Source organism: Shewanella livingstonensis, assembly GCF_003855395.1.
GTDB lineage: Bacteria > Pseudomonadota > Gammaproteobacteria > Enterobacterales > Shewanellaceae > Shewanella > Shewanella livingstonensis.
Genome location: NZ_CP034015.1, coordinates 4,147,953 through 4,205,623, shown reverse-complemented (window position 1 = coordinate 4,205,623; position 57,671 = coordinate 4,147,953). Strand labels below are relative to the sequence as shown.

Below are 57,671 nucleotides of genomic sequence, written 5' to 3'. Positions count from 1 at the left end.
TTAAGGTTATTCAGCAACGGATTGTTGGTGAAAAACATTTAAAATTATTGTTAGAGACCGAGTGTGGCAGCATGATGTTAGATGGCATTGCCTTTAATGTTGATCTAGCAATATGGCCTGATGCAACAATCAAACATGCTCGAGTGGTTTATAAGCTTGATGTGAATGAGTTTAGAGGTAACCAAACTGTGCAATTAATGGTGGACTATATTGAACCCATTTAGGCTAGTTTAATCTTTAGCAGCATAAATCTTATTAGTGAACGATGAGATTGAAGTTGTAAATTAGTAAAGCAAAAAGGCCTCGCAATGCGAGACCTTTTTGCTAAATCTTATAAAGTTATTTGGTACAGGTGAGAGGACTTGAACCTCCACGCCCTTGCGAGCATCAGCACCTGAAGCTGACGTGTCTACCAATTCCACCACACCTGCAAAACATGTATTGCGAAATAACTTCATTGTATTAGTCGCAGTAGCCACCAATATAAATATGGTGCCCGAACCCGGAATCGAACCAGGGACACGAGGATTTTCAATCCTCTGCTCTACCGACTGAGCTATTCGGGCGACGGACGCAATTTAAAGGGTTTTGACCCGCCGAGTCAACCAGTTTTTAATATTTATAGCAAATTTTGATTTGTTTGAGTGTATTTTGGTCGTATCGCATGTTATTCAGTCAAAGACGCCGTAGTGCAAGAAATACTTCATTGCATGATGGTTACTGGATAAAATGGTGTTATGGTGCCTTTTTACAGGTGTAATAATCACAGTAACTAAAAAAACGTAAAGTAAGTACCGATAAAATGTGCAGATATTGATGAGTTAGATATAAAAAAACGCTCCAAAGAGCGTTTAATGTCAAATATGAGCTAACAGCCGTTAAACTAGAATAATAACTAGAATAATAACTAGAATAATAATTAGTTAGCTAATATCTCATTATTTGGAAAGTTAGCTTTCATCACGGTTTTAACGTTTTGTTGTAACTTTTCCTGACCTAACTCGTCATACGCTTCAGCCATTATTTCTAATGCTCGTTCAGTTGAAGGTGTACCTGGAAACTTCTCCATAACAGATTGAGCACGAACAGCAGCTGCACTCCATGCGTTCATTTTGATATAATATTCTGCAACTTGAATAGAATATTTAGCTAAACGGTTTTTTAAGAACTGCATACGTTGTTGTGCATCAGCAGAATACTTGCTATTTGGATACGATTTAATCAATCGATCAAAATCTTTAAATGCATCTTGAGCATTTTTGGGGTCACGATCGGTACGATCAATATTCATTAAATCGTGAAATAAGTAATTATCTGCCTGCATATTGGTTAAACCACGCATATAATAGACGTAATCTATATTAGGATGCGTTGGATTGAGGCGTAAAAAGCGATCAATGTTGGCAAGTCCTGATGCAGCATCATCCATTTTGTAATACGCAAAAATCAGGTCTAATTGAACTTGAGTTTTGTGCGGACCGAATGGAAAACGAGAGTCCAATGCTTCAAGTGAACGAACGGCTTTAGAGTAATTACCTAATTCCATTGATGTTCTTGCTTGAGAGTACAGGGCGTCGGGTGATGCTTTACTGGCAACATCATCGTCTTCTGGACTGCTACTACAGGCTGTTATAGCCAGTGAAAGTAATACTAGGGCGGCACCTTTGGCAATTTTATACATACTTGAATTCAATTCTTTTTAAGTTGTTGTTAAGAATTTTTCCATTTCACGGTAAAATAGAAAACATCCGATTGTAACAGATAGCACATTCACTTTGGACCCCTAAACTGGGGTACGGTTCCTATGACACAAGAGATTAATCTAAAAAGCGAGATAACAGCAACACAAACTGGTCTGAGATTAGACCAAGCATTAGCTGGTTTGTTCCCTGACTACTCGCGCACACGCATCAAGGAATGGATCCTATCTGGTGCAATTACTATTGACGGTATCACAGTCGACAAGCCACGGGAAAAGGTTTTCGAAACTCAACAGATAGAAGTGACCGCCACTATCGAGGAAGAAGTTCGCGCAAAAGCGCAAAATATCGCCCTGAATATTATCTATGAAGATGATCATATTTTAGTGGTAAATAAGCAAGCTGGTTTAGTTGTGCATCCCGGTGCAGGTAATGCTGACGGTACATTGATGAACGCGCTACTGCATCATTGCCCTGATATTGAGCATGTTCCAAGAGCCGGTATTGTGCACCGTTTAGATAAAGACACCACAGGTTTAATGGTTGTTGCTAAAACAGTTGAAGCACAAACGCATTTGGTTGCAGCATTGCAAGCTCGTGATATTGTTCGCGAATATGAAGCGATTGTATTAGGCACTATGACGGCGGGTGGCACAGTTGATGAACCTATTGAGCGCCACGCAACGCGTCGTACTCAAATGGCGGTGATCCATAGTGGTCGTCCATCAGTGACTCATTATCGTGTGTCAGAAAAGTTTCGTGCTCATACTCGTTTGCGTTTACGTCTGGAATCTGGTCGTACTCACCAAATTCGTGTTCACATGGCGTATATTGGCCATGAGTTAGTTGGCGATCCGGTTTATGGTGGTCGTCCTCGTCCGCCTAAATCTGCCAGCCCAGAGTTTTTTGAGTTACTCAAAGGCTTTAAGCGCCAAGCTTTACACGCCGTGCGTTTAGAGCTCGCGCATCCGTTTACCTGTGAAATTATGACTTGGCATGCGCCTATTCCTGATGACATGGTTGAGCTGACAAAAGCACTTCGAGTTGATACAGAGCTTCATCCTATAGTGTATTTATAATGCTCAAGCATGATTGGCCAATACCTGATAATGTCGCCATGGCGATAACAAATCGTTTTGGTGGTGTTAGTGTTAGCCCTTTTGATAGTTTAAATTTAGGGTTACATGTAGGTGATAAGCCTCAACACGTATTGGCTAATCGTGCGATATTAAGTCAACAATTGTCATTACCAGCTGAACCAACCTGGCTCGAGCAAGTTCATGGCACTAAAGTGATTGATGCAGGTAGATTAATAACAACGACTACAGCAATTATAGCTGATGGTAGTTATAGCAATCAGTTTGGTCATGTTTGTGCAGTAATGACAGCGGATTGTTTACCTATATTGTTGTGCAATAAGCAAGGCACTGAAGTTGCCGCTGTTCATGCGGGGTGGCGAGGATTGTGTGAGGGGGTAATCGAGCAAGCATTAGCGATGTTTCGGTCTCCACCGTCAACATTAATCGCTTACCTGGGGCCTGCCATTGGTCCTGTTGCATTTGAAGTTGGCAATGAAGTACGTAATGCTTTTATCAATCAAGAACCACAAGCTTCAAGGTGTTTTATAGCTCATAACAGCAAATACTTAGGTGATTTAGTTGGGTTAGCCAAGTTGCGTTTATCCGCAGCAGGCGTAATTCAAAGCTATAGTGCAGATGTGTGTACCTTTTCCAATCCAGATTACTTTTCTTATCGTCGTGATATGCAAACGGGTCGAATGGCTTCATTAATTTGGCTTAAATCTTAGGTTATTCATCTAAAACAGGTTTAAGTTTAAAAAAAACAACAGTTTTTTTGATCTAGGTTAAGTTTTAACCTTGAGTTTACATTAAATGCCCCCATCTTTAAGTTAACAAATTATTCATTTCTGAATTAATTTCCTATTCCACAAGTGTCAGATCCTAGGAGGTTGTATGAGACTCGATCGTATGACTAATAAGTTTCAAATTGCTATTTCTGATGCCCAATCTTTAGCATTGGGGCGCGACCATCAATTTATAGAACCTATCCATTTAATGATGGCGCTATTAAATCAAGATTCCGGCTCAATTCATTCTTTACTCACCCAAGCGGGGATTAGAGTAAGTGCGCTTCGCTCGGCGATTAGCCAAGAGTTAGAGCGCTTACCACAAGTTGAAGGTACTGGTGGCGATGTTCAACTGTCACAAGGATTAATTCGGTTACTGAATCTATGCGATAAACTAGCGCAAAAGCGCAAAGATAAATATATTTCATCAGAATTATTTGTCTTGGCAGCATTGGAAAATAACGATCCTCTTGCCAAAGCCTTGAAAGACTCCGGTGCTAGCAAAGAATTAATGGAAAAAACCATTGAAGATATGCGCGGTGGGCAAAAAGTCGATGATCCTAATGCAGAAGATCAACGTCAAGCATTGAAAAAATTTACCGTTGATTTAACTGAGCGTGCTGAACAAGGTAAATTAGACCCTGTTATTGGCCGTGATGAAGAAATTCGCCGTACGATCCAAGTGTTGCAACGTCGCACTAAAAATAACCCAGTATTAATTGGTGAACCTGGTGTGGGTAAGACCGCCATTGTTGAAGGTTTAGCACAGCGCATTGTTAATGGTGAAGTCCCTGAAGGGATCAAAAATAAACGAGTATTGTCATTAGACATGGGCTCGTTAATTGCCGGAGCTAAATATCGTGGTGAATTTGAAGAACGTTTAAAAGCAGTACTAAATGAATTATCTCAAGAAGAAGGTCAAGTTATCCTCTTTATTGATGAGTTACATACCATGGTCGGCGCTGGTAAAGGCGAGGGCGCAATGGATGCCGGTAATATGCTTAAGCCTGCGTTGGCACGAGGTGACTTACATTGTGTTGGGGCAACAACTCTTGATGAATATCGCCAATATATTGAGAAAGATGCCGCGCTTGAGCGTCGCTTCCAAAAAGTGATTGTCGATGAGCCTAGTGTTGAAGATACTATTGCCATTTTGCGTGGTTTAAAAGAACGCTACGAATTACATCATCATGTTGAGATTACCGATCCTGCAATTGTTGCAGCAGCAACCATGTCACATCGTTATATTTCTGATCGAAAACTGCCCGACAAAGCCATCGACCTAATTGATGAAGCTGCATCTAGTATTAGAATGCAAATAGACTCTAAGCCAGAAGCACTAGATCGATTAGAGCGTCGTGCGATTCAACTTAAGCTAGAAGAACAAGCGTTAAGTAAAGAGTCTGATGAAGCCAGTCGTAAACGTCTTGAGTTTTTACAACATGAATTAAAAGACGTTGAAAGTAAAGCGGCTGAGATGAATGAAATTTGGCATACTGAAAAAGCGGCATTAGCAGGTACTCAGCATATTAAAGCCGATTTGGAACAGGCTAGAATGGACTTAGAAGTCTCTCGTCGTGCGGGCGATTTAACGCGGATGTCGGAATTGCAGTATGGACGTATTCCTGAACTTGAAAAACAGTTAGATTTAGCCTCACAAGCTGAAATGCAAGATATGACATTGCTACGCAATAAAGTCACCGATGTTGAAATTGCCGAAGTGCTATCAAAAGCTACCGGTATTCCGGTATCAAAAATGCTTGAAGGTGAACGAGAAAAGCTATTGCATATGGAAGATGCACTTCATCAGCGTGTTATCGGCCAAAACGAAGCCGTTGATGCGGTTTCTAATGCCATTCGTCGAAGTCGTGCTGGCCTTGCTGATCCTCAACGTCCAATTGGTTCATTTTTATTTCTTGGACCAACTGGTGTCGGTAAAACTGAGTTATGCAAAGCATTAGCTAAGTTTTTGTTTGATACCGAGTCTGCCTTGGTACGTATTGATATGTCTGAGTTTATGGAAAAGCACACTGTCTCTCGTCTAGTTGGTGCTCCTCCCGGTTATGTTGGCTATGAAGAAGGTGGCTATTTAACTGAAACTGTCCGTCGCAAACCTTATTCGGTGATTTTATTAGACGAGGTGGAGAAGGCGCATCCGGATGTTTTTAACGTTCTACTGCAAGTATTGGATGATGGTCGCTTAACTGATGGTCAAGGCAGGACGGTTGATTTTAAAAACACGGTTATTATTATGACCTCAAATCTAGGATCAGATATTATCCAAGAGGGTTTTGGTCATACTAGCTATGAGGAGATGAAAGCTGGAGTCATGAATGTGGTGACGCAGAGTTTCCGACCAGAGTTTTTAAATCGAATTGATGAATCGGTGGTATTTCATCCTTTAGATGCTGCAAATATCAAGCATATTGCTAGTATTCAATTTGAGTTATTACGTAAACGTTTAATTGAAAAAGAATTCGATATTGAATTATCTGATGCGGCATTATCATTAATCGCTGAAGCTGGATTCGACCCTGTATACGGAGCAAGACCATTAAAAAGAGCTCTGCAGCAAGAAGTGGAAAATCCACTAGCGCAAAAATTACTTCGTGGTCAATTATTACCAGGTAAAATGATTAAAGTTGTTGTGGAAGATGGCAAACTAGCCTTCATTCAATAATGTTATTTAACACTATTATTTGAAGCCGTTATAACAAAGGGAGCATTTGCTCCCTTTGTCTATTATTTACTTTGGCAAAATAAGCTGACTCTTTCTGTATTTTCAGCTATTGCAGCTTGCCTTTGTTCTTCTGTCATGGCTATTGACTCGCCAGTTTCTTTATTTTGCTGATTTAATTTACTGTGAGTCTTCAAAACACTCAGGCTGTGTTTAGCACTTTCACAGATATCTTTGGCTTGTTGTTTATCTTTTTCGTTAATGATTTTTGCCGATTTTTCTAATTCAGTTTCAACTTTAGTAAAGGCTTTTTTTTGAGGGGTATAAGTTCCGATCTTAGCTGGTTCCATATCCTCACTATAAATCTTGCGAGCATCTACATTTAAGGGTTGTTGCTGACTGTAATGTACAACTCCAGAGTCATCTACCCACGTGTAAATAGTCCCGGCTAATAATGATGTACTAAATGCTAAAGTGGCTAAACCAATAACTAAACGCATAATTCCCATTTGAGTATCCTAGAGCTAATTGACGTTATGCTTGAATGTTCCAAAATATGTCATCTTTGACTATAAATCCAACAGCTAAACAGTAATGTCTAAAGTGTATGCAAAATTCACCTAATCACCCAGTAAAAAATAAAGGTATTTACTTATTACCTAACTTATTTACTACCGCTGGATTATTTTCAGGTTTCTATGCTGTCATTTCATCAATGAATAGTCATTTCGAATCTGCCGCTATCGCTATCTTTATTGCCATGATCTGTGATGGACTCGATGGCAGAGTGCATGATTGACAAATACTCAAAGTTATTTTGGGACTTAATATGATAGCTTGGCCGATATGGTTTCTTTTGGTATGGCCCCAGCCATCCTTGTTTATAACTGGGCTTTGCAAGATTTAGGTAAAATGGGTTGGTTAGCGGCTTTTATTTACTGAACTTGTGTTGCATTAAGATTAGCTGGTTTTAACACTCAAGTTGGTGTGGTCGACAAACGCTTTGATCAAGGGCTCGCGAGTCCTGTTGGAGCGTTAATTGCTGGTAGTATTTGGAGCCGATCTCAATATGAACTCGATCCCACAGATTTTAATTACCTTGCGGCACTGATAACCACACTTCACTATTTATGGTGAGTAATTTTCGCTATCACTTGTTTAAGGAAGTTGATTAGCGAGGGAAAGTGAATTTTATGGTGATGTTATTGCTGGTGGGTGTATTCATTATTATCTCTATTGAACCAGCAATCATCCTTTGTCTTGGTTTTTGTATATATGCCCTATCTGGAGCTGTGATCACCATTAAAACGATTAAGAAGTTAACCGTAGCGCAGATTGTTGGTGATGAACCGCATAAACAAGATCTTCAACCAAGCTCAACTATCGATTCTCCTAATGATAATGCTCATACTAAGTAGTAGTGCCCATAACACTAATAACAATGAAAACTAAAATACGCCCTTCAATACTATCAAAAGCGTCCGTCGTTATGGGTCATTAGCTTATAAAGAGCAAAGCTAATCAGAGTTTTCTAGTAAAATTTTATAAAATGACGTGTTTTCTATCCAAATATTGATGTTTTACTATAGTTTCTGTCCATTTTGGCAAACATTAATACCTTACGGAGTATTAATGCTTAAATAGCTAATAGCTTTTTTGAACAAAAATAAACCTTATTGATTGCTTTTAGTACTCATCTGTTTGAATAGTGTTCGGTTGAGTGCTGTTTTGATAAAATCTTTTAAAAAGGCCTTGCACAAAATCTTGTGTTGCCTATAATGCGCATCCACTGACACGGCAGACAGCGAAAGCGGTCACCGAGTTGGGTTGAGTTAAGTGGTTAATAACACTGAATTCAAGGCAAAAAGAAAGTTTGAAAAAACACTTGACGCCGACACGGGAAAGCGTAGAATACGCACCCCAAGCCAACGACCTAGCGTCTTATGGCGATGTATGAAAAATCGACATCACGTTCTTTAACAATCTAAACAAGAAATCTGTGTGGACATTCACAGGTATTGAGTTATTCGAAATTGTCTTCTGTTCTTCGGAATGTTGACAATCAAAAAATTTAAACTCAATGCAACGATGAATGTTCATAGTAATATGTACAAACATTATTTAGATTCTTCCGAGTCTAATTAATGAAATCAGAATTCATTGAGCCGAAACCTTCGGGTTTCAAAAAACTTTAATTGAAGAGTTTGATCATGGCTCAGATTGAACGCTGGCGGCAGGCCTAACACATGCAAGTCGAGCGGTAACACAAGGGAGCTTGCTCCTGAGGTGACGAGCGGCGGACGGGTGAGTAATGCCTAGGGATCTGCCCAGTCGAGGGGGATAACAGTTGGAAACGACTGCTAATACCGCATACGCCCTACGGGGGAAAGGAGGGGACCTTCGGGCCTTCCGCGATTGGATGAACCTAGGTGGGATTAGCTAGTTGGTGAGGTAATGGCTCACCAAGGCGACGATCCCTAGCTGTTCTGAGAGGATGATCAGCCACACTGGGACTGAGACACGGCCCAGACTCCTACGGGAGGCAGCAGTGGGGAATATTGCACAATGGGGGAAACCCTGATGCAGCCATGCCGCGTGTGTGAAGAAGGCCTTCGGGTTGTAAAGCACTTTCAGTAGGGAGGAAAGGTGATGTGTTAATAGCACATTGCTGTGACGTTACCTACAGAAGAAGGACCGGCTAACTCCGTGCCAGCAGCCGCGGTAATACGGAGGGTCCGAGCGTTAATCGGAATTACTGGGCGTAAAGCGTGCGCAGGCGGTTTGTTAAGCCAGATGTGAAATCCCCGGGCTCAACCTGGGAATTGCATTTGGAACTGGCGAACTAGAGTCTTGTAGAGGGGGGTAGAATTCCAGGTGTAGCGGTGAAATGCGTAGATATCTGGAGGAATACCGGTGGCGAAGGCGGCCCCCTGGACAAAGACTGACGCTCATGCACGAAAGCGTGGGGAGCAAACAGGATTAGATACCCTGGTAGTCCACGCCGTAAACGATGTCTACTCGGAGTTTGGTGACTTAGTCACTGGGCTCCCAAGCTAACGCATTAAGTAGACCGCCTGGGGAGTACGGCCGCAAGGTTAAAACTCAAATGAATTGACGGGGGCCCGCACAAGCGGTGGAGCATGTGGTTTAATTCGATGCAACGCGAAGAACCTTACCTACTCTTGACATCCACAGAAGAGACCAGAGATGGACTTGTGCCTTCGGGAACTGTGAGACAGGTGCTGCATGGCTGTCGTCAGCTCGTGTTGTGAAATGTTGGGTTAAGTCCCGCAACGAGCGCAACCCCTATCCTTATTTGCCAGCACGTAATGGTGGGAACTCTAGGGAGACTGCCGGTGATAAACCGGAGGAAGGTGGGGACGACGTCAAGTCATCATGGCCCTTACGAGTAGGGCTACACACGTGCTACAATGGCGTATACAGAGGGTTGCAAAGCCGCGAGGTGGAGCTAATCTCACAAAGTACGTCGTAGTCCGGATCGGAGTCTGCAACTCGACTCCGTGAAGTCGGAATCGCTAGTAATCGTGGATCAGAATGCCACGGTGAATACGTTCCCGGGCCTTGTACACACCGCCCGTCACACCATGGGAGTGGGCTGCAAAAGAAGTGGGTAGTTTAACCTTCGGGAGAACGCTCACCACTTTGTGGTTCATGACTGGGGTGAAGTCGTAACAAGGTAGCCCTAGGGGAACCTGGGGCTGGATCACCTCCTTACCTATACGACTAACTCAATACCTAAAGTGCAGCAATGCATGTGAGTGTTCACACAGATTACTTGTTAACTTCTTCGGAAGTAGAGTGAAATGCGCCGCGAGCCGGTTAGCATTGTTCTTTAACAATTTGGAAAGCTGATAGTACTAACTAAAGGCGCATGGATGATGATTCGTTGTCGTTTGTGTGATTACGTTAGTGCGAAAAACGTTAATGCGAAAGCATTAACACTTGAGTTCTCAACACACTGTTTAAGTGTCTTGAATATTCTAAAAGACTAAGGCGAGTCCACTTCCTGGTCGGGAGTGAGACAAGTAAAAACCAGCAGGTCATGATATGACCCAGAGTTCTTCTCTTGTTAATTCAAGGGTGTGAAACTCATTTGGGTTGTATGGTTAAGTGACCAAGCGTATACGGTGGATGCCTTGGCAGTCAGAGGCGATGAAGGACGTAATAACTTGCGAAAAGCGTTGGCGAGCTAGTAATAAGCATTTGAGCTAACGATATCCGAATGGGGAAACCCGGCCACATAAGTGGTCATCATAACGTGAATACATAGCGTTATGAGGCAAACCCGGGGAACTGAAACATCTAAGTACCCGGAGGAAAAGAAATCAACCGAGATTCCCCTAGTAGCGGCGAGCGAACGGGGATTAGCCCTTAAGTCTATGGGGTGTTAGTGGAATGTGTTGGAAAGCACAGCGGCACAGGGTGATAGCCCCGTACATGAAAACTAACCATAGATGAAAACGAGTAAGGCGGGACACGTGACATCCTGTTTGAATATGGGGGGACCATCCTCCAAGGCTAAATACTCCTGACTGACCGATAGTGAACCAGTACCGTGAGGGAAAGGCGAAAAGAACCCCTGTGAGGGGAGTGAAATAGAACCTGAAACCGTATACGTACAAGCAGTGGGAGCGGTTCTTGAGACCGTGACTGCGTACCTTTTGTATAATGGGTCAGCGACTTACATTTTGTAGCGAGGTTAAGCGAATAGCGGAGCCGTAGGGAAACCGAGTGTTAACTGCGCGTTTAGTTGCAAGGTGTAGACCCGAAACCGAGTGATCTAGCCATGGGCAGGTTGAAGGTTGAGTAACATCAACTGGAGGACCGAACCGACTTATGTTGAAAAATGAGCGGATGACTTGTGGCTGGGGGTGAAAGGCCAATCAAACTCGGAGATATCTGGTTCTCCTCGAAAGCTATTTAGGTAGCGCCTCGAGCGAATACCATTGGGGGTAGAGCACTGTTAAGGCTAGGGGGTCATCCCGACTTACCAACCCTTTGCAAACTCCGAATACCAATGAGTACTACTCGGGAGACAGACAGCGGGTGCTAACGTCCGTTGTCAAAAGGGAAACAACCCAGACCGTCAGCTAAGGTCCCAAAGTACTAGCTAAGTGGGAAACGATGTGGGAAGGCTTAGACAGCTAGGATGTTGGCTTAGAAGCAGCCATCATTTAAAGAAAGCGTAATAGCTCACTAGTCGAGTCGGCCTGCGCGGAAGATTTAACGGGGCTAAGCTAGTCACCGAAGCTACGGGTGCATTTCATTAGAAGTGCGCGGTAGAGGAGCGTTCTGTAAGCCGTTGAAGGTGAAGGGGTAACCCACGCTGGAGGTATCAGAAGTGCGAATGCTGACATGAGTAACGATAAAGGGAGTGAAAAACTCCCTCGCCGAAAGACCAAGGGTTCCTGTCCAACGTTAATCGGGGCAGGGTGAGTCGACTCCTAAGGCGAGGCCGAAAGGCGTAGTCGATGGGAAACAGATTAATATTTCTGTACTTCTGCTAACTGCGATGGAGAGACGGAGAAGGCTAGGCTAGCGCGGCGTTGGTAGTCCGCGTTTAAGGTGGTAGGTTGATTTCTTAGGCAAATCCGGGAAATCGTACTTTAATGTACAGGCTGAGAGCTGATGACGAGTCACTAAGGTGATGAAGTAGTTGATGCCATGCTTCCAGGAAAATCTTCTAAGCTTCAGGTTAGTAGGAATCGTACCCCAAACCGACACAGGTGGTCGGGTAGAGAATACCAAGGCGCTTGAGAGAACTCGGCTGAAGGAACTAGGCAAAATGGTACCGTAACTTCGGGAGAAGGTACGCTGCTGTTGGTGATGGGACTTGCTCCCTAAGCTGACGGCAGTCGCAGATACCAGGTGGCTGCAACTGTTTATCAAAAACACAGCACTGTGCAAAATCGCAAGATGACGTATACGGTGTGACGCCTGCCCGGTGCCGGAAGGTTAATTGATTGGGTTATCTTCGGAGAAGCTCATGATCGAAGCCCCGGTAAACGGCGGCCGTAACTATAACGGTCCTAAGGTAGCGAAATTCCTTGTCGGGTAAGTTCCGACCTGCACGAATGGCGTAATGATGGCCACGCTGTCTCCAGCCGAGACTCAGTGAAGTTGAAATTGCGGTGAAGATGCCGTATACCCGCGGCTAGACGGAAAGACCCCGTGAACCTTTACTATAGCTTGGCACTGAACATTGAACCTACATGTGTAGGATAGGTGGGAGACTTTGAAGCTTGGACGCTAGTCTGAGTGGAGTCAATCTTGAAATACCACCCTTGTAGTTTTGATGTTCTAACTCTGGCCCCTTATCGGGGTTGAGGACAGTGCCTGGTGGGTAGTTTGACTGGGGCGGTCTCCTCCCAAAGAGTAACGGAGGAGCACGAAGGTTGGCTAAGTACGGTCGGACATCGTACGGTTAGTGCAATGGCATAAGCCAGCTTAACTGCGAGACATACACGTCGAGCAGGTACGAAAGTAGGTCATAGTGATCCGGTGGTTCTGAATGGAAGGGCCATCGCTCAACGGATAAAAGGTACTCCGGGGATAACAGGCTGATACCGCCCAAGAGTTCATATCGACGGCGGTGTTTGGCACCTCGATGTCGGCTCATCACATCCTGGGGCTGAAGTCGGTCCCAAGGGTATGGCTGTTCGCCATTTAAAGTGGTACGCGAGCTGGGTTCAGAACGTCGTGAGACAGTTCGGTCCCTATCTGCCGTGGGCGTTGGATGATTGAGGGGAGCTGCTCCTAGTACGAGAGGACCGGAGTGGACGAACCGCTGGTGTTCGGGTTGTCATGCCAATGGCATTGCCCGGTAGCTACGTTCGGAATCGATAACCGCTGAAAGCATCTAAGCGGGAAGCGAGCCCCAAGATGAGTCATCCCTAGAGCTTTAAGCTCTCTAAAGGGCCGTAGGAGACTACTACGTTGATAGGCAAGGTGTGTAAGCGTTGTGAGGCGTTGAGCTAACTTGTACTAATGACCCGTGAGGCTTAACCATACAACCCAGATGGGTTTTACTGACCTTAGTGTTAGAATGAAGCGCTTAAACGATGTGAAGAGACTCAAAGTAAGATAGAAGCAATCAGCTTTCCGAATTATTATTTAATGCCTAATGAAGAATTAGTGTGTTAGATATGCAAATTTGTCTGGAAACCATAGAGCTGTGGCACCACCTGATCCCATTCCGAACTCAGAAGTGAAACACAGTATCGCCGATGGTAGTGTGGGGTCTCCCCATGCGAGAGTAGGTCATTTCCAGGCGCCTAATTGACTTGCAAGAGTCGTGAAACAGCCCGCTATTATATAGCGGGCTTTTTTACGTCTGTAATTTAAGCATATCGAAACATAGATGATGCTAACAAGCGCAAACTAGATTGAAATATGACTGCAGTGTGACCTTTATGCCCATGCGTCCCCCTACGAGGATAAAAGAGTCCTCGATGATATAGCTAGCTTTTTTGTCTGTAAGTGAGTTTGTAATTTAGACAAACTATCCTGAAACATCTTACTTATTTGAGTTCTAAAGGTCATGATCAGTAGTGTGTTAAGGCGTTGCGACAAGCTATACCTAATGACCCGTGTTGCAGTCATTATAATTAGTATTTTTTATTGAAAGGTCATCATAGTCTTGACCATCATAACGCTGAGCATGAGAGCTAACCTAGACTTCACCACGGCTATAATTTAATCGCTACATTTCTATGTCCTTGCTGATCATTTAATGCAAGTATTAGCCATAGAGGCATTATTATTAGGTAAGTATATAGGCTGACTTTAGATCTTGTTATAAGAGTCGTTTGAACTGTCAGTATCACTTGTTGGGTATGAGGATTAAAGAAACAAACTAGTCCAATCTTGCTTGAAAATCGATATATTTAAATCACAAATCACAAATCACAAATCACAAATCAAGCAATATCTTGAGCATGATGGCGCTATGGTTATTGACCTCATGCTTGGAAAATAATTGTCGAATACTATGCTCAGATTATTTCTATTTTCGTCCATAAAGACACTAAAGCCAGCGAAATAAAGCAACATTTCGAATGGCATTTTACTGAACTTAACCAAGTTACAGTTGAAATTAATCAACTTCCGCAACGGTGTTGTAAAAACATAATCTGTTTAGAAACCAGTTATAATGGCTAACTTGCCTGAAAAAACTGCAATTGAGCACTTTATTATAAAAAGTACTTTACCTTTGGTGGTGGTTTTAGCATAATGCCCCTCGTCAACAGGGGTGTAGTTCCAATTGGTAGAACAGCGGTCTCCAAAACCGATGGTTGCGAGTTCGAGTCTTGCCACCCCTGCCAAATTAAGAAGGCCTAGCAGAAATGCTAGGCCTTTGTTTTTTCTGGATTTTATCATTTTTTAGTCTCCTTTATAGCACCAATTCCTTACCCCAGAAAATTTCAATTTTGCCATTGGTGACCAAATGGTGACCAAACCGTGACCATGACGCTTTTATCTTGTCCATGTATGGGACTTTCTCGCCTGCAAAATATTGTTACTGATGATATGAGCGCTCTGTTAATTGTCGATAGCCAAGCTGCGAGAATAGTCGGTATCAACGTACGGTTAACACGTTAAACATCAACATGAGCCTACCGATAATTGGTCACTTATCGCCAGTTACACAAAATTAGTTACAGTCTCTTAATGGACTTTGATATGAGATTCGTTGAATTATATGGAGTGGTTAATAGAACCGATTTATTGTATTGCAATAATGAAGGGTTGTTAGCTAGCAACTTGTCAAAAGTCTCACAAATATTATCGAATGCTCATGATGGGTCCGTTCTATTAATTGCATCACCTCCAGCGCCCCTTGATTTGCCATTCATTTTTAAAGCTGGCTCTACAAGCCGTTTGATAGGTCTCTTGGCTATCAACGGCCATTAGCTTAATTGTTGAATCGACTACACATATAAAACGTACATGGCGTTCGCTCTCTAAACTGATCAGTTTTCACTGATCTTGTGTCGAGAAAAATGACTTGGCTTAATACATATTAATTTTGAGCAATAAAGATTGATTTGTATCTAGCTCTTTTACTGTTTGATTCACTACATTAGAGAAAGATAATGCTAAATCTCTTGGATTAGAATAAACCTATGGTTTGCAGGAAGACCAACTCGTTCCCATAATTTGCGTGCAGGGTTCTGACTGGGGGATAATTTGTATTTTTTTGGTGTACATGTCTAGTAGCCTGAAGTACCCAGTATCATTATCAACTGTATGCTACATGAGTGGTTTGGTAACCCACTTAATATCAAATATGAGGTATTCACAATGAAGCTAATCAAACTTAGAACCGTCATGGAGTGCACCGCACTGGCACGCTCAACAATTTACAAGTTGATGGATGAAGGCGTATTCCCTAAGTCAGTTAACCTCGGTGTCAGGTCAGTCGCCTGGGTTGAGAGTGAAATACAAGATTGGATATTGGAAAGGATTGAAGAACGGGACTTGTTGAAATAAATTTAATGTGGTGACTTTCTTAATTTTTTATTCCTTATCAATCCTCACGAATAAACATCATCACAGTTGTAACTACATTGATATTTCTGCTATTTTACGAATCACCTTAGCACTTGCAAGTGCTAAGATTGTTACTTTTCACTTAACTGATTATCAGTTAAGTCTATTAGAATGACGGTAGCTGTAGTGATAGCTATGGCGATATATGAGCTGGGTTTAGGGATGAACAAACAAAGATTACTAGTTAGTTGGATTGGTGGAAATGATCTAAATATGCCAGAAGGGCAGATGACGGGTCCTATTTGGGCAACGATTCAAGCAACTAAATTTGATGTTATTGAGCTTATCTATAACTATAGCGATGATGAAATAAAACCGTATGTATCCCTTCTGTCAGAAAGAGTGAATTGTAAAGTTCATGCTCGTAAGGCAAACCTTTCCTCTCCAATTGATTACGAAGACATTTATATTGCAGCAGAGCAATTATTGAAAGATGTTGTACAGTCCGATTCTGAATTAAGTATTTTACTAAGCCCTGGCACACCAGCAATGCAGGCTATTTGGGTTTTGCTGGGTAAAACACGTTTCCCTTGCACTTTTTATCAAGCGTCTAAAGAGCAGGGGGTGCAAGTCATTAATATACCTTTTACGCTATCTGCCAAATATGTTCCTGCTGCTACCAAATTAAACCAATCCGAATTAAATAACTTAGCCAGATTAGAAGCACCTATAGATACTGCTTTTGATGACATCCTTACTATTGAGTCTGATTTTCAAGTCTTAAAGTCTCAGGCACAAATTTTGGCCCAACAGGATGTACCTGTACTAATTTATGGTGAGAGTGGTACAGGTAAGGAAATGTTTGCTAGAGCGATTCATAATGCCAGTACCCGTAAAGATAAGCCTTTTATTGCTGTTAACTGCGGAGCCTTCCCAACAGAGCTTATTGATTCAATACTTTTTGGCCATAAACGTGGAGCCTTTACTGGAGCCATTTCAGACAAGTCAGGTGTATTTGAGCAGGCTCATAACGGAACTTTATTTCTAGATGAGTTTGGCGAATTGGATGCTGTTGTCCAAGTAAGGTTGCTCAGGGTGTTGCAAGATGGAAAATTTACCCGCCTAGGAGGTTCTGATGAGCAAAGTAGCAATTTTAGATTAATTACGGCAACCAATAAAAACTTGATAAATGAAGTTGCCCAAGGTCGCTTTCGTGAAGACTTATTTTATCGAGTCGCAATAGGCGTCTTGCAATTACCGCCATTAAGAATGCGGCAAGGTGATTTAGACTTTTTAGTTGATTCACTAATGCAGATCTTGGCAAAAGAGCACTCGGTATTAAAAGGTAAAAATATTTCCTATCTTGCAAAGAAAGTTATCAAAGAACACAAATGGCCAGGCAACATTCGGGAATTGAAGGCGACGTTACTACGAGCTGCACTGTGGTCTGGTTCAGACTGCATCGATGAAGCAGAAATTCGACAAGCTTTATTTATTATGGAAGGTAAAAAAGAGTCTCTGTTAGATAGAGATATCCACCAAGGGTTTGATATAAGTCATATTTTAGCTGAAGTTGAGAGTTATTATATTGTCAAAGCGCTTGAGCAGCATGATGGGAATAAAAGTAAAGTAGCAAAATTACTTGGCTACAACAATCACCAAACATTGAGCAATAGAGTTAAAAAACTAGGGATATAAGTAGTGCGCTATACATTGGCATGAATCTAGCTATTACAGCTTCATTCCGGAAGTTGTATCGGACAGCCACTTAAAATAAGGATGTAAACTTTGAACAATCAAACACCAGTTAGCCTACTTTCACGCAAAGAAAAAATCGCAAGTTTAATTAATGAAATGAACAAGGGGCTGCTTGAGCGTAATGAGCAAGTAAAGCTAATGTTATTAGCAGCATTAGCTGGTGAACATGTGCTGTTAATCGGGCCACCTGGCACAGCAAAAAGTGAGCTGGCTAAGCGTTTGAAAAGTGTGTTTGTTGAGGCTAGCTACTTTGAGCGTTTGTTGACGCGATTTTCTGTACCAGAGGAACTATTTGGTCCCTTGTCTATTAAAGCGCTGGAAGATGACAGGTACAAGCGATTAACCAGTGGTTACCTACCAGAGGCTTCGGTTGCTTTTATTGATGAAATATTTAAAGCCAATAGTGCCATTTTAAATAGTTTACTAACATTGCTGAACGAACGAGAGTTTGACAATGGTAATCGTAGATACAAAGTGCCTCTAATTTCCGTTGTAGCGGCTAGTAATGAGTTACCTGAAGGAGAAGAACTTTCAGCGCTCTATGACAGATTTATGCTGCGAAGTTTTGTTGCACCAGTATCGAACGAGAGTTTTCAAAGCTTGCTGATGCTATCGGGTTCAGCTTTTGACCCTGAGTTAGAGGTGCGCCTAAGGTTAGAAGATCTCATCGAAGTCCAGCAGCTGTCTGAAAAGGTGTTAGTAACACCTTCAGTCATTGAGCTATGTAAGGCGTTTAGAGAGCATTTACAGCGTGAAGATATCTATGTGTCAGACCGTCGTTGGCGAAAAGTTATTAAACTAATGAAAGTATCAGCATTTACTGCTGGGATGAATGAAATCAGTAATTATGATGCATGGATTTTACCTCATTGCCTTTGGAATAAACCTGAAGAATTTAAGGGGCTGCTTGATCTCTACAAGCAGGCGATTGCACTGGATGGTGATTTTAGTTCTGAGAGACTCAATACCGCTCTTCTGGCATGGGAACAGCGGCTACGCGAAGAAAGCGTAAAAAAGGTACAGAAAACCAATGAAAAAGGACGACTACTTTTCCACACAGCGAATGGTAGACAAACGAGCAAACCTGTAAGTGAAGTACAAAAAACAAATAAAGATGGGCAATTGCTTTACAAAGATCGCTGGGATAAGGAGACCATTAATTCTAATGAAACACCAATAATGGTGGACAAAGAAAACGAACCATTTTTGGTTACATATAACTATTCAATTGGCCATATTCAGAGTCGTGTGAATAGTGTTAAAGAATTAGAGAACTCAATATCGAAACATTTAAGTCAACTCAATGAGCAGCTTGAGCAAGTCGGAAATGTTTTTGCCACCCATATATGGATTGATCAGGCTCTCGAGACTGAAATCACATTAAATATATCTCATGCTAAGGAGCACTCAAACACCTTGCTAAAGAGGGCTAAACTGCTGATTAAAGGTTTTGAAAGTCTGTCTGTCGAGGACCCTTTGAACGTTCTAGAGACTCGGCAAGCTGATTCGATTTTAGAAGGTGAACTATGTGAGTGAATCTAACCCCACGATGACGAAGCATTCAGTCGGATTGTTGGCGCAGTTAGACCAACAGTTTGCTGCTATTGATTTACTGCCGAATGAGCTAGTACCTGCGGTGGTTACTTTATCGGGTGGCGATTTAACAATTCGCTGTCAGTCAATAGCACTGTTACGTTCACAACTATTGGCTGCAGAAGAGATATCTTTACCTTGCCCATGGCTCCCCGAGGTTATACAACAAGAAATCGCGACTTCAATTAAGGCATCAGGTGTGGCGCGGTATTGTAAAGATAACCCAGAGGTAACCGATGCTTTGCTTAGTGACCTATTAGTTAAGCTAGAGGACTTACAGCTACAGACATCAGCATTATCACGACAGTTGGCGATTATTGCAGAAAAGGAAGCACTGGAGCAATTACGACTTGAATTGGAAGCAATTCAACAGCAACGCCGTTCTTCAAAAAAACAAAAGCATTTAGCACTTAATGATGCTCAACGCTTAGATATTAAAATACGAGCTGAGCTCAATGCTTGGATTCAGCTAGTAAACAGTGCTGGTGGACAATTATTTAAACTTCCTAGTATCTGGTCTGAAAGGCTAGAAATATGGCAAGAGTTAGAAGGAGTTTTTACTGATTTGGGATTGGTGACAGGTCTTGGTTGGGATCTATCTCAAGGAATATTTCAAAGTCATGGCTGGATGAATCTAGTTAGGCTGCAAAAGATTGTAAAGCAGATCCCACAACTGCGTGAAGTCATTGAAACCTTGGGAAGAATGAAAGATACCGAGGGTGAGGCAATCATTGAAGAAATTATTTCACGTATGAGCATGGCTTTTCGTTTTCGCCATGATGTCGAAATTAAGACTCCCTTAGTGCCGATGGAAACCAAAGGTATTACTCGTTCAGACTCTATTAGTCGAATGCTGCCACAAGAAGCTGCTTTTTTTGGACACCCAGTACTTAAAAAATTATGGCATGCTCGCAGAGCTGAACATGCTCTGCTGAGTTATGCCGTTGAAGGTACTGAGATGGTGACTCAACTAACGGAGCAAGAACAAGATGTCAAAGAAAGCCATTCTGGGGAAAAGCTAAATCGTAATCGTGGCCCTATGATTGTGTGTTTAGATACTTCTGGTTCTATGGCTGGGACCCCAGAGAATGTTGCTAAGGCGCTTGTTCTGCAGTGCATCAGTGTTGCCCAAAAAGAGAAACGAGCATGCTTTGTCTATTTGTTCGGCAGTAAAGGGGAAGTTAAAGAAATGGAACTGACACCAGATAAAGCCGGGCTTGAGCAAATGATCCTCTTTTTGTCGATGTCATTCGGTGGCGGCACAGACGTTGAAGGCCCTCTCAATATGGCGTTAGAAAGAGGTGATGAGCAACAATGGCAACAGGCCGATATTCTTTTGGTTAGTGATGGCGAGTTTTCTGTGTCGTCAGGACTTTCTCGAAAGATTAATAACCGTAAAGAGCAACGCGCAATGAGCGTGCATGGTGTCGTCATTGGAGGCAGTTTGTCACCAATGGACAAAATCTGTGACCCTCTACATCAGTTTTCAAGCTGGTTAGAATTTCAAAATAATAAAAATTAAAGGTAAAGGAATACTTATGTCTAAAGCGAGAGACCATTTTGAGAACGCAATTCAAGACGCCGAAAGAATTTTGCAGGCCTATGATCATTTAAACCAGATGGAGGGCAGAGAAAGAGAGCCTGAAGAGCTTAAGCGAGCGGCATTAATCATGACATTAACTGCATGGGAAACCTATGTCGAAGATGCCATAGAAGAAAGGTTAACCGCTGATTTACGGACTCTGGAAGGTTCGAAGGTCGCTAATTTTATTAAATCTACTTTAGAAAATGAGTTGAAGTGGTTTAATACTCCAAACTCGAAAAATACGAAGGGAATGTTTGAGCGTTTTTTACATCAAGATGTGACAGAAAAATGGACTTGGATTGATGGCGATGCTGATCAAGCTAGATCTAAATTGAACCAATGGATTAAGAAAAGAGGCGAAGCTGTACACCGCTCAATCAATGACACGCAAGCAACTCATCTTGTCAGTCGTCCAGATATGAAGAAGTGCCTTATATTTTTTAAAAAATTAGTTGAAACAACAGACCTTGCAATAGATCAATCTTAGCCTGGATGAGTTACTAAGTTAGGTATATTGTGAAAGGCTAAAGCTTAGAGTCAAACAAGACGACTACGATGATGAATAGTCTTTTTAATTATGTGACTCATAGTCTGTTGAGCTTTTAGTTTGATAGGAAGATCCTAGGGAAAAGTTAACAACAGTAGTAGCGTGTGAATGATTTTTAGGCAGGCAACAGCATCAACATTGAAAAGCTTACGTCTTGAGGCTGGTTTGAGCCAAGAGCAATTGGCAAGGAAGTCAGGGATAGATAGGACTTATATTTCTGGTGTAGAGCGTGGTGTTAGAAATATTACTTTAGACTCACTAGAGACTATCGTTCTGGCTTTGGGTATCAGCCAATTAGACTTTGTTATAACACTTCATAACCACCTAAAAATGGTTAAGGCTGTCGATTAGCTCATTAACTTGTCGATAGCCTTATAAGCGGCTTCAAGCGCTTGATTGACTTCAAAGTCTAACCCACAGTCAAGCTCATCATCACCTCTGCTTATCGACCAGCTAAAGCCTTCACGATACTGATCTGGATTCGATTCAATAAAAATATCAAATCCAAGATATGTCTCTTCATGTGGAAGATTCATTGTAGATAGTTTGTTCATTGGCGCTTCCAGTGATGATGTTTGAGGTGATTATCATACTTCTGATGCCTAAGGTCTACGGACTATAAGTCACAATTTTAGGTGTCTGATTCAATTGAACAATTTGTTAAACGTTGCGATAAATTTCAATGTGGTAGAACATTACTTGGTATAGGTCACATCATTTGTAGCGCTGTGTGTTTTAAAATGATGCCATTTCCTAAACAATTTGCAAAAATTCTATTGCCACGTATAAGTATTTGAAGTATCTATAGATTAGTATCGTAGAAAGTTTTTTTTGATAGTTAAATAGATAATTAATACTTCGCGGATTTAGTAAATTTGTCTATTTAGATGCAAAAGGATTAGCAGTGAAGTCTAACATGGAGTCCGATTTGAAAGTTAAGAATAAGTTTGGACACTTAATGAAACTGGCCATTTTATCTGGTTCAGAAATAGCAGTAAGAGCTCACTTGAAAGTAGCTCTTACTGCTAATCTCAAAGATAATAATGGTGCAACCCCTTTAATGCTTGCCGCTAGTAAGGGACTTCACGATATCTGTCAGCTGCTTTTATTGGCTGGCGCAGATACAGAGATTGAAGATAATAAAGGCCAGAAAGCTAAAGATTACGCTAAAGAAAATATGTATTATGATATTCATGATACTTTGGTGAGTCATCTCAATCTCAAAGCACCTAAGAACGTAGATGTAGCTTATCCAAGAGAAGTTGCTCAACCTAACAAGGTTTCTGAAATAACTCTGATAAATCCTGAAACTGAGAGTCAGACATATATTGATTTATCCGGGGCTTTAGATATCCCTAGTGATAAAGAAAGCTTTAAAAATATTACCCCAAATACTCAAGATACAGCTCCTATAAATTCAAATAAGCATAGGTCAATAGAGACCTTCCCAACAACGTTCATTAGTCTTGACGGCGTTGGTGAACATGAAGATAGCGATGGATGGGTCATCCTCACAGATATAGATAAACCAGAGGAAAATTTTGAGAGTAAGGCTTCAGCTCAGGTAGCTCAGAATCATATCAGTAACCACTTTCTTGTAGACAACAGAGAGGATTGGTCAGACATTATTATTGATTTGCCTGAGATAGAAAGCTTTAATACCGATCTTTTCAGAAGCAAATCTATTCATGATGGTTTCAGGGAATTCTTTTCTTTAGTAATTAACACAGGGTCTATTTGTGAACGGCAGCTAATTAGCTCTGTTTCTAGCATCTATGAGTCAAAGTTATTTCGCGAAATACTTAACTTAAAAGGAGTAAAAAACAGCGACAATTTTAAAGTTGATCAGGATAATACAATTCTCCAACAATACGATGAAAAATTAGCTCATAAAGTCTTTCATTGTAAGCAAATCCTTCAAATGTCCGGTATTACTATATTGGATGACTTTTTTGAAATAATTCCCGAAAGTGATCACATCTCAATTGATGAAGAGCATTCCACAAATGAAGCTGTTGAATTATTAGAACACACTTTGTTTAGTCGTGATGATCCTACAACATACTACCTAGCTGGTTTACCGAAAAGAGCTATTTTAACTAGGGTTCAAGAAGCTGAGATAGGTAAGCTTATAGAGTCTGGATTGAAGCGGATCATGCAGGCTTTAGCTAATGCTCCAACCACACATAAGTATATTCTTAAAATCTATAATGAGGCCGTGAATGCTGACGAACCTGCTTCTGAGTTAAAGAAATATATCACCGGATTAAATGATACATTTACTCAAGATGATGAACTTCTCAATGAAAATGATTTAGATGATGAGCCGTTAGAACATTCTTACCCATTTGAGAGGATTTTTCAGCATATAAAAACTCTTAAAATAGAGTTGGCAGAAATTAACACGTGTGAGGTTAATGTCGTAAGCTCTAGTTTTATAAATGTTTTTGAGAATTTAATCCTTACAGAAAATGTATTAGAAAATTTAATATCCAGTTGTGCCAACGAAATTGAACATTCTGATCTGGCTGATAATGTGTCTGTTAGTTGTGAATTAAAGAATAAGATACTGAAAGACGTTTACGATGGGCAGAGAATATGCTCTGCCGCAAAGAACGATATGATATTAGCTAATCTAAAATTGGCAATAACTATTGCGAATAAATATCAAGGAAGAGGGATTGACCTATTGGATCTAATCCAAGAGGGTAATTTAGGACTAATGAAAGCTGTGGATAGGTTTAACTACAAGCTTGGTTACAAATTTTCTACTTATGCAACTTGGTGGATAAGGCAATCTATTACCAGATATATTGCTGATCAAGCTAAGACAATTCGTATACCCGTTCATATGATCGAGCTAATTAATAAATACAGCTCGGTATCCCAATCATTATTTTCTCTTTATGGACGAGAGCCTACTTTTGACGAATTGGCATCTGTTCTTGAGATCTCCGGTCAACAGCTAGAGCGATTACAGAAATCTCTATATTTAGAGTCTGATGATGAAAATCAAAAGGTTGAAGAGTATTTAACTGATGACGCTGACAATCCTGAGGAAATACTGATTTCTCAGGATAGAGATATGCACATACATAAATTACTTGAAGAGTTAAAAGATAAAGAAAAAAACATCTTAAAACTAAGATTTGGTATTGATAACGAGGATGATTTTACTCTTGAAGAAGTTGGTTCTAGGTATGGTGTTACTCGGGAAAGAATCCGGCAGATTGAAGCAAAGACATTGAAGAAGATAGCTCATGTTTCTCGTTCGAACCACCTTAGAGATTTTTTAGGAATGGAAGCGATTGATGAATATATTGCTAGGGACGATAAATATATATGAATGGCTCAAGAGATGCTCCACCTAGAGCTGGTGCAATGGTAGAAGCTTTAAGAGGATTGGGTTATACGACAGCATTGGCATTAGCTGACATTGTTGATAATAGTATTTCTGCTAAAGCGAGCAAAGTAGAAATTAACTTCATCTGGGCTGCTAGCCTAAGTCGAATTGAAATTATTGATAACGGATCCGGAATGGATGCTGAAGGTCTTGATAAGGCTATGCGACTTGGGGAGTTAAACCCTCTTGATGATCGTAATAGTAATGATTTAGGGCGATTTGGATTAGGATTAAAAACTGCATCCTTTTCTCAATGCAGAAGTCTAACTGTAGCAACTAGCTGTAATAGACAATTTAATTCACTGCGCTGGGATTTAGATATACTAGCAAGTAGCGATAGATGGCAGCTTTTAGAGGGGCCAGCGAAAGGCAGTGAAATGTTTATTACAGAGCAGAGAAGTAAAAAGCAAGGTACCTTAGTATTATGGGAGAAATTAGATCGTATAGTCTCTAAGGGGTTCACTTCACAACACTTTTTAGATTTAATAGATAAAGTAGAGCGACATCTAGCAATGACTTTTCATCGTTACTTAGATGATAAATTGAATAAGTTCGAACTATATATCAATGGTGCCAAAGTACGTTCTTGGGACCCTTTCCTACGGGGGCATCCTGCCAAGGCTTGGAATTCTCCTTTGGCTTATTTTAGTCCGACCAAACGAGATGTAAGCGTAGAATGTCATGTTTTACCTCACCAAGATAGACTCAGTGATAAAGAGTTTGAGTTAGCTGGTGGACCAAATGGCTGGACTGCACAGCAAGGTTTTTATGTGTATAGAAATAAACGATTGTTATTGGCAGGAAGCTGGCTCGGATTAGGTAAAGGTCGAGCCTGGACAAAAGAAGAGGCTCATCGGCTGGCTAGAATACAACTTGATATTCCCAATACTGAGGATTCAGAGTGGGAAATTGATATTCGAAAGGTTTCAGCAACTCCGCCAGTGGCGGTTAAAAAGTGGTTAATGCAGTTAGCTGAAGATACTCGTTCTCGTGCCCGAAAAGCCTTTGCTGCTCGAGGTAAACCTAATCGAGGCGGTAAAGCTCAACTTGTAATTCAAGCATGGAAAACTGAGCAGAAAGCTGACGGTGTTCGATATCGTATTGATGAGAACCATCCGGCAGTGAGAGCTGTATTAGATGATGCAGGAGCAATGCTTCCTCAAGTTAAGATTATGCTAAGAGTGCTCGAAGAGACTATTCCTGTTCAGCGAATATGGCTTGATACAGCTGATAATAAAGAAATCCCTAGAAAAAAATTTGAGGGTGAAGCCTCACAGGAAGTTATTAGCATACTTCAACTAATGTACAGTAATCTAACACAGAAAAAAGGGTACAGTGCTGAAGCGGCCAAAGATAAGTTACTTGCAACAGAACCTTTTCATGATTACCCAGAACTTATTTCATCTTTAAAAAAAGAGCTATGATTGCTCAAGGAAAATTTAATGGCATTGAATACAGTTGATCTCAAAGTTTTAGCATTTGTACAAAATTTGCTTGAGGATGAAGTGGATGTTAACCCTTCTATGATTGAAGAGAAAATAAGTATAGCTCTTTCAATAAAAAAGGAATGGTCTGAAACCTTAAATCGCGATGCTGTGATCGCTGAGCTAATAAGAAGGGCTAGTACTTGGGTCGGAGATAATGCAACTCTTGTTAACAACGAAGGGCATATACCTTGGTTGAATCAGGATCGAAAACAGAGTTGGCGTTATTGGCAGAGGTATAGGGAGCTTCAGGAAAAGAAATTGTCATGGAACATCGTAGAAGGTCTTAATAAATCAACAGATCAAATATTGTCTAATTTAGAAGACCCCAATAGAGATGGGCCTTGGGATAGGAGAGGTTTAGTTGTTGGGCATGTGCAGTCGGGAAAAACAGGTAATTATACTGGACTAATTTGTAAAGCTGCTGACGCTGGTTATAAAATTATTATTGTTCTGGCCGGTATGCATAACAACCTTCGCTCACAGACTCAAATTCGCTTAGATGAAGGTTTTCTTGGTTATACAACAAGCCTTATCGAAGATGAAATACATGCTGTCGGAGTTGGACTTATTGATAAGGATCCTTTTATCAGGCCCAACTTTGCAACTAATCGCTCTGAAAAAGGTGATTTTAATATTAAAGCAGCTAAACATCTTGGTATTTCACCGGAACAGCGCCCGTGGTTATTTGTAGTCAAAAAAAATAAATCAGTATTGGAAAGGCTACTTAAGTGGATTGAGAATCATGTAGCAAATACAAAAGACAAGGATACAAACCGAAAAATTGTCACTCATTTACCGTTACTAGTTATAGATGATGAAGCTGATAATGCTTCTGTTGATACCGGTGAGCAGCAATTTGATGAGAGCGGTTTGCCTGATTTGGAGCATCAACCTAAGACAATAAATAGATTAACCCGACAAATATTACATACTTTTACAAGAAGTGCTTATGTGGGGTACACCGCAACACCATTTGCCAATATTTTTATTCACGAACGAGGTCAAACCATTAAAGAAGGGCCAGATCTATTCCCTACGGCCTTTATTTCAAACCTTTCAGCATCGTCTAATTATGTTGGACCCGCGAAGATTTTTGGGATTAACTCTGAAAATGGAAGAGAGGGGGGATTACCTTTAACTCGGCAAGTAAAAGATCATTGTTCTTTAGATGAAAAAACTGGTTGGATGCCAACTAAGCATAAGAATGGTTATATTCCTGCTTGCGAAGAAGATCATGGGATACCTGCTTCCCTTAAACAAGCTATTGAATCTTTTGTTTTGACGTGTTGCATTAGGCGTTTAAGAGGACAAAAAGACGATCATTGTTCCATGCTCGTACATGTGACAAGGTTCACTTCTGTCCAAGGCGTCGTTAAAGAGCAGGTTGAAGGTTATGTTGAATGGCTGAAGCAACGATTAGTCCGTAAGATAGACTACTCAACAGTAATAGAAAATCTTAAATCCTTATGGGAAGAAGACTTCGTACCTACGTCTGAGAAAATATATAAAGTCAATTCTGAATTAGCGAGTAAAAACCTAATTACTTGGGCACAAATAGAAGATGATTTACCTTCTGCAATTTCAGAAATCGAAGTTAGAGCTATTAATGGTTTTGCCAAAGAAGCGCTTGATTATGCCGATTGTGCTGTTGGGCTAAAAGTTATAGCTATCGGTGGAGATAAGCTTGCAAGGGGATTGACCTTAGAAGGTCTTTGTACAAGTTATTTTCTCAGAGCTTCTCGTATGTACGATACCCTTATGCAAATGGGCCGCTGGTTCGGTTATCGCCCCGATTATTTGGATCTTTGTCGTTTATATACGACTGATGAGTTGGTTGAGTGGTTCGAGCACATCGCAGATGCTTCAGAAGAACTTAGAGAAGAATTCGATTTAATGAAGGCCTCTGGAGCAACTCCTCGCGAATATGGCCTTAAGGTAATGTCTCATCCGGTATTGATGGTTACATCTAGGCTAAAAATGCGAAGCTCCAAGAGTCTTTACCTTTCATTTAGTGGTCAATCGGTTGAAACAGTTTCATTACTTAAAGATCAAGCTTCATTAAGATCAAATTTGAATGCATTTGAACAACTTATTCTGGGTATGGGTTGTTCAGAAGCCGTTCCCGAACGAGACCGAAAAGGATCGCCTGGCCGGCAGTGGTTAAATGTCCCGGCTGACTTGATTATTCAATTTCTTGTTGATTATAAAACTCATCCAGCAGCCATGAAAGTTAATAGTAAAGTGTTATCAGATTTCATACAAAGTTTGACTATGCAGGGAGAGCTCACCTCTTGGACTGTAGCTATTATGACCAAGAAGCAAAATAAAGATAAGTCAGTCCCATGTTTTTTTCTCGAAAACAAATATGAGATTCCATTGGTTACAAGAAAACATAAAGGTAACTCTGAAGATAGATATTCAATAGGCCGTTTACTATCTCCAATTGACGAGGGTGTTGACCTAGATGATAACGCTTGGTTGGAAGCACTAAAGCTAACCCGCACAGCAGGGGTGAATGATCCTGGACGAACAAGTAATGAGCCTGAAAGCAAAGAACCTGCAAATCCGAGCGGCCCAGCAATTAGAAAGATTAGGGGCTTCGGGGCTGTTGGTGTTCCTAAAAATCCTCAGCGCGGGTTATTGTTAATCTACCTTCTAGATCCATCAGAAATTAAAGATTATTCCGATATTTCTATTCCTGTGGTTTCTTTTGGGATTAGTTTTCCGGGAAGTGATAGTGGAACAAAAGTTAAATACGAAGTGAATAATGTACTGTGGGAACAAGAATATGGCTCAGAATATTGAAGATGAAATAAAGGCAGCATGGAGTGCTTTAGCCGAAGTAAATCAATCTTCTGGTTGGCAAGCTGTTTTCGTCACAGCTTCTAGTGGCTGTAAGATAATGGCTGGGCGACATTATCCCGAAAATGAGGAAGCATTGATAATAGGTTTTAAATTAGAGTCTTCTCCAAACTCAAAGCAACTACCAAAAGGAAAAGGATTCCATGTAGAAAGCATCTCAGATGCTAGTTTAGATTCCAATTATAAATGGATTGGGCTCATTAGGACATCTTCTGGAAGTCTAGAGATATTTCTTGGAATGATTAGAGATATCATGAATATTCTCATAAAAAAATCCGAACTATCTCAGAGTAATATTTTTAGTCTTTTTATTGGAAGGATAAGAGCTTGGCAAGAATTTATGAGTCGATCTCAAAAAACATTAAGCTCTGAGGCTGAGATTGGTCTTTATGGTGAACTAGTTTTTTTAAAGTATCTACTCTTGAATGGTGTCGAGCCATTAAGTGCCTTAAAAGCATGGTTTGGCCCAAGCGGTGGACTACAAGACTTTATCTTTGAGTATGGGGCAATCGAAGTTAAATCAACTCTTGCAGAAAAGGGTTTCCCTGCAAAAATTCTTTCATTAGAACAGCTGGATGATTCAATTATAAATCCTCTTTACTTCGGTGCTGTCCGACTAAATATTCAGACTGGTGGTGTTAGCCTACCTAAGTTGGTTGAAATAATAAGTGAAATTTTATTTTCACAACCATCACTCCAAGAGGAGCTTTTGAGTCGTTTGTTGATTGCGGGCTACCATGAGAGTCATCAGGAAAGTTATACAAGATGTTTTGTGGTGAAAGAAATACGCATTGTGCTTGTGGATTCTAATTTCCCTCGTTTAATTCCTGCAAATGTACCTACAGGGGTTAAATTCGCCAAATATGAAATTGATATAGATGATTTGGTATGTGTTGATGTGCCATTGAATATAGTTTTAAATAAATTAGATGTGAGTCAAATATGGAATTAATTGATTTTCTTAGACAAACTAATGCAGAAGTTCGAGAGTTATTGAATGAAAGACTTGCAATACCAGGAGAGCCGTATCCATATCCAGAATCAGTTTTTACAGAAGTAATAATGCAACATATGTACGATGTCGGTATGACATTTGAGCCTGTTGTTTGTCATTTTGATGCAAAAGTGGGTAATACAAATGTTCGTATGAGTGGCTATGCAATGTCTGACGAACTCGACCAGTTAGATCTTTTTGTAAGTCTTTACTCAGATGTAGATGAAATCGTTTCTGTGACAACATCTGAAGCAGCTAAGGTGGCTGATTATTGCCTTCGTTTTGTATCTAAATGTGCCGAGAAAAAGCTAGCGAAGCAAATGGATGATTCCAGTGAAGCTTTCCTATTAGCGCAAGCAATTGAAGATAACTATTCTACTCTAGAGCAAATTCGAGTTTATGTGTTAACTGACAGAGTCTTGAATGCCAAGTCAAAGCAGTTCCAATCGAGAGAAATACAAGATAAAACAATCAAGCTTGAGGTAATGGATGTTGAGCGATTGTATAGACACCTTTCTGAAGGTAAGCCTCGAGATGAACTCACCGTTAATTTCGAAGAGGTTGCTGGTGGGCCTCTCCCATGTGTGTGGGTTCCAGGTCAAATGAGTGAATATGATTATGCTATGACAGTAATCCCGGGTGAGGCGCTTCGGTTTATTTATGATAAGTATGGCTCTAGAATTCTTGAAGCAAATGTTCGCTCTTTCTTGAGTGTTACCGGAAAGGTAAATAAAGGAATTAGGGATACTCTTAGGAATGAACCAGAACGTTTCATGGCTTATAACAATGGTTTAGTAATCGTTGCAGATGAAGTTCATTTAGGTAGAGCTGCTGATGGGAGTCCAGGTATTACTTGGTTGAAAGGAATGCAGATTGTAAATGGCGGCCAAACATCAGCCTCATTATACTTTACACAAAAGAAATACAATGATGTCGATTTGTCTAGGGTTAGAATTCCTGCCAAATTGATAATTTTGAGAGCTAGCAATTCACAAGATGAAGAAAAATTGATAGCGGATATTTCCCGTTATGCAAATAGCCAAAATGCGATTAAACAATCTGATTTTGCTGCTAATGACAAGCTACATGTGACTTTAGAGAATCATGCGCAATCAACTTATTGCCCTGATGGTGTTGGACGTTGGTTCTATGAGCGTGCTGCAGGAAGTTACAAGGTCATGATTGAGCGCGAAGGTACAACATCTGCTAAGCAAAAAAGCCTTAAAGCTTCGATGCCACCAGCAAGAAAAATAACCAAACCAGATATGGCAAAATATTTAAATATATATGCCTTAAAGCCACATATAGTATCTTTGGGGGCTCAAAATAATTTTCAAAAATTCATGGATTCAATATCTACGTATAGATGGCCATCAGGGAAGGAACTTCCTACGTTAAGTGATTATAAAAGTCTCGTTGCGCAAGCAATACTCTTTAATACAACGCAGAAAATCATACGAACAAAATATAAAGCTTTTCAAGCCAACATAACGGTTTATACGCTTTCTATTATATTCTTGAAGTTAGGTTCAAAAATTAATTTCAATTCTATATGGGAAAACCAAGGTATATCCCATTCATTTCAGCAATTAATAGTAAACCTATCTGAAGAAGTTCATGCAGGACTTCATAAGTCAGCAAATGAAAGAATGGTTTCTGAGTGGGCAAAAAAAGAAGAATGTTGGAAAATTATGCAAGAAGTAAAGTATTCATCATCTATATTTATGATTACAGCACCAGAAATTAAAAGCATCAAAGATTAACTTTGAAGCAAAAACATGGAATAAGCAATAAAAATTTGCCTATTTCATGTTCTTTATTAATTTCTATTGAGTAGATTCAGAATGACGACACTAATTTTCTTTGCCAATAGTGGCGGTACAGCATTTCCTACTTGGTGGAACTGTTGTGTCCTATTGCCTTGAAAGAAGTAATTATCAGGGAAGGTTTGTAATCTAGCAGCTTCCCTGACGGTAAGGCTGCGACATTGTAGTGGATCGTAATGAATAAAGTAGTGTCCATCTTTCGAAATATGGCTAGTTATTGTAGTGGATGGTGCTTTACTAAGCTGGACTCTGAACCTATCTGAGAATTTCCCACTTTCCCAGTTTTTATGCTCAGGCCGTAAACCCGGCAAATCAAACTCTTTATGCCCCTTCGGTGATTTTCCAAACACTTTTGCAAAACATGCCGCATATCCATAACGACCTAAGTCGCTATTCATGTGTCCACGAGTTTCATTGTTAAGCCAAACATTTAATTTTGAATCTAGATACCATTCATCAAGATACGGTATCTCAGTCGAACCGTTACCGGATGACTTTGGATACCTTATACTGCCAGGAGAGCCATTTTTGGTAATGTATTTGGCTGTTTGTGAGAGTTCTACAGCAAGTTTTTTACTGGTGGTTGAATTTGCCAAAGCTTTAAGCTGTGCTTCAATACAAGCTTGCCAAGCTTCTGCAGAATCAGGCCCTTTACTGAGTTTGCTTCGTAGTTCTGGAAGGTTACCAATCACCTCATCAACTGTCACTGAATCGTGCTTTGTTAACGATTCAAGCACACCAGAGATATCATCTCTGATACCTACAAGTATTACACGGTGCCGTGCTTGTGGGATCCCGAACTCCTCAGCTTTAATAATAAATCTTTTGGGATCTAATAAACTGGGATCATTTCCTTTTCTAAAGATTTGGTTATCAACTAGTGAACATATTCTGTATGTATGGCCTGATTTTGAGGCTTTAAGAGCGGCGTCGGGATCTACTAGGTCATTAAGTATTTCGTCAAATATTCTTTTACCTCCTACTTTGGCCGACAGGATCCCTTTTACATTCTCCATCACAAAAATGGCAGGATGATATTGTTGAATAATCCTTAAATATTCTTTGTATAGAAAATGACGATGATCCTCTTCAGCTTTATATTCTGCATTTCCTTTATTTCTCGCTCGGCCCACTAAAGAATATGCTTGACATGGAGGGCCACCGATTAGAACCCAAGGTTTATTCGTATCTAGGTTATTTTCGATAATTTGGTCTAGTTCTGTATTGCCTTCAGGGGAGCCTAATGTGATTTGGCGAGCTTCTAATCCTGCCTGTTCCCATTCTTTTATAGTTTTAGATGTATGGGGTTTATCAGTCTTACCGTTACAAAAGTCATAATAATCCTGTAACCCTTCAGTATTTTCTCTGAGTAATATCCTGAAGAAGGCCCGAAGTCTAAGTGTTTCATGAGCCGAAGAATCTTTTTCTGCAGATACGATAATGTTGAAGCATTGATTATTTTTAAGTGATGAAAAACCTTCGCCAAGACCACCTGGGCCTGCGAATAAATCGATAATTGGTATTGGTGAATTAGACATTTTAATCATTACATCTTGGAAATATTAGAATAGCCAGGATACCAGGATAATGATGCTTATACTAGTCTATCAAATACTCAATGTTTCAGGTATTAGCTAACTGTATGACCTTGTTGACAAGTAAGACTCTCCAAAAAAGTTCTTATATCTTCGAACAATTCACTTTCAAAAATTATGTCACCATCAGAACTGTAGATTTCTGGATGTGTTTCATTACTTTCGTTTGTGGCTCCTTGGATTAAGTAACGGCTGTTTGAGTCTTCACGTTCGGCAGGGGCAGCGTGATCAACCCATAAGACGTAGTACTGTGAGCCGATACTAAAGTAAAAGCTTGGGCTTACATCGTTGTGCCAACTTTTATCTTTAAGATAAGGGTAATCGTTTAGATTGAAACCTAAGTCAAAATCATTACCAAATTCGTTTTTGAATAACATCAATCAGCATCTCCTTAATGACAGGTAATAGTCATTACCTTTAAAGCTAAATATTTAGAATAGTGCTGTTCTCCCCCCCTAGTTTTCTGCACATTTTCTAAGTTCTCATAATACAGCTTCTCAAAATCCATTGTAGACAGTCTGTTATTATTACCATTACATTGAACTGTTAATTCGCCTACCTATTTCAGGCATAGCTCATGCGAAACCACCCAACTCTAATCCTTTAACATACTCAACGAAGCTTTCTGCTTTACCTGATTCACATAATTGTTGGGGTGTTAAATTGCCATAAGCCGGCAATGGTTCGCTTTTAAACCAGCTTAAAGCTGCTTCAGCGCCACCAGACCAAGCCAATAATAAGGGAACTAGGTAGTCTTTTTCGTTCTGAGACAAAAACGGGTCTATCGCGATATCTAGCTGGTTACGTTTATTATGGCTAGTTGTCATAATTGCTCCTTAGAGCATAGTCTAACTGAGTTTGGTTCTAATCTTGTATCTCTAACAACTCACCGATCTCTACATTTAAGTACTTGCAAAGCGTTTCAATCACATCAAGCTCAACTCGAGTCGCGGTGTCATTGTAAAGACGAGTTATTGTGCCTCTATTGATATCAGTGTCTCTGGCAACATCTGAAACTTTTAACCGTTTTTCTCCGAGAATCCTTGAAAGATTACACTTCAAAATATACTCCCATAAAACAAAATGTTCTCCTGCAGATAAAAAATGCTTGCAAAAGATAATAAATGAGCATAAATTTGTTCTATAGGAGGTTAAAGGGGCTTCCTATGGAATCAAATGACCTATCGGAGAGTATATTATGTCTAATACTTATTTAACAGCAGAAGAGCTTTCTTCACGCATTAAATATGATGCAAGAACCATTCGCGATCAATTGAAAGATGCCATTTTACTCGAAGGAGTGCATTACATCCGACCATTTGGTGGCCGCAAAATTTTATTTATTTGGGAAAGTGTTGAGCAGTTAATGTTGTTCGGTTACTCCGACATTTTACCTACTAAGTAGAGGAGGGCGATTAGATGGGCACAATAAATACACGAAGCAACAAGTTGCAGATTGATTTTAGGTACAGAGGTATACGTTGTCGCGAGATGACAACCCTTGAAGATAATGCCGCAAACCGTAAAAGGGCTACCGCAGTGTTAAAGCGAATTGAGGCAGAAATACATTTGAATCAATTTGAATACGCTCGGCACTTCCCTAACAGCAAGCAGGTCAAAAAATTTCAAGAATACGACCGTATGACAGCAATAAAACAAGCCGGCTCAACACCTTCTGTTAGCGAGTTTATAGCGCAATGGTTATTGGAAAAACGACCTGAGTGGCGTCCATCGCAGTTGAGGACAATCGAAGATATTTTAGAACTTTATATTATTCCTCGATTTAGTGATCACAACATACAGGCAATCACTAAGGCCGAAATATTAAAGTTTAGGGCTGATTTAGTCGATGGCCAAGCTTTTGGCAAAGCGTTATCCGCCTCTCGCATCAACCAAATTTTATCACCTTTGCGGGTGGTGCTAAATGATGCTTCTGAGCGATATGATTTTGTGAGTCCTTGGAAGTCTATTAAACCATTGCCGGTAAATCGTAAGCCTGTTCACCCTTTTACACTTGATGAAGTGTTTAAATTTTTAGAGTTTGTTAGGCCTGATTTTCGTTGTTACTTTTTAGTGCGCTTTTTTACTGGTATGCGTACCGGTGAGATAGATGGCCTGCAGTGGGAAAATGTTGACTTTGTTCGACGACAAATTTTAATCCGTGGGTCCTGGGTGAGAAATAAGCTTGGTCCAGTAAAGACTAAAACATCCCTAAGAGAGATCGATATGAATGATTTAGTTTTTGAAGCATTAACCCTGCATGCAAAAAAGTCGACAGGTAAAGGCTTTGTATTTCAAACCGCTTGTGGCATGCCCATGAATAATAAAAACATGTCTTATCGTGTTTGGTACCCGACGTTGAATATAGCTAAGATCCCTCAGCGAAATCCTTATCAGACCCGCCATACAGCAGCTACGTTGTGGTTGGCCTCTGGCGAGTCTCCTGAGTGGATTGCACGGCAAATGGGGCATGCTAATACCAACATGTTATTTACGGTTTACTCGCGGTATGTGCCCAATTTAACTCGTCGAGACGGCAGTGCATTTGAAGCATTTTTAAATCAAAAAATTGAGGAAAAAAACCTATGAATCGTAATACATGCACTAATCTAGCTTATTACTTATGCCAACGTTTTTACTGCCAACCAGCAGGTCGAGAATTGATATGTTTACTCGGAATGGCTAGCCAAAAAACTAATCATTCAGCGCTCGTAGACTGGATTGAGTCTATCGACCCTAAGACCGAAGTCCCTGATATTCTGTGGTGGGAGCATAAGCTTAAACGGCAATTAGAATCTAATGGGTATTTATATTGAAGCATAATAATGGCCATTAACATTTAACTTCAATAAGCAAAGTGCACCGTCAACATTGACCGGTGTATTTTGCTTATTAAAGTCTGGCCTGTCGCGCTATAGCATCGTTACTTACAGTTAATGTGGAATAGTATGTAAAAAACATATTGACTAAGAATGACGCTCAAGAATATATATATAATGTGTGCCCTGCTGGGGCTATTACATTAGTGTCCATATTTTTAGTTCCGAAAAAATTTCAATATTGAATTACTTTAATTTAACCATTAAGTTATAATTTACTAATTAAGAGCAGTTTGTAAAATGCACAACATCTGTTCGGTAAATGTTCTCTCTGATTATTTCTCGGAGAATATATCCGTGCGAGTTAGATTCTATTCTAACTCGCATTTAGACTCCCAAATTAGTCGAGATAAGAACTAACTCCCTTAATTAAAAGTAATACGCTACGCTGATGTTGAATCGTTTGTCCCAATCATCACCTACTTCAGGTAGGCCAACATGATAGTCGTTTGATGAGAAGGTCATGTTTTTACCCATGATGAAGTCAACTTGCGTATAAGTTGGGCCTGCTGAAATCGCAGCACCTAATACATTTTGCATGCTGTTATCGTAGGTTTCGTCGTCAACGTCAGGTGTCATCAAGCCGAAATCATTATAAAACTTCACACTACCCCATTCGGTTGAAATAGTTTTTGCTAGATTGATATTGTATATCTGTCCTTTAGAGGCGATATCATATTGGGCTCCGACTACAGAGACTCCAATTTTGTTTGAATCCAAACTATCCTCTGCATTATATTCATATTCCATTGCCTGCAGTTGTAGATTCCAGCCATTGAATTTGCTGTCTATGTGAGCAGCAATAGCGTATCTATCTCCAGAGTTTCCTGTTTCGGTATTGTAGATTTGGCCCGCTTCAACTGAGCCACCGAAAGTGGTTGAACCGCCTGCGTGTTTCACGGTGTAAGCCTGACGCAAGTTAAACTGATTAGTCTCTTCGCTATTATTTGCTGTACCAGCTTCGCCATCGTCATAGAGATCTGCTCCATAACGTTTAGTTATACCAGCACCATATTCGGCATTTTTGTAGAAGGCAATATCTGAGTGCCAACCATTCTTTTCAAATGTAGCTTTTGCACCGATATCATAATCATCTTCAAAACCAAGATAGTATGGAAGACCAAACCAATAGCTATTTGAAATGTATCCGATGTTACCAAAAGGGACTTGGTTAATACCGAATTGTATTTGCCATTCAGGATTTATATCGTAAAAACCATAACCGTATTTAATATAGTTATCATAAGAGGTAAAGCGATAGTCTGATTTTAATCCCCAGTTACCCAATTTCCCGTCAAATCTGAGTGATGCCATATCAAAAGTAAGATCACCAACTTTATCTTTTGAACTCTCACTGTAATCTTTATATGCGTAGTTTATACGAACTGCGCCATGAATATTAATGCCATCTTCTTGTTCATCAGCAACTGTATTAAAACTACTTAACAAAATAGCGCTTGTGATAAGTGATAAGTAGAACTTTTTATTTTTTCTCATATTCATAATTCCCCAATGGATTGTTAAGGTTATTTTGTGATATTTAATTAAAGTTAATATTTTTGTTGAGTATTTATAATGTAAAACTCCTTCATCACGCTTTGGTATTAAATTAATTCCGCATAAAAACTAGCGCTCAAAAAAACTATTCGAACGGTATTAAATTTTTTATAAGTGGTTTTAGCTAAATCTTAATTATCTTTTAAATGATTCCGAGCTGGTTACCTCTAATGCTAAGCCTTTAGTTTCTGGTGCCATGAACACAGAAATTATTAATCCAAATAATGAAATGGCTGCTCCAACTAATAATGTTGAAGATATACCGTAAGTAGCCATGAAAAGAGGTAAAGCATAAGTTGAAACAATAGTTCCTATGCGACTAACAGACATTACAGCGCCAACCGCAGAAGCTCTAATTTCAGTTGGAAATAGTTCATTTGGATACAACCATTGTAATATTCCAGGACCACCTGAAAAGAATGCATAAGTTGCGAAAGCTCCAATAATTAGCCAAACACTAGGATCTGGCACTATACCTAATAATGCGAGGGCGGCAGTCATAATGCCAAAACTACCAATTAATAGTGGCCTACGGCCTATTGAATTAAGCCAATACATAGCGGGAATACAGCCAGCCATAAAAAATAGACTGATGACTATGTTGCCAAGACCCGCATCTTTACCATTAGAAAAGCCAAGAAGTTCAATGATTTGTGGTCCAAAAGTATAAATGGCAAACATAGGGATTACTTGGCAAGTCCAAATAATGCCAACAAAAATAATTCTTTTTAAATATACCGGTTGAAATAGTTTACTGTACTTAGTTTCCTCAGCAGATTCATGACTGATGTGAACGTCAGGGCCAAAGAAGGTTTCCATCGTTTCTTTACATTCTTTAATACGTCCTTTCTTAAGTAACCATCTAGGTGATTCAGGTAAGTGAAATCGACCGAATAATATTATTAAACAAGGAATTATGGCACTACCAAACATCCATCGCCAACCGTCTTGTACATCATATAACAGGTAACCAACCATGTTGGCTGCAGTCGCTCCTACATACCACATTGCCGCTATAAACCCCATGGTGAATGCACGTTTTTTTGTGGGGGAAAACTCAGCGACCATAGATGTTGCTATGGGGTAATCAGCACCGATAACGATACCTATTAAGAATCTTAGTACTACGAGTTCGATAGCAGAGGAAATAAACATAGTTGCAAAAGAAAGTATTGCTATGGCAATAATGTCTATCATAAACATTAGTTTACGACCAAATATATCAGCGACATATCCAAATACAGAAGTACCAATAAGTAACCCTGCTAATGTGGCTGCGCCTACTAAACCTATCCATTGAGCATCAAGCTCAAGGGCTGGTGTTAATTGTTGTAATGCAAGGCCAATAATAACCAATACGTAGCCATCTAAGAAAGGACCTCCACTACCCCACAACATTATTTTTCGGTGTAATGGTGTGAATTCCATATCATCAAAATTCGTTTTTGGTTTCATGTGATATACCACTCAATAATATTATTATAAAGCTATTTAATAGCTTTGGTGGATGAAAAAGCGCACCCAAACTTATGTCTGTAACGAAAGCTAATAATACCAATTACAAATATTAAAACGGTGATATATACGGTGTATTAACATTTGTGATTAGTATTAATATTAATTATTTGATCTACATTCGACTTTTTTGTTTTATTTGATATTTAAAAGTAAATAGATTTTTTGTTGTTTAATTAAAAAAGCCCCAGAGTTTAATTTTAAACTCTGTGGCTTATATTTTATTACCCGTAGCGATACTCAATTCCAAACGTTCCGCGCGGATATTCCCACTTTTCTAAAATAGTGTCGCCACATAAGAATTTGCATGTGCCACACTCTAAACAACCTGCTGAATCAAATCTAACACTGCCATCTTCATCTAATTTATATAGTCCAGCTGGGCAGGCATTAATTAATTTTCGATATTCATTCATATCAGGGTTATCTTTTAAGATAATATGTTGATGCCCTTCGTCAACATGAAATTTATTAGTAGCTAGTTTGACATCGACATTGACTATTTCACTCATATTGAGGTCACTCCTTTAATTCCATCTTTGATTAGGTTCATATAGCCCACTTCTTTACAATGTTTCATAATTGTTTTTCTAAGTGGTTGGGATGCTGATCCATCTACGGTAAACATACTTTGCATTATGTCAGCTACCATTTTGGGATATTGGTTGAAGATACGAGGGTTTCCCATGAATTCAGGGAGATTTTTATAAAGTTTAAGATCTTTCATAATGAAGCTGTCTTCTAACAAGCTTTGATAAGAAGATAAGCCTTCGGCACTAAAATCATTATTTTCACGTGCAGTGAGTACTGCTTTGGCCGCTGCTTCACCTGATGCGATAGCTAGGTCCATACCGCGAACGGTATAACCTATATTTAAGCAAAATCCTGCAGCATCGCCAGTGATTAATACCCCATCACCGACTAGTTGAGGGACCATATGAATGCCCGCTTCAGGTACCACATGTGCTGAGTATTCGAGTAATTTTCCACCTTCAATAAGCGGTTTTATCATTGAATGATTTTTAAAGTCTTCTAGCATTTGGGGAACGGTTTTACTGGAGGTACCAATATCGTGTAGTCCGCAAACAAGTCCTAATGACACACTGGTTTTATTGGTATAAATGAAACCGCCACCCATAAGACCATTTGCTGGGGAACCTGCAAATAACCAAGCGCAACCTTCATCATTATTAAGGTTGAAACGATCTTGAATAACTTCTTGCGGTAGTTCAATGAGTTCTTTAACACCAACAGCCATTACATCTGCTTTAACTTTAGGTTTTACCATTCCAAGTTGTTCAGCCAGTACTGGATTTACACCTTCAGCTAAAATAACTGATTTAGACAACAATTCATCGCCATCTGCTTTTACGCCAATGACTTTACCGTCTTGAGTTAAAATTTCATCAACTCGAATACCCGTAATAAATTGTGCACCAACTTCTTCTGCTTTAGCCATTAACCATTGGTCAAAGTCACCTCTAAGTAAGGTATAAGATTCTTCTACAGAGGTTTGCTCGCGGCCATTATGGTAGTCGAGAGTAACGCCGGTATCGTCGGTTAAAAAAGTAACTTTTTCTTTAGTCACTTTTCTTTCTAATGGCGCTTCTTTAGCAAAGCCAGGAATAATGCTTTCTAGACTATGAGCGTATAAACGGCCACCGGTCATATTCTTGCTTCCAGCGTAGTTTCCGCGCTCGATTACAAGAACATCAGCTCCCGCTTTTGCAAGAACGTAAGCAGCAACACATCCTGCTAGTCCCGCTCCTACGATAATTGCGTCAAATGATTCTTCTGACATATTCGTCACTCTCTAATTAAATTTGGCTATTCGCCTCAATATTTAGTAGTTGTTTGAGGCGATTGAAATAACAATAAAAATTGCGATTCAGTTAGGCTTTAAGTGCATTAATGAGTGCTGGCATAACTTTGTTGATATCGCCAACGATGCCGTAATCAACATATTGGAAAATAGGTGCATTTTTGTCTTTGTTTACAGCAAAGATAGTTTGTGAACCTAATGCGCCAACCATGTGTTGAATCTGTCCTGAAATACCTAATGCTAAATAGATTTCTGGCTTTAACATTACACCTGAAACTCCGATATAGCGTTCGCGGTCCATCCACTTTTCTGTTTCAGCAATTGGGCGAGAACAACCAAGCTCTGCACCGATGATTTCACTAAGTTCAGAGGCAATCTGTAGATTGTCTTTACTGCCAATACCACTCCCCACACCAATGACGCGTTTGGCTTTACCTAGATCAACGCTTTCACCTTGTTTTGCTCGACGCTCAATGCACTTAATAGGGGTTTTAGGTTCAACAAAGGCTACGTTCACAGCTTCGCCAGTATTGTTGGTGTCAGCTACTTGTGCTTCAAATACGCCGCTACTGAGTGTCATAATTGCAATAGGGCTATTGATTTTCTCTTCCGCGATGGCCAAACCACCGTAAGCCATGTGCTTAGCACATATTCCATTATCTATATTGATTTCGGTTACGTCGTTAACTACGCCAGCTTGCAATTGAACGCCTAATTTACTGGCAAGTGCTTTGCAACGTTTGTTTGCGGCAAGCAGCATTAACGTGTTTGTGTCTGTTGAGCTAGAGATAACCTTTGCAATGGTGTTGCTATAATCTTCAGTTATTTTTTGACTGTCTTTGTCACCCAGGCAATAAACATGAGTTGCGCCAAAAGAATAAGCTCTATTGATATCCGCTTCTGTACCAATAACAAAAGCTGAAACTTTTTCACCTAATGCTACTCCCGCTGCGATTATCTCTGGTAAACGGGAAGCGATATCGCTAAATACCCAGATATTAGATAGTTTGCTCATCATTATTCCTTAATTATTTAAGTGCTTTACGTAAGTGTTCTGCGAACTGGGCAATTTGTTGCTCATCATCACCTTCAATAACGATGTTTTGCCGCGTCTTTTGCTTAGGTGCAATAACAGAAACAAGCTCAACTAATTCAGTGATATCAGAGAGATCTAAATCAGCAGCACTTAAGACCGTAACGGGCTTTTTAGCTGCGGCCAGAATTGTTTTCATTGATGGGATTGTCGGTTCGTTAATATCAGCAGAAACAGATATAACAGCAGGCAAAACTAACTCTAAAACTTCAACTTCATTGTCTAATGCTCTTTCAACGATGAGTTTTCCTGGTTCAGCGGAGATGATTTTGCTAACAGCATTGATGTTAGCAACGCCAAGTAACTCACCCAGTTGTAAGCCCACTTGTTGCGCATAAAGGTCACTAGAACCATCACCACAAATAATAAGATCAAACCCCGTCTTTTGTGCTGCAGCCATTAATATTCTGGCTGTTTGGTGTGGTAAAAGCTGTTCGAACTTGTCGTCAATCACGACGGTTAAATCATCTGGTCCACGAGAAAGCACGTCTTTACGTGCTTTTGGGTTTGTTAGTGCTTTACCGCCGACACTCATAGCAGTAATACTGCAGTCATCAATTAAACCTTTAAGCTGAACCCCTGTTTCCACAGCGCAAAGATCAAAAGGGTTAATTTTAGGCGCAGCCTTGCTTATATCTAAGTTGCCGTCAGCATTTATTGCGATATCTTGCTCTTCAGGCACTAATTTGTAACACGTAATAATTTTCATTATTTCTCCCGATCGATATTAAGTACATAATCAAAAGTTAATTAATACATTGCTAAAATGTTTGTTAATAACTCAATAATAATTAGTAATTGCTTAAATGTAGATTTAAAACTTAAGCTATATAAACGTAAGCTATATGTAAGTTGTGTCTATGCAATTATTTAAAGTGAGATAATTATAGTTATATAGATGACATCACGAATGTTAGATGGGTCACACAACTAGTCTGCTCACTTCTCAGTCTTTCTAACAGTAACATTAGATACACTAATACTAACTATTTTAGAAGTTGAGTTGATACTTCTTAAACTGTTTAAATAATAAATTTTGGTTAATTCTAATGATAGTATTAGCTAAGCTTTAAACTATGGCATAAGTAATTCTAATGTCGTCATTAGAATTTAAATAAAATCCTTTTTAATTGGTTTTAATAATGATTCCATGAAAAAACTGTTTTTGTTTTATTCTCTTATGATATTGTTTTTGTAGTATTTTTTGTTTTTGTTTTTGGTTTTTTTAGTGTCCATTGAATATATATTATAAGGCTGTGACATTCGGTTTTAACAGTTTGTTATACATTAAAATCAGTAAGTTGTTTCTATTTTAATTGAACGTGATAACGATCACTGTATGTGGATGGTGCTACTGTCATTATTCTTTCGCAAATTAACTTAACGTAAGTTATTAATTTTTGGTTGTTAGATAAATTAATAAATTCTGTTTTTAAACATTAGTTGTTTTTGTTTTATATATTTAATTAGAATTAAATAACGTTGATCCGATAGCTACTCTGCTTAAAACATTAACTATTATCCTCCTAAAATAGAGAGGGAGAATTATTTCGATGAATAAAAAAATTATGGATGTAAAAGCCACAGAGGTAAATAAGAAAAAGGTCACCATTGACCCGAAAATCTTTTTTCCTTCATTGCTTATCGTCATACTGCTTTCTTACTTAACCGTAAGAGACCTTGACGCGGCAAATCTTGTTATTAATCAGGTGTTTGGTTACTTGACTCACTCATGGGGTTGGGCATTTGAGTGGTACATGGTTGCTATGGCTGTAGGTTGGGCCTGGCTGGTCTGGGGACCTTATGCAAATAACCGTTTAGGTCAGGAAACACCTGAGTTTAGTACCGGAAGTTGGATCTTTTTGATGTTCGCCTCCTGTACATCTGCAGCGGTACTGTACTGGGGTTCATTAGAATGTTTCTATTATGTGACTTATCCTCCTTTCGAACTAGAGTCCCTCTCTGTTCCTGCTAAAGAGTTAGGCCTTGCATATAGTTTATTCCATTGGGGTCCACTTCCTTGGATGGGTTATGGCTTCTTAACGGTTGCTTTGGGTTATTTCTTGTTTGTTAAGAAAATGGATGTTGTACGTCCAAGTGGTACGTTAGAACCCGTATTAGGCAAGTTCCATAAAGGTTTCGTCGGTACTATTATCGATAATATCTATGTGGTTGCTCTAATCCTTGCCATGGGTACCAGTCTCGGTTTGGCTACGCCTCTGGTGACTGAGTGTATCGAATGGTTGTTCGGCATTCCACGCACCATTGAAGTCGATACTATCGTCATCTCAGTATGGATTATTTTTAATGCGGTGTGTGTGGCTTTTGGTTTAACCAAGGGAATTAAGCTTGCCAGTGATCTACGTAGTTACTTAAGTATTATCATGCTTGTTTGGGTGTTCTTAATTGGCGCAACTAGCTTTACCGTTAACTACTTCACTGAATCTGTGGGTGTGATGCTCGATTACTTGCCTCGCATGCTTTTCTATACCAGTTCGATCAGTGAAAACAGCTGGCCACAAGATTGGACCGTGTTCTACTGGGCATGGTGGGTCGTATACGGTATCCAGATGTGTATCTTCCTCGCTAAGATCTCTCGTGGTCGTACTGTGCGTCAGCTTTGTTTAACAATGGTAGGTGGTTTGACTGCTTCTACTTGGTTCCTTTGGACCATTCTAGGTAGTAACACCATGAATTTGATGAATGAAAATATCATCAATATGCCTAAACTTATTGCAGAGCATGGTGCCCCGAGAGCGATTATCGAAACTTGGGCCGCACTACCATTCAGCACTATCACTATGTGGGGATTCTTCATCTTATGTTTCCTTGCAACAGTTACCCTTATTAATGCCTGTTCTTACACTTTAGCGATGTCTACCTGTAAAGGTGCTGATGCCGATAACGAACCGCCTATCTGGGTTCGTGTTGGTTGGTCTGTGCTTGTCGGTATTATTGGTATCTTGTTGTTGTCATTGGGTGGGCTTAAGCCTTTACAGACAGCCATTATTGCCGGTGGGGCACCGTTAATTATCGTCAACATTTTGATTATTATCTCTTTCTTGAAAGATGCTAAGAAAAATAAATGGGCACCTCTACCAGATAAAAAATCGAACCAAGATTAAACCGATTAATTAAGAGAAAAGGAATACGTAATGGATTTTAAATTAACAGACGAGCAAGAGTTATTTGTTTCTGGTATTCGCGATTTAATGGCGAAAGAAAATTGGGAAAGCTACTTTTCTGAGTGTGATGCGAACAGTCAATATCCTGAAAGATTTGTTAAAGAATTAGCTGATATGGGAATCGACAGTTTGTTGCTTCCTGAAGAGTACGATGGATTCAATGAAGGCATGGTAACTCTTACTGCTATTTGGGAAGAGCTAGGCAGATTGGGTGCTCCAACTTATGTGCTGTATCAGTTACCTGGTATTGCTACTGTGTTGAGACATGGCAACCAAGCGCAAATTGATAAAATAATGGCATTCCGTGGTACGGGTAAACAAATGTGGAATTCGGCCATTACTGAGCCTAGTGCTGGTTCTGACGTGGGTAGTTTACTGACTACTTATAAAAGAAAAGATGGCAAAGTTTATCTGACTGGTAGCAAGTGCTTTATCACGAGTGCGGCGGGTACACCTTACATTGTGGTTATGGCGAAAGATGCTGATTCAGAGAAGCCAATCTTCACTGAGTGGTTTGTCGATATGTCTAAACCAGGTATTAAGCTTAGCAAGTTACCAAAATTGGGCTTAAAAATGGATAGCTGCTGTGAGTTGCAGTTTGACGAACTTGAGTTAGAAGAGTCAGACATGTTTGGTGAGGAAGGTAATGGCTTCCTTCGAGTTAAAGAAGAGTTCGACTCTGAGCGTTTCCTCGTAGCATTGACTAACTATGGTGCTGCTTATTGTGCATTTGAAGATGCGGCTAAATATGCCAATCAACGTGTGCAATTTGGCGAGGCGATTGGTCGTTACCAACTAATCCAAGAGAAGTTTGCTCATATGGCTATCAAGCTTAACAGCATGAAAAATATGGTTTATGAAGCTGCTTGGAAATGTGATAACGGTGTTATGACTGCTGGGGACTCTGCTATGTGCAAATTTTACTGCGCAAATGCAGGCTTCGAAGTGATTGATTCTGCCATGCAAGTTCTAGGTGGTTATGCCATCGCTGGCGAGCATCGTATCAGCCGTATGTGGCGAGACATTCGTGTCGACAGAGTGTCAGGCGGTTCTGATGAAATGCAAATATTGACCTTAGGTCGCTCTGTGTTGAAGCAATATAAGTAACTGTCGTTGGGTTTAATCCGTACCGCAAGGCCTCCACAGATTATTGTGGAGGCAAATCAAATTCTTGCTCAGTTCCTGAAAACGCGTATTTATCTTCATCACGTTTTCAAGGTTCGGTACGCCTTATCTTCAAATTTGTTTAAATCTTTATTAAAGATTGCCGACGCTATCGTCGTGCAGAGTCTTTATTTGAATATAAAAGAGAAGGGTAATATGTCACAAAAATTAACCACCCCAACGTTCGGCCCGCTAGCTGGGGTTCGGGTTGTATTTTCCGGTATCGAAATCGCAGGGCCATTTGCTGGCCAGATGCTTGCCGAATGGGGCGCTGAAGTTATTTGGATTGAGAATGTAGCTTACGCAGATACCATCCGTGTACAACCTAATTATCCGGAATTGTCACGTCGCAATTTACATGCTTTATCTTTGAATATTTTTAAAGATGAAGGCCGCGATGCTTTTCTTAAGTTAATGGAAACAACAGATATTTTCATTGAGGCCAGTAAAGGACCCGCATTTGCCCGTCGCGGTATTACTGACGAAATTTTGTGGCAACATAATCCTAAACTGGTTATTGCTCATTTATCTGGTTTCGGTCAGTACGGCACCGATGAATATACTAACCTCCCTGCTTACAATACGATTGCTCAGGCCTTCAGTGGTTATTTAATCCAAAATGGTGACAAAGATCAGCCAATGCCGGCTTTTCCTTATACCGCGGATTACTTCTCTGGCATGACTGCTACGACTTCAGCCTTAGCTGCTTTATATCATGTGCGTGAAACCGGCGTTGGTGAAAGCATTGATATCGCTATGTATGAAGTGATGTTACGCATGGGCCAGTACTTCATGATGGATCATTTCAATGGTGGCGAAGTCTGTCCTCGAATGACCAAAGGTAAAGACCCATATTACGCAGGTTGTGGTTTGTATACCTGTAAAGATGGCTATATCGTTATGGAACTAGTCGGAGCAATGCAGATTGAAGAAATGTTCAAAGACATGGAGATTTCTCATCTATTTGGCACTGAAGAAATCCCTGAAGGTACTCAGTTAATTCATCGAGTTGAATGTCCTTTTGGACCGCAAGTTGAAGATAGTTTAGATGCTTATCTAGCGACTCGCACTATTGATGAAGTATTGGCTAGATTTGCTGAATTAAAAGTGGCCTGTTCGAAAGTACTTACGATACCTGAGCTTGAGTCTAATCCTCAGTATGTAGCTCGTGAATCAATCACACAGTGGCAAAATATAGATGGCAAGACTTTTAAAGGGCCAAACGTCATGCCAAAGTTTAAGAATAATCCAGGCCAAATTTGGCGTGGTATGCCAAAACATGGCATGGATACCGCCGATATCTTGAGTAGCATTGGTTATTCAGAAGCGGAGATACAAAATTTAAGTGAAAAAGGCTTAGCCAAAGTTTCTGATAAGTAAGTGAGGCATTGACAATGGATATCGTTGGTAGCAAAACCATCAGATGCATGTGGGAAGATCGTGCTCGTAAATATAGTGACAACACTGCGTTAGTTTTTGAAGATGCTACTGGCGATGTTCGTGAGTTTACATATAGTGCACTGAATGATGAAATTAATAGAACTGCAAACTTGTTCTTACAACTAGGTATTAATAAAGGAGATAAAGTTGCCGTTCAGTTATATAACAGCCCTGAATTTATTTTCTGTTGGTTTGGATTAGCAAAAATTGGCGCCGTTATTGTTCCTATTAATACGCAGTATGTATATGGTGAGAGTAAATACATCATTAATAAATGTGATGTAAAAATGGCTGTTATTGAAGAAGAGTTTCTGCCTATTTTTAAAAAAATAGAGCAAGATAGCGATAGTTTAATAACGGATATATTAGTTGCAAGAACAAAAAGTACTAATTTGTTCGGTGCAATAAATTTCGATATATTAATGGCTAAACAGTCTAGTACGTTAGATGAGTTAAGACCGTTAAGTAGTGACGACGTTGTTGAGATATTATGTACTTCGGGTACCACTTCGCGGCCCAAAGGTGTTGAGATTACTCACTGTAATCTTCTCTTCGCTGGCTATTATACAACTTGGCAAACTAGCCTAAGATCTGACGATACTTATTTATCTATGATGCCTTGTTTTCACGTAGATTTTCAGTGCAATGCGGCCATGGCTGCATTTACTGCTGGTGCTCGCTTGGTCATGCTTGAAAAGTATAGTGCACGCAAGTTTTGGCAACAAATTTGTGATTACAAGGCAACTCTCACCCACAGTATGCCAATGATAATACGCACGTTAATGCTACAACCTGTAATGCCTTATGAGCGTCAGCACTGCCTGCGGGATATGTTATTTTTCATGCATATTTCAGATCAAGAAAAACTGGATTTTGAAAGCCGATTTAATATTGAATTATTCAATTCTTACGGTATGACTGAAACCCTAGTTGGCTTGATTGGAAATAATCCTGGAGAAGAACGCTATTGGCCATCAATCGGTAGTCCAGGATTATCCTATGAAGCCAAAATTACCGATGAAAATGATGATGAAGTTACCGCTAATGTTATCGGCGATCTCAGAGTCAAAGGTGTTAGAGGTAGAACAATTTTTAAAGGATACTATAAAGACCCTAAAGCCACTGCTGAAGTCCTAACTTCGGATGGGTGGTTATGCACTGGTGATAAAGGTTATGTCGATGAAAGAGGGTTATTTTATTTTGTTGATAGAAAGACAAATATGATTAAAAGGGCTGGTGAGAATATTTCAAGTAGTGAAATTGAAAAAACTCTTATGTCCCATCCTTATATTCTTGACGCTGCTGTTATTGGTGTTCCAGATCCTATTAGAGATCAAGCTGTAAAAGCCTTTGTTATTTTTAATCACGACATGTATTTAAGTACTGATGAAATACTTAATTATTGTTCTGAACATTTGGCAAAATTTAAAGTTCCATCTTTTGTAGAAGTAAGAGAGTCATTCCCAAGAACATGTACTTGTAAAGTAGATAAAAAACTTCTTGCATGATTTTATTAAATTAGAGGGGTGATTAATTTAGTAAACTCAAATTAATCACCCCGTCTTTAACTGAATTAATCTTTTTATAAGAGTCATCAACGATGACGCTGAATGGAGTATTAAACATGAGCGAATCATTACACATTACTAAAAATGGTAGTATTTTAGAAATCATTTTGGATAGACCTAAAGCCAATGCCATTGATGCCAAAACAAGTTTCGAAATGGGAGAGGCGTTCTTAGCTTTTCGCGATGATCCAGAGCTTCGCGTTGCCATTATTACTGGTGCTGGAGCGCGTTTTTTTTCAGCCGGTTGGGATCTGAAAGCTGCTGCAGATGGTGAAGCTCCAGATGCTGATTTTGGCCCTGGCGGATTTGCTGGTTTAACCGAAATATTTAACTTGGATAAGCCTGTTATTGCGGCAGTAAATGGCTATGCATTTGGTGGCGGTTTTGAGTTAGCATTAGCTGCAGATATTATTGTTTGTTCAGAAAATGCTAGTTTTGCACTACCTGAAGCCAAGTTAGGCATTGTACCTGACAGTGGTGGAATGCTACGTCTTCCAAAAGTACTTCCACCTGCTATTGTCAATGAGTTGATGATGACAGGACGCGGAATGGGTGCCGAAGAAGCACTTCGTTGGGGGGTTGTTAACCGTGTTGTTACAAGTGACCAACTCATGGCAACTGCACGTGAATTAGCGCTGCAAATAGCGCAAGGCGCGCCTTTAGCGATTGCAGCTATCAAAGAAATATATCGCGAAACAGCAGAACTATCAGTTGAAGAAGGTTATCGCCACATCCGTACTGGGACATTAAAAAATTATCCTTCAGTACTACATTCTGAAGATGCGACAGAAGGTCCACTCGCCTTCTCTGAAAAACGAGATCCAATCTGGAAAGGAAGATAATACTCATCTGAGTAATAGGGGCTGTTAAACTTTAAAAATGAATTTAACCCCAAAAATCAACAGTCCTTAGGATCTAGTTATCACTATAGAGACTAGATCCTATAACTCTTCATGGAAAATATTAATTATCATTGTTTTATCTGTTTACACAGGAAACAAGTGTTAACTAATCAGTTTAATTATTCCACAATATTATAGAGGTGTCATACATGCCTTATTATGAATTTGAAGGACTTATTCCTGTTGTAGACCCAAGCGCTTATGTGCATCCCACGGCAGTATTGATCGGCGATGTCATTGTTGAGGCAGGTGTTTATATTGGCCCTAATGCATCATTGCGAGGAGATTGTGGCCGTTTAATTTTGCAACAAGGCTCTAATCTCCAAGATGGTTGTATCATGCATGGCTATTGGGATATGGATACGATTGTCGAGTGTGATGGACATATTGGACACGGTGCAATTTTACATGGATGCGTGATTAAGCGAAATGCACTAGTAGGGATGAACTCTGTCGTTATGGATGGGGCTGTTATTGGCGAAGATAGCATCGTTGCTGCGATGAGCTTTGTTAAAGCAGGTTTTCAAGGATTATCCAAACAAATGCTTATGGGTCAACCAGCTAAGATGGTTCGTGAAGTGACAGAAGAAGAGCTTCATTGGAAAGCACTTAATACATTGGAATATCAAAACCTAACAAAAATCTCTTCAAATTCAATGAGGTGTGTGGATGCTCTTGCTCGGGTTGAGGTTGATCGGGCTAGATTAAAAGGAAGTACAGATGTTCAATCAACTGCTCAGAAAACCTCTAAAGCATACCAATTAACCATGTCGTTAGCGTGCCAGTTTTAAGTTTGTTGTAAAAAGAATAATAAGCTAAATATTATTCATCACTATATTTATGCTTATATGCAAACACAATGGTTTTTTTCCACATCATAACGTCTGAATTGTAGTTAACTACTGTTTTATAGAAGGGAATAATAATGCCTGTAGATCCTGCTGTGGCGCTTTTTTTACAACAAGTCCGTGAGTCTGGGGTAAAAGCCTATGAGGATATGACTCCTGCAGAATCACGCCGTTTAGATATGGATGAACTGATAAAGGCAAAAAAACACCGTAAAATTGAGGTTGTACAGTCTATTGAGCATAGCTTTATTCCTGGGCCAACTGCGGATTTACCGATTAGAATATATCGACCTGTAAATTCCAATATTGAACAGCCCCAACCTGCAATAATTTTTATTCATGGGAGTGGTTGGGTGGTTTCCAATATTGAAACCAATGACCATTTCTCTCGCGCGTTAGCTAATCGAACCAAATCTGTTGTGATAGCGATTAATTACCAAAAAGCCCCCGAACATAAGTTTCCAGTTCCAATGGATGATTGTTATGCATCGACATTATGGATATTTGAACATGCGGTTTTGTTAGGGCTTGATCTCAATCGTATCGGCATTTTAGGCGATAGTGCCGGTGGTAATCTAGCTGCCGCGGTAACACTGAGATTGCGGGATGAAAATGGACCAAAACTAGCTTATCAAGTATTAGTATATCCGGCTGTGCAATACGGCATGGAAACACCTTCAGCTATTGCTAATGCAACAGGGTATCTTTTACAGCAAGCAAGTATGGAGTATTATTGGAGACATTATTTGCGTAGTGAAACGGATACGAAAAATCCATACTGTACACCGTTGAACGCAGAATCACATCATGGCCTGCCGCCAACACTTATCTATACTGCAGAATTGGATCCGCTTTGCGATGACGGTTACTTATATGCGTGTAAGTTGCAAGAGTGTGGCGTAAATGTGAAGTATAAATGTTATGACGGCATGATCCATGGTTTTATCAAAATGTTAGGCGTATTTGAGCAAGCAAATGATTTCCTTAACACTTTAAATGAGGACTTATTAGCTATATAGCTAATAATCTTTGATAAGTGGTTTTTCAATATGTCTAATGAAATATTAATGATGTTAATTGTTAATTAATGTGACCATTGTAACTTTTAATATAAATGAATATGTTATTTTAATTTCAAATAACACAGAATGAAAATGATTACAAATGAATAAAAATATTCCATTAAGATCACTGCAGATTTTTGAGTCATGTGCTCGGTTAGAAAGCTGCTCTCTTGCTGCACAAGAACTCTGTATAACTCAAAGTGCTGTTTCTCAGCAAATAAAATTGCTTGAAGATTACTTTTTGGAAAAACTATTTATTCGTAGTGCAGGAAAGATAACACTGACCGATTCTGGTTTTGAACTTAGGCAACGACTAGCACCAGTATTTTATGATTTGAATAGTGTTTGTGCTAGTTTAGTTCCAGATATGTCTAGTGAGGTCAGAGTTCACTCTTATACTTCTTTTGCTGCCAGATGGCTAGTCCCAAAAATGGCTAAGCTTAAACTTGAATACCCTAATTTAAATATTAATGTGGGTATGTTTCAAGATGATATTATTATGAGTGATATGATTTCTGATATATTCATTGTTACGAGAGAGTGTCAGGACGGCTATACAATAATCCCTCTAGTAGAAGAAAAGTTAATAGCTTTTTGTAGTCATGAATATATTGAAAAACATCCAAATATATCATTTAGCAATCTCAATGAACAGTGTTTATTATATTCAAAGCATAAAGACTATGGTGTAGACTGGGAAGGCTGGTATAGATATAATAATATTAGTGCTAATCCTGTGCAAAATAAAATTATTTTTAATCATAATATGTTAGCAGTTCAAGCGGCAATTTATGGGCAAGGTATTGTTTTAGGATTAGAGCAAACTTTACGTGTTGAAGTTGATAAAGGTAATCTGGTTAAAATAGATTTACCTTGTTGTTATTCAGGTTTAACTTATTATATTGCATACAAAACATCAAGAAAAAGAGATGCTAAGATACTTAAAATTGTTGAGTGGATTATAAAAGAGTATTCGATTAGTTAATTTTTTAGACTGATTTTAGAAATCAATAATACATTATCGATTGTTATTAATGGTTAGTGCTGATGCTGAGTAACCAAATGATTATTTACTATTTATATTATCTGTGACATAAATTATATTGTTGCTATGATGCTGTATACTAAATTGCTGAAAAAAATCAAGGGTTGAACATCATTATTCCTGCCATATGCAGTAAGTAAACAAGCGAATTCGATGAGTGTTTTCGTTGGTTTCGACGTTCCATCATCTCCTTTTCATTGGAGTGTCTAAGCTCTAATCTAACTGCGCCACGACCTTCTTTACCAATAGAGGACGATTTTTTGTGGACAATACTTTGGATCCCCTTATAAGCATTTTGCCATTGTGTTTTATGTGAGGCGTGCTCCATTGAAAATGTGACGACTCGCCATTTATTTTTGGGGATAGCAAAAGCAAATGTATCGATAAAAAATGTCAACTCCTCTGGGGATGAAAAATAGACTCCAGATTTACTTTGAGACGTATTTTGAAGGGCAAATTTGATTACTTTTATGAGGTTTCTATTATCATATTTAAAGTGAAGCCTAATCTTATCAATCAGTGTTGTTAACCATCTACGTTCTAGCAAAGACGATGGCTTTTGTGGTAGAAAACCGTTCCCATATGCTCTCAACCTTGGTTTACCCGATCGGGTTGTTATTTTTCTGAGATCCACTGCATTTCGATACCATTTTTGGATGATTTCATGGTCGATATGAAATTTATGACTAACTTCTCTTGGATCTAATCCTGAGTTTATCTGCTGTAAAATAACGTAGCACGTGTTTAAAGAAGGCGCCTGAGGGATAACGAGTTTCTGCGTGCTTGATGTGTCATTACTGCTAATAACACTGCCATCATTAACTGTACAGATATTGCTTATGTGTATTTTTTTAGCCAAGTAGCGTGAAAATTGTTGTGCAACTAAAGGGCACTCGTCGGGTTTATTATCGCTTAATGCTTTAATGTATCTTCTCGGCGCTAAACCAATGTTGAACATCTGTTTCTGTGTCATATCCAAATGCATCTTAGACAGCTTATGGCCCAATATGAAGTCTGAAAAATGGAAGTAATTAGAAAAGCAGACCTCAGGATCTGAGTGGCCGTCAAACGATGCAATCGAATAATATCGATTTCTTGTCGAGTTTCCTGATATTAAGTGAATGATTTTTTCACAGAGGCTTTTACTGTACGGAACTGCCTCTGGAATAACTGCGTGAGCGTCTTCTAGTTCACACATGAGTTGCAATCGCGAAATTGCACTGTGCCTTAAATGATGAAAAACATAATGTTCAAGACCTGATAACTCTCTTAGCATTGTTTTGGTAAAATATGACAAAAAATACTTATCGATAGGTTCACTCTTATTGATGCCAAACCCCAATGCGAGTTTAGATTTGGTGTTATTCACATCTGATAATTTTGAGATATTAAGGACTTGTTTTACAATTTTTTTTTCGTCTTCCAAAAGAAGAGGGTATAAAGGTACTCTCCGTAGCGAAGCATGACTCTTATTATTTCCATATTGATTTTCTCGAATTTCAAGCCATGCCGTGGACGAATTTTCGATATCAGATAATCTCAACTTGATGACTTCACTAATCCTCAACCCACAACGAAAACTTATAATCAGTGCCGCTTGTAACGTTGCTTTCTCCTCGTGATCTAAGTCATCGATGATCAATACCGTTCCTAATAAGGCTTTGAACAATGTTTCGTCAATGAAGCCTGCATTTGTATGGGCTCTATTTTTGTCACCACTGTAAATAGCTTCACTTAGTAATGGGAAGTCGAACTCTCTGGCGGCATGGGCATGGAAATCATTTAATCTTGCCGCTAAATTACACTTTTGCTTTTGTGTGGGAGTGTTATCAATAAGTTGATGATAGAGCGCTAACATGCTCTGTTCATCGATGATGCTTAACTGATAGTACTCAGAAAAAAGTAACCACTTTCTTGAGAGCGTTGAGTGGTAACTTCTAATCGTTGATGGCTTGCAAGTTTGTGACTTGAGTAATAGCCAGCTTAATAGTGTACGTTGTGCAAGCGATAACTGATGCTGTGCTGCTAATGATTCGAGTGATGTTGAAAGTGCTTTGCGTGATAGTTTTTTTATGCCATTTTCACGTAGAGCATGAGTTAAGCATTTAAAAAACTCTTTTGAAGGCAAAATACTTCTATGTTCAATGGTATCTTTTTTAAAGGGGATGTCGATTCTTTTAAAGCTGATGGGCGTTGAGATAATTGATGTTGGCTTGGTTTGTAACCTGGCTAAATTATCCAGCGGTAGGGAGTAGGACTTATTCCTGCCTGTTGCATACTCTAGTATAGCTTGGTTGATATTTATGTTAGGTAAACTCTCGACAACCCCAATGGCCGAAATACAAAGCTTTTTTAGGCTTTGAGCCAAATTGGGCAGCTCCACTTGATACCCTTTCGTTAACAGTGCATGTAGGGTTTTACTATCATTAGGCTTTATCCATGAAAGATACCTCTCCTCATTTTGTGCTGAGTTGAGTTGCTTGATAAAGGCCAACGTTAACGGCGATAAGTAACAATGGTAAATGGTCTCTGTCTTTTCTGTGTTTTTTATATTGGTATTATAGCCAGCGGAATCTATTGTCAGTGATATAAATGAAGCATTATTTATTTGTTTTAGATCTAATTTTCCTGCTAGTTTTTTAGCGAAGGATTTGACAAGATCATAGTTGCAACATCCTGAGTGACAAATAAATGAGAGTAATACCGAACGAAATATATCGGCTACGCCTTGCTTCGTTTTAGCGTTTTTAACTTGTTCGAACCAGCTTGTATATAGTGATTGAAAAGCATAGCTTTGCCGCATCCAATCTTGGTTTCTTATCGATTTCTCTGCCTTTTGAAATACTAAATATGAGAGCGGTTCAAGTGTTAATTTTGCTTCATAGATGTAGACATTAATAATTTTTACGCACTGATTAAAGCCGGTTCTCAAATCAATAAAAGAACTGAAAGATTTTTGAATATCCTCTAAAAGGCTCTGCCACTTGTCATTAAATTCGGTTGATAGTGGTAATTGTTTTCCGTTCGGAAAATGTTTAGCGGTAATCTGTTCTGCTTTAGCAATGATATGCTTTTGATGGCGAGCTCTTTCTTTAGATCTACGCTCAACTCCAATGTTATTAGACATAGTCGAACGCCTTGAAATTAGTGTCAATGAGCTTTTGGTTGAGACAGTTAGCGATTCTTTTTAAATCAGTAATAGAATACGAACAAAATCGCGTAAATGCCGGAGAATTCACTTCTGCATGCCCCATCCAAGCCGCAATTAGGTCAGGATCGATACTCTTTGATACCAATAGTGACCGAGCATAATGTCGATACCAGTTAAGTGGTAGTGGGATTATGCTATCGAAATGTGATGACATACTTTTAGGGCTAACTTCTTCGGTGCTTAATCCTTGACGATAAAAAAATAAATGTTCTTTCCCATTGAGCGCATCTTCATAGCGTTGACTTAATTTAATGTCTATTCGCCTCGTTTTAACTTTAAAAAAGTGTAAGTAAGCGATATATTTTTCAATAATAGACAGGGTTAAATCGGGGAGAACAACCACCCTACCATTGGTTGTTTGTTGTATTTCTTTATCTGAAATCCAAAATGTTTTGTTGAAAAGGTTTAGGTCTGTTATTTTTCCCAGCCATCCAGAGACAGGTCGGTATCCTGACGATATTGCCAATGCTATCTGTACATAATAGGTAATGAAGTTATGATATTTATCGCTTTCGATGCCGCGTTCTGCTGCAATTTTTGCTTGTATACTTTTGACAGTGATTGAAATGACGTTATCTTTAATAAATAAAGGACTGCCGAGTAGTTCATCCAATGGCTGGTGGGCATGAATATACCGAAATTTTTGCTCTGCTAGTTTCTCAAGATAGTTAATATACCTTTGATGGGATTGGCTTAGTTGGTTGTCTGTCAATTGAGTGTACGAGAGCTCTGGATGAATATTGACTGGCTCTCCCATTATGAGAGCGATAATGGTCGGGTCTATAGCTTCTTGTTTAAGTTTTTGTCCAAGAAATTTAGCTATTTTTCGTTTAGTTAAATGGGTCCCATGTTTTTTGTTTAGTGCTGATAGCACATCGGTAATATCATTTTCAATCTGTTGGCTATATTTTGTCAGTGCTGCACAGTTAATGATTGTAGGTAGTGTGATGCTATAGCTCTTTTGTATTTGC

At 39.6% G+C, this 57,671-nt stretch carries 41 protein-coding genes, 3 tRNA genes, 3 rRNA genes and 1 pseudogene (2 of these 48 cut by a window edge); 31 read left to right on the top strand and 17 right to left on the bottom strand.

Annotated elements, in window-relative coordinates; translation table 11 throughout:
- Positions 1 to 224: the 3' end of a single-stranded-DNA-specific exonuclease RecJ gene (gene recJ / locus EGC82_RS18270; protein ID WP_124732013.1), read on the top strand. Its footprint begins 1,501 nt before the window's first position; only the last 224 of its 1,725 coding nucleotides appear in the window; its start codon lies beyond the left edge, outside the window; the stop codon is at positions 222 to 224.
- 120 nt (positions 225 to 344) lie between these two features.
- On the opposite strand, the gene EGC82_RS18265 is transcribed toward recJ, so the two are convergent.
- From EGC82_RS18265 to EGC82_RS18255, 3 genes are all read right to left on the bottom strand, one after another.
- Positions 345 to 431, bottom strand: a tRNA-Leu gene (locus EGC82_RS18265).
- Positions 432 to 490: 59 nt separating this feature from the next.
- Positions 491 to 566: transfer RNA gene (locus EGC82_RS18260), tRNA-Phe, on the bottom strand.
- Positions 567 to 919: 353 nt separating this feature from the next.
- Positions 920 to 1,681: an outer membrane protein assembly factor BamD gene (locus tag EGC82_RS18255; RefSeq protein WP_124732012.1), complete on the bottom strand. Its 762-nt coding sequence runs from the start codon at positions 1,679 to 1,681 to the stop codon at positions 920 to 922.
- 123 nt (positions 1,682 to 1,804) lie between these two features.
- Between EGC82_RS18255 and rluD the strand changes: the two genes are divergently transcribed.
- The 3 genes from rluD (at position 1,805) to clpB (ending at position 6,247) form a co-directional block, all read left to right on the top strand.
- Complete coding sequence (rluD, locus tag EGC82_RS18250; protein ID WP_124732011.1) at positions 1,805 to 2,779, top strand: 23S rRNA pseudouridine(1911/1915/1917) synthase RluD; 975 nt, start codon at positions 1,805 to 1,807, stop codon at positions 2,777 to 2,779.
- Positions 2,779 to 3,507, top strand: coding sequence for a peptidoglycan editing factor PgeF (pgeF, locus tag EGC82_RS18245; RefSeq protein WP_124732010.1), 729 nt, complete (start codon positions 2,779 to 2,781; stop codon positions 3,505 to 3,507). Before rluD ends, pgeF begins: the two co-directional genes overlap by 1 nt.
- 166 nt (positions 3,508 to 3,673) lie before the next feature.
- Positions 3,674 to 6,247 carry an ATP-dependent chaperone ClpB gene (gene clpB / locus EGC82_RS18240; RefSeq protein WP_124732009.1) on the top strand — a complete coding sequence of 858 codons (2,574 nt, stop codon included), beginning with the start codon at positions 3,674 to 3,676 and terminating at the stop codon, positions 6,245 to 6,247.
- A 62-nt stretch (positions 6,248 to 6,309) separates the two neighbouring features.
- On the opposite strand, the gene EGC82_RS18235 is transcribed toward clpB, so the two are convergent.
- Complete coding sequence (locus EGC82_RS18235) at positions 6,310 to 6,753, bottom strand: DUF4124 domain-containing protein (protein ID WP_124732008.1); 444 nt, start codon at positions 6,751 to 6,753, stop codon at positions 6,310 to 6,312.
- 98 nt (positions 6,754 to 6,851) lie between these two features.
- On the opposite strand from EGC82_RS18235, the pseudogene EGC82_RS18230 reads away from it, so the two are divergent.
- From EGC82_RS18230 to EGC82_RS18180, 11 genes and pseudogenes are all read left to right on the top strand, one after another.
- Positions 6,852 to 7,662: pseudogene (locus EGC82_RS18230) on the top strand (CDP-alcohol phosphatidyltransferase family protein).
- 774 nt (positions 7,663 to 8,436) lie between these two features.
- Positions 8,437 to 9,979 (top strand): 16S ribosomal RNA (locus EGC82_RS18225).
- A 390-nt stretch (positions 9,980 to 10,369) separates the two neighbouring features.
- A 23S ribosomal RNA gene (locus tag EGC82_RS18220) occupies positions 10,370 to 13,274 on the top strand.
- Positions 13,275 to 13,421: 147 nt separating this feature from the next.
- Positions 13,422 to 13,537 (top strand): 5S ribosomal RNA (gene rrf / locus EGC82_RS18215).
- The 16S, 23S and 5S rRNA genes sit together here, the layout of an rRNA operon.
- Before the next feature lie 975 nt (positions 13,538 to 14,512).
- A tRNA-Trp gene (locus tag EGC82_RS18210) sits at positions 14,513 to 14,589 on the top strand.
- Between the two features lie 925 nt (positions 14,590 to 15,514).
- The gene (locus EGC82_RS18205) at positions 15,515 to 15,757 is read left to right on the top strand and encodes an AlpA family transcriptional regulator (RefSeq protein ID WP_425272656.1); all 243 of its coding nucleotides are present in this window, start codon (positions 15,515 to 15,517) and stop codon (positions 15,755 to 15,757) included.
- A 171-nt stretch (positions 15,758 to 15,928) separates the two neighbouring features.
- Positions 15,929 to 17,455: a sigma-54 interaction domain-containing protein gene (locus EGC82_RS18200; RefSeq protein WP_244212489.1), complete on the top strand. Its 1,527-nt coding sequence runs from the start codon at positions 15,929 to 15,931 to the stop codon at positions 17,453 to 17,455.
- Positions 17,456 to 17,545: 90 nt separating this feature from the next.
- Complete coding sequence (locus EGC82_RS18195; protein WP_244212488.1) at positions 17,546 to 19,051, top strand: AAA family ATPase; 1,506 nt, start codon at positions 17,546 to 17,548, stop codon at positions 19,049 to 19,051.
- Entirely contained in the window at positions 19,044 to 20,630 is a 1,587-nt protein-coding gene (locus EGC82_RS18190) for a VWA domain-containing protein (protein ID WP_244212487.1), read from the top strand. Before EGC82_RS18195 ends, EGC82_RS18190 begins: the two co-directional genes overlap by 8 nt.
- 16 nt (positions 20,631 to 20,646) lie before the next feature.
- Entirely contained in the window at positions 20,647 to 21,180 is a 534-nt protein-coding gene (locus tag EGC82_RS18185) for a HEPN domain-containing protein (protein WP_124732006.1), read from the top strand.
- A 168-nt stretch (positions 21,181 to 21,348) separates the two neighbouring features.
- Positions 21,349 to 21,591 carry a helix-turn-helix domain-containing protein gene (locus EGC82_RS18180; protein WP_124732005.1) on the top strand — a complete coding sequence of 81 codons (243 nt, stop codon included), beginning with the start codon at positions 21,349 to 21,351 and terminating at the stop codon, positions 21,589 to 21,591.
- On the opposite strand, the gene EGC82_RS18175 is transcribed toward EGC82_RS18180, so the two are convergent.
- Positions 21,588 to 21,794: a hypothetical protein gene (locus EGC82_RS18175; RefSeq protein ID WP_124732004.1), complete on the bottom strand. Its 207-nt coding sequence runs from the start codon at positions 21,792 to 21,794 to the stop codon at positions 21,588 to 21,590. The genes EGC82_RS18180 and EGC82_RS18175 overlap by 4 nt on opposite strands.
- Positions 21,795 to 22,168: 374 nt before the next feature.
- On the opposite strand from EGC82_RS18175, the gene EGC82_RS18170 reads away from it, so the two are divergent.
- From EGC82_RS18170 to EGC82_RS18150, 5 genes are read left to right on the top strand one after another with little or no spacing between them, the layout of a single operon-like run.
- Positions 22,169 to 24,586 (top strand): sigma-70 family RNA polymerase sigma factor, encoded by a 2,418-nt coding sequence (locus EGC82_RS18170; RefSeq protein ID WP_164839161.1) that lies wholly within the window; start codon positions 22,169 to 22,171, stop codon positions 24,584 to 24,586.
- Between the two features lie 35 nt (positions 24,587 to 24,621).
- Positions 24,622 to 26,067, top strand: a complete 1,446-nt coding sequence (locus EGC82_RS18165; RefSeq protein WP_124732002.1) for an ATP-binding protein — start codon at positions 24,622 to 24,624, stop codon at positions 26,065 to 26,067.
- Between the two features lie 18 nt (positions 26,068 to 26,085).
- The gene (locus EGC82_RS18160) at positions 26,086 to 28,935 is read left to right on the top strand and encodes a Z1 domain-containing protein (RefSeq protein WP_124732001.1); all 2,850 of its coding nucleotides are present in this window, start codon (positions 26,086 to 26,088) and stop codon (positions 28,933 to 28,935) included.
- Positions 28,919 to 29,944: a PD-(D/E)XK motif protein gene (locus EGC82_RS18155; RefSeq protein WP_164839160.1), complete on the top strand. Its 1,026-nt coding sequence runs from the start codon at positions 28,919 to 28,921 to the stop codon at positions 29,942 to 29,944. Before EGC82_RS18160 ends, EGC82_RS18155 begins: the two co-directional genes overlap by 17 nt.
- Positions 29,935 to 31,749: an AIPR family protein gene (locus tag EGC82_RS18150; RefSeq protein WP_124731999.1), complete on the top strand. Its 1,815-nt coding sequence runs from the start codon at positions 29,935 to 29,937 to the stop codon at positions 31,747 to 31,749. The genes EGC82_RS18155 and EGC82_RS18150 overlap by 10 nt, the downstream gene beginning before the upstream one ends.
- A gap of 56 nt (positions 31,750 to 31,805) precedes the next feature.
- On the opposite strand, the gene EGC82_RS18145 is transcribed toward EGC82_RS18150, so the two are convergent.
- The 4 genes from EGC82_RS18145 to EGC82_RS18130 all read right to left on the bottom strand — a co-directional run bounded on the left by EGC82_RS18145 (position 31,806) and on the right by EGC82_RS18130 (position 34,469).
- On the bottom strand, positions 31,806 to 33,350 hold the full coding sequence (locus EGC82_RS18145) for a DNA cytosine methyltransferase (RefSeq protein ID WP_208646906.1): 1,545 nt from the start codon (positions 33,348 to 33,350) through the stop codon (positions 31,806 to 31,808).
- 92 nt (positions 33,351 to 33,442) lie between these two features.
- A complete protein-coding gene (locus EGC82_RS18140; RefSeq protein WP_124731998.1) occupies positions 33,443 to 33,784 on the bottom strand; it encodes a hypothetical protein in 342 nt (113 codons plus the stop codon).
- A 198-nt stretch (positions 33,785 to 33,982) separates the two neighbouring features.
- Positions 33,983 to 34,234, bottom strand: coding sequence for a hypothetical protein (locus EGC82_RS18135; RefSeq protein ID WP_124731997.1), 252 nt, complete (start codon positions 34,232 to 34,234; stop codon positions 33,983 to 33,985).
- Between the two features lie 37 nt (positions 34,235 to 34,271).
- Entirely contained in the window at positions 34,272 to 34,469 is a 198-nt protein-coding gene (locus EGC82_RS18130; RefSeq protein ID WP_283104478.1) for a helix-turn-helix domain-containing protein, read from the bottom strand.
- A gap of 136 nt (positions 34,470 to 34,605) precedes the next feature.
- On the opposite strand from EGC82_RS18130, the gene EGC82_RS18125 reads away from it, so the two are divergent.
- The 3 genes from EGC82_RS18125 to EGC82_RS18115 are packed head-to-tail and all read left to right on the top strand — an operon-like array spanning position 34,606 to position 36,223.
- Positions 34,606 to 34,812 (top strand): hypothetical protein, encoded by a 207-nt coding sequence (locus EGC82_RS18125; protein WP_124731995.1) that lies wholly within the window; start codon positions 34,606 to 34,608, stop codon positions 34,810 to 34,812.
- Between the two features lie 14 nt (positions 34,813 to 34,826).
- Positions 34,827 to 35,996, top strand: a complete 1,170-nt coding sequence (locus tag EGC82_RS18120; RefSeq protein ID WP_124731994.1) for a site-specific integrase — start codon at positions 34,827 to 34,829, stop codon at positions 35,994 to 35,996.
- Positions 35,993 to 36,223 carry a hypothetical protein gene (locus EGC82_RS18115; protein ID WP_124731993.1) on the top strand — a complete coding sequence of 77 codons (231 nt, stop codon included), beginning with the start codon at positions 35,993 to 35,995 and terminating at the stop codon, positions 36,221 to 36,223. Before EGC82_RS18120 ends, EGC82_RS18115 begins: the two co-directional genes overlap by 4 nt.
- A gap of 432 nt (positions 36,224 to 36,655) precedes the next feature.
- On the opposite strand, the gene EGC82_RS18110 is transcribed toward EGC82_RS18115, so the two are convergent.
- The 6 genes from EGC82_RS18110 to EGC82_RS18085 all read right to left on the bottom strand — a co-directional run bounded on the left by EGC82_RS18110 (position 36,656) and on the right by EGC82_RS18085 (position 42,982).
- Positions 36,656 to 37,783, bottom strand: coding sequence for a hypothetical protein (locus EGC82_RS18110; RefSeq protein ID WP_415837677.1), 1,128 nt, complete (start codon positions 37,781 to 37,783; stop codon positions 36,656 to 36,658).
- Between the two features lie 195 nt (positions 37,784 to 37,978).
- On the bottom strand, positions 37,979 to 39,298 hold the full coding sequence (locus EGC82_RS18105) for an MFS transporter (RefSeq protein ID WP_124731991.1): 1,320 nt from the start codon (positions 39,296 to 39,298) through the stop codon (positions 37,979 to 37,981).
- Between the two features lie 284 nt (positions 39,299 to 39,582).
- The gene (locus tag EGC82_RS18100) at positions 39,583 to 39,870 is read right to left on the bottom strand and encodes a ferredoxin family protein (RefSeq protein WP_124731990.1); all 288 of its coding nucleotides are present in this window, start codon (positions 39,868 to 39,870) and stop codon (positions 39,583 to 39,585) included.
- Positions 39,867 to 41,159, bottom strand: coding sequence for an FAD-dependent oxidoreductase FixC (gene fixC, locus EGC82_RS18095; RefSeq protein WP_124731989.1), 1,293 nt, complete (start codon positions 41,157 to 41,159; stop codon positions 39,867 to 39,869). Before fixC ends, EGC82_RS18100 begins: the two co-directional genes overlap by 4 nt.
- A gap of 91 nt (positions 41,160 to 41,250) precedes the next feature.
- The gene (locus EGC82_RS18090) at positions 41,251 to 42,195 is read right to left on the bottom strand and encodes an FAD-binding protein (protein WP_124731988.1); all 945 of its coding nucleotides are present in this window, start codon (positions 42,193 to 42,195) and stop codon (positions 41,251 to 41,253) included.
- 13 nt (positions 42,196 to 42,208) lie between these two features.
- The gene (locus EGC82_RS18085; RefSeq protein ID WP_124731987.1) at positions 42,209 to 42,982 is read right to left on the bottom strand and encodes an electron transfer flavoprotein FixA; all 774 of its coding nucleotides are present in this window, start codon (positions 42,980 to 42,982) and stop codon (positions 42,209 to 42,211) included.
- A gap of 844 nt (positions 42,983 to 43,826) precedes the next feature.
- Between EGC82_RS18085 and caiT the strand changes: the two genes are divergently transcribed.
- The 8 genes from caiT to EGC82_RS18045 all read left to right on the top strand — a co-directional run bounded on the left by caiT (position 43,827) and on the right by EGC82_RS18045 (position 53,429).
- Complete coding sequence (caiT, locus tag EGC82_RS18080) at positions 43,827 to 45,398, top strand: L-carnitine/gamma-butyrobetaine antiporter (RefSeq protein WP_124731986.1); 1,572 nt, start codon at positions 43,827 to 43,829, stop codon at positions 45,396 to 45,398.
- Positions 45,399 to 45,428: 30 nt separating this feature from the next.
- On the top strand, positions 45,429 to 46,565 hold the full coding sequence (gene caiA / locus EGC82_RS18075) for a crotonobetainyl-CoA dehydrogenase (protein ID WP_124731985.1): 1,137 nt from the start codon (positions 45,429 to 45,431) through the stop codon (positions 46,563 to 46,565).
- 213 nt (positions 46,566 to 46,778) lie between these two features.
- A complete protein-coding gene (gene caiB, locus EGC82_RS18070) occupies positions 46,779 to 48,002 on the top strand; it encodes an L-carnitine CoA-transferase (RefSeq protein WP_124731984.1) in 1,224 nt (407 codons plus the stop codon).
- Positions 48,003 to 48,016: 14 nt separating this feature from the next.
- Positions 48,017 to 49,570 (top strand): crotonobetaine/carnitine-CoA ligase, encoded by a 1,554-nt coding sequence (caiC, locus tag EGC82_RS18065; RefSeq protein ID WP_124731983.1) that lies wholly within the window; start codon positions 48,017 to 48,019, stop codon positions 49,568 to 49,570.
- Between the two features lie 116 nt (positions 49,571 to 49,686).
- The gene (caiD, locus tag EGC82_RS18060; RefSeq protein WP_124731982.1) at positions 49,687 to 50,472 is read left to right on the top strand and encodes a crotonobetainyl-CoA hydratase; all 786 of its coding nucleotides are present in this window, start codon (positions 49,687 to 49,689) and stop codon (positions 50,470 to 50,472) included.
- A 209-nt stretch (positions 50,473 to 50,681) separates the two neighbouring features.
- A complete protein-coding gene (gene caiE, locus EGC82_RS18055) occupies positions 50,682 to 51,323 on the top strand; it encodes a carnitine operon protein CaiE (RefSeq protein ID WP_124731981.1) in 642 nt (213 codons plus the stop codon).
- Between the two features lie 134 nt (positions 51,324 to 51,457).
- On the top strand, positions 51,458 to 52,399 hold the full coding sequence (locus tag EGC82_RS18050) for an alpha/beta hydrolase (RefSeq protein ID WP_124731980.1): 942 nt from the start codon (positions 51,458 to 51,460) through the stop codon (positions 52,397 to 52,399).
- Positions 52,400 to 52,544: 145 nt separating this feature from the next.
- A complete protein-coding gene (locus EGC82_RS18045; protein WP_124731979.1) occupies positions 52,545 to 53,429 on the top strand; it encodes a LysR substrate-binding domain-containing protein in 885 nt (294 codons plus the stop codon).
- A gap of 157 nt (positions 53,430 to 53,586) precedes the next feature.
- Here the strand turns inward: EGC82_RS18045 and EGC82_RS18040 are convergent, their stop codons facing one another.
- Both EGC82_RS18040 and EGC82_RS18035 read right to left on the bottom strand, forming a co-directional pair.
- On the bottom strand, positions 53,587 to 56,616 hold the full coding sequence (locus EGC82_RS18040) for a site-specific integrase (protein WP_124731978.1): 3,030 nt from the start codon (positions 56,614 to 56,616) through the stop codon (positions 53,587 to 53,589).
- A protein-coding gene (locus EGC82_RS18035) for a site-specific integrase (protein ID WP_124731977.1) crosses the window boundary here: on the bottom strand, positions 56,609 to 57,671 show its 3' end. 1,139 nt of this gene lie beyond the right edge of the window; 1,063 of the gene's 2,202 nt are visible here — the last part of the coding sequence; its start codon lies beyond the right edge, outside the window — the gene reads right to left on this strand; the stop codon is at positions 56,609 to 56,611. The genes EGC82_RS18040 and EGC82_RS18035 overlap by 8 nt, the downstream gene beginning before the upstream one ends.

Coding starts and splice junctions, on each gene's coding strand:
- EGC82_RS18165 (WP_124732002.1), top strand. CDS start 24,622: ATGGTAGAAGCTTTAAGAGGATTGGGTTATACGACAGCATTGGCATTA.
- EGC82_RS18205 (WP_425272656.1), top strand. CDS start 15,515: ATGCTACATGAGTGGTTTGGTAACCCACTTAATATCAAATATGAGGTA.
- clpB (WP_124732009.1), top strand. CDS start 3,674: ATGAGACTCGATCGTATGACTAATAAGTTTCAAATTGCTATTTCTGAT.
- caiD (WP_124731982.1), top strand. CDS start 49,687: ATGAGCGAATCATTACACATTACTAAAAATGGTAGTATTTTAGAAATC.
- EGC82_RS18045 (WP_124731979.1), top strand. CDS start 52,545: ATGAATAAAAATATTCCATTAAGATCACTGCAGATTTTTGAGTCATGT.
- EGC82_RS18040 (WP_124731978.1), bottom strand. CDS start 56,616: ATGTCTAATAACATTGGAGTTGAGCGTAGATCTAAAGAAAGAGCTCGC.
- EGC82_RS18050 (WP_124731980.1), top strand. CDS start 51,458: ATGCCTGTAGATCCTGCTGTGGCGCTTTTTTTACAACAAGTCCGTGAG.
- EGC82_RS18120 (WP_124731994.1), top strand. CDS start 34,827: ATGGGCACAATAAATACACGAAGCAACAAGTTGCAGATTGATTTTAGG.
- EGC82_RS18085 (WP_124731987.1), bottom strand. CDS start 42,982: ATGAAAATTATTACGTGTTACAAATTAGTGCCTGAAGAGCAAGATATC.
- EGC82_RS18180 (WP_124732005.1), top strand. CDS start 21,349: ATGATTTTTAGGCAGGCAACAGCATCAACATTGAAAAGCTTACGTCTT.
- caiE (WP_124731981.1), top strand. CDS start 50,682: ATGCCTTATTATGAATTTGAAGGACTTATTCCTGTTGTAGACCCAAGC.
- EGC82_RS18185 (WP_124732006.1), top strand. CDS start 20,647: ATGTCTAAAGCGAGAGACCATTTTGAGAACGCAATTCAAGACGCCGAA.
- EGC82_RS18255 (WP_124732012.1), bottom strand. CDS start 1,681: ATGTATAAAATTGCCAAAGGTGCCGCCCTAGTATTACTTTCACTGGCT.
- EGC82_RS18135 (WP_124731997.1), bottom strand. CDS start 34,234: ATGACAACTAGCCATAATAAACGTAACCAGCTAGATATCGCGATAGAC.
- EGC82_RS18105 (WP_124731991.1), bottom strand. CDS start 39,298: ATGAAACCAAAAACGAATTTTGATGATATGGAATTCACACCATTACAC.
- EGC82_RS18200 (WP_244212489.1), top strand. CDS start 15,929: ATGACGGTAGCTGTAGTGATAGCTATGGCGATATATGAGCTGGGTTTA.
- rluD (WP_124732011.1), top strand. CDS start 1,805: ATGACACAAGAGATTAATCTAAAAAGCGAGATAACAGCAACACAAACT.
- EGC82_RS18100 (WP_124731990.1), bottom strand. CDS start 39,870: ATGAGTGAAATAGTCAATGTCGATGTCAAACTAGCTACTAATAAATTT.
- caiB (WP_124731984.1), top strand. CDS start 46,779: ATGTCACAAAAATTAACCACCCCAACGTTCGGCCCGCTAGCTGGGGTT.
- EGC82_RS18235 (WP_124732008.1), bottom strand. CDS start 6,753: ATGGGAATTATGCGTTTAGTTATTGGTTTAGCCACTTTAGCATTTAGT.
- EGC82_RS18090 (WP_124731988.1), bottom strand. CDS start 42,195: ATGAGCAAACTATCTAATATCTGGGTATTTAGCGATATCGCTTCCCGT.
- pgeF (WP_124732010.1), top strand. CDS start 2,779: ATGCTCAAGCATGATTGGCCAATACCTGATAATGTCGCCATGGCGATA.
- fixC (WP_124731989.1), bottom strand. CDS start 41,159: ATGTCAGAAGAATCATTTGACGCAATTATCGTAGGAGCGGGACTAGCA.
- EGC82_RS18110 (WP_415837677.1), bottom strand. CDS start 37,783: ATGAGAAAAAATAAAAAGTTCTACTTATCACTTATCACAAGCGCTATT.
- EGC82_RS18150 (WP_124731999.1), top strand. CDS start 29,935: ATGGAATTAATTGATTTTCTTAGACAAACTAATGCAGAAGTTCGAGAG.
- caiA (WP_124731985.1), top strand. CDS start 45,429: ATGGATTTTAAATTAACAGACGAGCAAGAGTTATTTGTTTCTGGTATT.
- EGC82_RS18115 (WP_124731993.1), top strand. CDS start 35,993: ATGAATCGTAATACATGCACTAATCTAGCTTATTACTTATGCCAACGT.
- EGC82_RS18140 (WP_124731998.1), bottom strand. CDS start 33,784: ATGTTATTCAAAAACGAATTTGGTAATGATTTTGACTTAGGTTTCAAT.
- EGC82_RS18155 (WP_164839160.1), top strand. CDS start 28,919: ATGGCTCAGAATATTGAAGATGAAATAAAGGCAGCATGGAGTGCTTTA.
- EGC82_RS18125 (WP_124731995.1), top strand. CDS start 34,606: ATGTCTAATACTTATTTAACAGCAGAAGAGCTTTCTTCACGCATTAAA.
- caiT (WP_124731986.1), top strand. CDS start 43,827: ATGAATAAAAAAATTATGGATGTAAAAGCCACAGAGGTAAATAAGAAA.
- EGC82_RS18175 (WP_124732004.1), bottom strand. CDS start 21,794: ATGAACAAACTATCTACAATGAATCTTCCACATGAAGAGACATATCTT.
- EGC82_RS18145 (WP_208646906.1), bottom strand. CDS start 33,350: ATGTCTAATTCACCAATACCAATTATCGATTTATTCGCAGGCCCAGGT.
- caiC (WP_124731983.1), top strand. CDS start 48,017: ATGGATATCGTTGGTAGCAAAACCATCAGATGCATGTGGGAAGATCGT.
- EGC82_RS18160 (WP_124732001.1), top strand. CDS start 26,086: ATGGCATTGAATACAGTTGATCTCAAAGTTTTAGCATTTGTACAAAAT.